The sequence below is a fragment of the candidate division WOR-3 bacterium genome (genome assembly GCA_016934535.1).
Classification (GTDB): Bacteria; SDB-A; SDB-A; order SDB-A; family SDB-A; genus JAFGIG01.
Genome location: JAFGSQ010000007.1, coordinates 1 through 57,671, shown reverse-complemented (window position 1 = coordinate 57,671; position 57,671 = coordinate 1). Strand labels below are relative to the sequence as shown.

General features: G+C 43.4%; 40 protein-coding genes (1 of these 40 running past the window's edge). 24 read left to right on the top strand and 16 right to left on the bottom strand.

What is annotated here, in order from left to right; translation table 11 throughout:
• The 5 genes from radC to JXL83_01270 form a co-directional block, all read left to right on the top strand.
• Positions 1-321, top strand: the 3' portion of a protein-coding gene (radC, locus tag JXL83_01290) for a DNA repair protein RadC (protein MBN2362748.1). The gene continues 393 nt to the left of window position 1, outside the view; 321 of the gene's 714 nt are visible here — the last part of the coding sequence; its start codon lies beyond the left edge, outside the window; the stop codon is at positions 319-321.
• Positions 322-368: 47 nt separating this feature from the next.
• Positions 369-1,244 (top strand): hypothetical protein, encoded by an 876-nt coding sequence (locus JXL83_01285; protein MBN2362747.1) that lies wholly within the window; start codon positions 369-371, stop codon positions 1,242-1,244.
• Positions 1,241-1,549, top strand: a complete 309-nt coding sequence (locus JXL83_01280; GenBank protein ID MBN2362746.1) for a hypothetical protein — start codon at positions 1,241-1,243, stop codon at positions 1,547-1,549. Before JXL83_01285 ends, JXL83_01280 begins: the two co-directional genes overlap by 4 nt.
• Before the next feature lie 24 nt (positions 1,550-1,573).
• The gene (locus JXL83_01275; protein MBN2362745.1) at positions 1,574-4,498 is read left to right on the top strand and encodes a hypothetical protein; all 2,925 of its coding nucleotides are present in this window, start codon (positions 1,574-1,576) and stop codon (positions 4,496-4,498) included.
• 92 nt (positions 4,499-4,590) lie between these two features.
• Entirely contained in the window at positions 4,591-7,842 is a 3,252-nt protein-coding gene (locus JXL83_01270; protein ID MBN2362744.1) for a PAS domain S-box protein, read from the top strand.
• A 20-nt stretch (positions 7,843-7,862) separates the two neighbouring features.
• Here the strand turns inward: JXL83_01270 and JXL83_01265 are convergent, their stop codons facing one another.
• Entirely contained in the window at positions 7,863-10,154 is a 2,292-nt protein-coding gene (locus tag JXL83_01265; protein ID MBN2362743.1) for a hypothetical protein, read from the bottom strand.
• Positions 10,155-10,270: 116 nt separating this feature from the next.
• Between JXL83_01265 and JXL83_01260 the strand changes: the two genes are divergently transcribed.
• The 4 genes from JXL83_01260 to JXL83_01245 are packed head-to-tail and all read left to right on the top strand — an operon-like array spanning position 10,271 to position 15,487.
• On the top strand, positions 10,271-12,682 hold the full coding sequence (locus tag JXL83_01260; GenBank protein MBN2362742.1) for an adenylate/guanylate cyclase domain-containing protein: 2,412 nt from the start codon (positions 10,271-10,273) through the stop codon (positions 12,680-12,682).
• 13 nt (positions 12,683-12,695) lie between these two features.
• A complete protein-coding gene (locus tag JXL83_01255) occupies positions 12,696-13,058 on the top strand; it encodes a hypothetical protein (protein MBN2362741.1) in 363 nt (120 codons plus the stop codon).
• Positions 13,059-13,074: 16 nt separating this feature from the next.
• Complete coding sequence (locus JXL83_01250; GenBank protein ID MBN2362740.1) at positions 13,075-13,992, top strand: M48 family metalloprotease; 918 nt, start codon at positions 13,075-13,077, stop codon at positions 13,990-13,992.
• 31 nt (positions 13,993-14,023) lie between these two features.
• Positions 14,024-15,487, top strand: coding sequence for a C10 family peptidase (locus JXL83_01245; GenBank protein ID MBN2362739.1), 1,464 nt, complete (start codon positions 14,024-14,026; stop codon positions 15,485-15,487).
• A 9-nt stretch (positions 15,488-15,496) separates the two neighbouring features.
• On the opposite strand, the gene JXL83_01240 is transcribed toward JXL83_01245, so the two are convergent.
• From JXL83_01240 to JXL83_01225, 4 genes are all read right to left on the bottom strand, one after another.
• Positions 15,497-17,218, bottom strand: a complete 1,722-nt coding sequence (locus JXL83_01240; protein ID MBN2362738.1) for an ABC transporter ATP-binding protein — start codon at positions 17,216-17,218, stop codon at positions 15,497-15,499.
• A complete protein-coding gene (locus JXL83_01235; GenBank protein MBN2362737.1) occupies positions 17,211-19,001 on the bottom strand; it encodes an ABC transporter ATP-binding protein in 1,791 nt (596 codons plus the stop codon). The genes JXL83_01240 and JXL83_01235 overlap by 8 nt, the downstream gene beginning before the upstream one ends.
• Before the next feature lie 210 nt (positions 19,002-19,211).
• On the bottom strand, positions 19,212-20,096 hold the full coding sequence (locus tag JXL83_01230; protein ID MBN2362736.1) for an AEC family transporter: 885 nt from the start codon (positions 20,094-20,096) through the stop codon (positions 19,212-19,214).
• Positions 20,097-20,238: 142 nt separating this feature from the next.
• Positions 20,239-21,894, bottom strand: a complete 1,656-nt coding sequence (locus JXL83_01225) for a tRNA uridine(34) 5-carboxymethylaminomethyl modification radical SAM/GNAT enzyme Elp3 (protein ID MBN2362735.1) — start codon at positions 21,892-21,894, stop codon at positions 20,239-20,241.
• A gap of 49 nt (positions 21,895-21,943) precedes the next feature.
• Between JXL83_01225 and JXL83_01220 the strand changes: the two genes are divergently transcribed.
• Complete coding sequence (locus JXL83_01220; protein ID MBN2362734.1) at positions 21,944-22,654, top strand: class I SAM-dependent methyltransferase; 711 nt, start codon at positions 21,944-21,946, stop codon at positions 22,652-22,654.
• A gap of 12 nt (positions 22,655-22,666) precedes the next feature.
• Here the strand turns inward: JXL83_01220 and JXL83_01215 are convergent, their stop codons facing one another.
• On the bottom strand, positions 22,667-24,817 hold the full coding sequence (locus tag JXL83_01215; GenBank protein MBN2362733.1) for a tetratricopeptide repeat protein: 2,151 nt from the start codon (positions 24,815-24,817) through the stop codon (positions 22,667-22,669).
• 314 nt (positions 24,818-25,131) lie between these two features.
• On the opposite strand from JXL83_01215, the gene JXL83_01210 reads away from it, so the two are divergent.
• Both JXL83_01210 and JXL83_01205 read left to right on the top strand, forming a co-directional pair.
• Positions 25,132-26,034 (top strand): PrsW family intramembrane metalloprotease, encoded by a 903-nt coding sequence (locus JXL83_01210; protein ID MBN2362732.1) that lies wholly within the window; start codon positions 25,132-25,134, stop codon positions 26,032-26,034.
• Complete coding sequence (locus JXL83_01205; GenBank protein ID MBN2362731.1) at positions 26,019-26,792, top strand: hypothetical protein; 774 nt, start codon at positions 26,019-26,021, stop codon at positions 26,790-26,792. The genes JXL83_01210 and JXL83_01205 overlap by 16 nt, the downstream gene beginning before the upstream one ends.
• Before the next feature lie 16 nt (positions 26,793-26,808).
• Here the strand turns inward: JXL83_01205 and JXL83_01200 are convergent, their stop codons facing one another.
• Both JXL83_01200 and kdsA read right to left on the bottom strand, forming a co-directional pair.
• Positions 26,809-27,831, bottom strand: coding sequence for a CBS domain-containing protein (locus JXL83_01200; protein ID MBN2362730.1), 1,023 nt, complete (start codon positions 27,829-27,831; stop codon positions 26,809-26,811).
• Positions 27,815-28,660, bottom strand: a complete 846-nt coding sequence (gene kdsA / locus JXL83_01195; GenBank protein ID MBN2362729.1) for a 3-deoxy-8-phosphooctulonate synthase — start codon at positions 28,658-28,660, stop codon at positions 27,815-27,817. The genes JXL83_01200 and kdsA overlap by 17 nt, the downstream gene beginning before the upstream one ends.
• 76 nt (positions 28,661-28,736) lie before the next feature.
• Between kdsA and JXL83_01190 the strand changes: the two genes are divergently transcribed.
• Positions 28,737-29,717, top strand: a complete 981-nt coding sequence (locus tag JXL83_01190) for a hypothetical protein (GenBank protein ID MBN2362728.1) — start codon at positions 28,737-28,739, stop codon at positions 29,715-29,717.
• On the opposite strand, the gene JXL83_01185 is transcribed toward JXL83_01190, so the two are convergent.
• From JXL83_01185 to JXL83_01175, 3 genes are read right to left on the bottom strand one after another with little or no spacing between them, the layout of a single operon-like run.
• Entirely contained in the window at positions 29,699-30,484 is a 786-nt protein-coding gene (locus JXL83_01185; protein MBN2362727.1) for an HAD hydrolase family protein, read from the bottom strand. The genes JXL83_01190 and JXL83_01185 overlap by 19 nt on opposite strands.
• Positions 30,474-30,833 (bottom strand): thioredoxin, encoded by a 360-nt coding sequence (trxA, locus tag JXL83_01180; GenBank protein ID MBN2362726.1) that lies wholly within the window; start codon positions 30,831-30,833, stop codon positions 30,474-30,476. Before trxA ends, JXL83_01185 begins: the two co-directional genes overlap by 11 nt.
• A 51-nt stretch (positions 30,834-30,884) precedes the next feature.
• The gene (locus JXL83_01175; GenBank protein MBN2362725.1) at positions 30,885-31,988 is read right to left on the bottom strand and encodes an ATP-dependent 6-phosphofructokinase; all 1,104 of its coding nucleotides are present in this window, start codon (positions 31,986-31,988) and stop codon (positions 30,885-30,887) included.
• Positions 31,989-32,092: 104 nt separating this feature from the next.
• Here JXL83_01175 and JXL83_01170 point away from each other — a divergent pair, with 104 nt between their 5' ends.
• Both JXL83_01170 and JXL83_01165 read left to right on the top strand, forming a co-directional pair.
• Complete coding sequence (locus JXL83_01170; protein ID MBN2362724.1) at positions 32,093-34,138, top strand: S8 family serine peptidase; 2,046 nt, start codon at positions 32,093-32,095, stop codon at positions 34,136-34,138.
• A gap of 39 nt (positions 34,139-34,177) precedes the next feature.
• A complete protein-coding gene (locus tag JXL83_01165; protein ID MBN2362723.1) occupies positions 34,178-35,161 on the top strand; it encodes a PAS domain S-box protein in 984 nt (327 codons plus the stop codon).
• A 22-nt stretch (positions 35,162-35,183) separates the two neighbouring features.
• On the opposite strand, the gene JXL83_01160 is transcribed toward JXL83_01165, so the two are convergent.
• Positions 35,184-39,368: an ATP-binding protein gene (locus JXL83_01160; protein ID MBN2362722.1), complete on the bottom strand. Its 4,185-nt coding sequence runs from the start codon at positions 39,366-39,368 to the stop codon at positions 35,184-35,186.
• Positions 39,369-39,521: 153 nt separating this feature from the next.
• Complete coding sequence (locus JXL83_01155) at positions 39,522-40,139, bottom strand: hypothetical protein (GenBank protein ID MBN2362721.1); 618 nt, start codon at positions 40,137-40,139, stop codon at positions 39,522-39,524.
• Between the two features lie 194 nt (positions 40,140-40,333).
• On the opposite strand from JXL83_01155, the gene nifJ reads away from it, so the two are divergent.
• Positions 40,334-43,900, top strand: coding sequence for a pyruvate:ferredoxin (flavodoxin) oxidoreductase (gene nifJ, locus JXL83_01150; protein ID MBN2362720.1), 3,567 nt, complete (start codon positions 40,334-40,336; stop codon positions 43,898-43,900).
• A gap of 73 nt (positions 43,901-43,973) precedes the next feature.
• Here nifJ and JXL83_01145 read toward each other — a convergent pair whose 3' ends face one another.
• A complete protein-coding gene (locus tag JXL83_01145) occupies positions 43,974-44,429 on the bottom strand; it encodes a GAF domain-containing protein (protein ID MBN2362719.1) in 456 nt (151 codons plus the stop codon).
• Positions 44,430-44,558: 129 nt separating this feature from the next.
• Here JXL83_01145 and JXL83_01140 point away from each other — a divergent pair, with 129 nt between their 5' ends.
• The 4 genes from JXL83_01140 to JXL83_01125 are packed head-to-tail and all read left to right on the top strand — an operon-like array spanning position 44,559 to position 48,961.
• Positions 44,559-47,048 (top strand): AMP-binding protein, encoded by a 2,490-nt coding sequence (locus tag JXL83_01140; GenBank protein MBN2362718.1) that lies wholly within the window; start codon positions 44,559-44,561, stop codon positions 47,046-47,048.
• A gap of 10 nt (positions 47,049-47,058) precedes the next feature.
• Entirely contained in the window at positions 47,059-47,700 is a 642-nt protein-coding gene (locus JXL83_01135) for a CDP-alcohol phosphatidyltransferase family protein (protein MBN2362717.1), read from the top strand.
• Positions 47,697-48,491 (top strand): class I SAM-dependent methyltransferase family protein, encoded by a 795-nt coding sequence (locus JXL83_01130; protein ID MBN2362716.1) that lies wholly within the window; start codon positions 47,697-47,699, stop codon positions 48,489-48,491. The genes JXL83_01135 and JXL83_01130 overlap by 4 nt, the downstream gene beginning before the upstream one ends.
• Positions 48,488-48,961 (top strand): hypothetical protein, encoded by a 474-nt coding sequence (locus tag JXL83_01125; protein ID MBN2362715.1) that lies wholly within the window; start codon positions 48,488-48,490, stop codon positions 48,959-48,961. Before JXL83_01130 ends, JXL83_01125 begins: the two co-directional genes overlap by 4 nt.
• Here the strand turns inward: JXL83_01125 and JXL83_01120 are convergent.
• Positions 48,927-49,880, bottom strand: a complete 954-nt coding sequence (locus JXL83_01120; protein MBN2362714.1) for a phosphatidate cytidylyltransferase — start codon at positions 49,878-49,880, stop codon at positions 48,927-48,929. The two genes, JXL83_01125 and JXL83_01120, sit on opposite strands and share 35 nt — an antisense overlap.
• Before the next feature lie 197 nt (positions 49,881-50,077).
• On the opposite strand from JXL83_01120, the gene JXL83_01115 reads away from it, so the two are divergent.
• From JXL83_01115 to JXL83_01105, 3 genes are read left to right on the top strand one after another with little or no spacing between them, the layout of a single operon-like run.
• Positions 50,078-51,802, top strand: coding sequence for an ABC transporter ATP-binding protein (locus tag JXL83_01115; GenBank protein ID MBN2362713.1), 1,725 nt, complete (start codon positions 50,078-50,080; stop codon positions 51,800-51,802).
• Entirely contained in the window at positions 51,799-53,553 is a 1,755-nt protein-coding gene (locus JXL83_01110; protein MBN2362712.1) for an ABC transporter ATP-binding protein, read from the top strand. Before JXL83_01115 ends, JXL83_01110 begins: the two co-directional genes overlap by 4 nt.
• Before the next feature lie 10 nt (positions 53,554-53,563).
• Positions 53,564-54,676 carry a hypothetical protein gene (locus JXL83_01105; protein MBN2362711.1) on the top strand — a complete coding sequence of 371 codons (1,113 nt, stop codon included), beginning with the start codon at positions 53,564-53,566 and terminating at the stop codon, positions 54,674-54,676.
• An 11-nt stretch (positions 54,677-54,687) separates the two neighbouring features.
• Here JXL83_01105 and JXL83_01100 read toward each other — a convergent pair whose 3' ends face one another.
• Positions 54,688-55,434, bottom strand: a complete 747-nt coding sequence (locus JXL83_01100; protein ID MBN2362710.1) for a hypothetical protein — start codon at positions 55,432-55,434, stop codon at positions 54,688-54,690.
• Between the two features lie 171 nt (positions 55,435-55,605).
• On the opposite strand from JXL83_01100, the gene JXL83_01095 reads away from it, so the two are divergent.
• Positions 55,606-57,671, top strand: a 2,066-nt coding sequence (locus JXL83_01095; protein MBN2362709.1) for an insulinase family protein, incomplete at its 3' end; no start/stop codon positions are given.

The following is a 57,671-nucleotide window of genomic DNA, read 5'->3' as shown; positions in this document are numbered from 1 at the left end:
CTGAAAGATGAACATGTCTATTCAATTTTCCTCGACAACGCCGGGCACGTGCTGGAACTTTACACTGTCTCAGAAGGCACTGTAGGTCAGGCTGACGTGTACCCCAGAAAAATTCTTGAGAGAGCTCTTTTGATGAAAGCCTCCTCGGTGATACTTGTTCACAATCATCCGTCTCAAAATCCCGAACCTTCCGAAACAGATATGGTCTTGACAAACAGAATCGAAAACATACTTACAAGCATAGACATAAACCTCCTCGATCACATAATTGTCACGAAAAAAACCATTTACAGTTTCAGGGAAAACGGCTTTTTCGGATAAAAACACTTTCTTTTGCATTACGGCTGTTTTTTATCTAAAATGAATAGATGAAATTTTTACCGACTTCTTATTACATAGACTTGGGATTCAAAGACGTTCGGGAAGGCATGTACGACCTTTTTACGTTCGATTCCGAAGACATTCCTCTGTACAGATACCCCTGGGGACTTGAATACAACACGATCTTTATCTGTCATTACGCGCTTTATAATCTGCAGGTATTCTCTTTCGAAAGAGATCAGAAGCGCCTCGATGAATTCGTACGGATTTCCAGATGGCTTTTAAAGAAAGGAAAAAACAAAAAAAACGGGATGATCTTTGAATTTGATTTTCCACTCGCTAATTTGAACCTCAAGCCGCCCTGGATATCCGCGATGGCTCAGGGCAGAGCAGCCTCGGTTTTCACGAGAGCCTATGAAATAACCGATGAAAACAGTTTTTTAGAAGCCGCACAGAAGTCCATCAGACCTTTCTTCCTCGAAGTTCCCGCGGGAGGAGTCAGATCGGAATTCCCCGACGGGTCCCCAGCACTGGAAGAATACTCTTCAAAACCCAAAAGCCTCGTATTAAACGGCATGATTGTCGCTTTATTCGGACTCATCGACCTGTGCAGGTTCAATGTAGATTGTGATTTTTTGACACTCAAAGACGATCTTGTATCTTCTCTTGAAAAAAATATTGAACTCTACGATTTAGGCTTCTGGACTTATTACTCACTCTTCAAATACAAACCTTTGGCAAATATTGATTACCACAAATATCACGTTCTCCTATCGTGGAAACTGTACGAAATTACCGGCAGAAAAATCTTCCTCGAAAAAAGCCTGAAGTGGGACAATTATCTCAATTCACCCGTGAAAATTTCCGCCCGTCACGCACTGAGACTTATCCAGAAAACAGCAGTAAATCTGAAAATCCTATGAATTCTAAAACTTGGAGCGGCACAGCCCCGGAATCGTCTATAAAGCCGGGGCAGGCTCCGGATAAATTCAGTAAAAGAAGCAACGCTCTTTTTTACGCTGACATATCGGGTTTTACAAGACTTGTAAGTGTTTTCTCAAAAAAGGGAAAGGAAGGACTAGAAGAAATCGCGAACATCGTGAATATTCTTTACGGAACATTTATACAGGCTTCTCATCGCCACAGCGGGATTTTTATAAACGCGGCAGGCGATTCCGTCCTGATATCCCTCCCTTCTGACGCATCTTCCGCTCAGGCGGTCAAATAAGTCCGAACAACTTTAAAAAAAAAAATGAAAAAGTACGAAACCGTATTCCCCGACGGAAAAGTAAGCATCAAAACTGCTTTTGTCAGCGGAGAATTCAATTACTCGCCTTATTTCTGGAAAGACAATTATTTCGCCGTAGTTTCAGGCGAATCAAAAGAGATTCTGGCAAATTTCGATCTTAAAGACGACGAGAGTGTTTTCTATCCCTGTAAACCTTTTATCGGACGACGTCATATTATAACTACGCCTGACCAAACAAATGATTATACGGCAATAAAAGATCCGGAGCACAGAGTCATAGCTTCAATGATGATGCAAGTGCCTCTGAATTCCGAATTTGATTTTTTCGATTTCACAAAAAAAACGGATTCTATCGTTAGTCAGTACGACGGTGAGATAAGTGACATCGACTGCATTTCCAGGGAAGGTTTTAAAATGCTGATCCTGTTCGGACACAGGACAGACAGCCCGGCAGTCTTTGAAGACATACTTGCCTGCGCAGAAAGCATAATTATTTCCGGACATCCAGAACTTGAAAAAGCCAAAATCGGAATATCCGCCGGTTATGCTTACGCGGGCACGCTTGACGCCGGAGATAAATCAAAATTCATGGCGATCAGCGATGACATAAATTTATCAGAAAGACTCACGAGAAGGGCTTCTCAAGGCGAAGTTTTGTTCTCTGAAAAATTTAAAAATCTTTTACCGTCAAAAGTAAAATGCTCAAAATCGAAGCACACCAACTTGCCCAAATACCCGGGAAAAGTAGGGTACTACCGTTTTAATAAAATCGAATCGCCTGACTACTTTTTCACCGGCAGAAAAAAAGAGCTCAAAACGATTAAAGAACTTCTCGCTAATGGCGTGAGAACCATTCAAGTTAATGGAGAACAGGGAATTGGAAAATCTACTTTCTTGAATCATCTGAGAAAAGAACTTGCCCAAAATTTCAATGTTTTTTACATAGCCAAAAGACGCGATGATACTCCCCTGTTTATTTCTGAAGAAGCCTTCCAGGCACTCGGATACAGTCTTGAATCCGTCGAATTCTTTTCCCTTCCACAGTCTGTCAGAACAGATATCCTGAAAGACAGAGTGATTAACGCCCTTAAAAACAAATCACCTTTCGCTCTGTTAATTGACGACGCCGAATTGAAAAGCTTCGATTTCATCATTCTAAGAGGATTGGAAAATATTCTTCAGGGAACTAAAAGCCTTACGATACTTTCGTCGCGATCTACATTACCCTTCAAAAATTATTCAGAAATAAATCTTTCGCCATTAAACGTTAAAAGCACCGAAAATCTTCTGGAAAATGAACTGGGAAGCGACCAAATCGGCAAATCACTTCTTCAATACGTTAACCGAGCCTCACGGGGAAATCCCCTTTTTTCAATCATGCTCTCAAAATACCTCGATCATTTCGGTTACCTGAATAAGCGCGATTCAAAAACAGAACTTTCGAGGGAACCCAAAAGAATTCCTGAAAATCTCGCTTTCGTATCTATGGCAAGATTCAACTCGATGAAAGCCGAAATGAAAAATGTTTTAAAGATGTCATCTATCGCAGGTAATTCCTTCAGACCGGACCTGATGAAAGATCTGACCGGAAACCAGGAAACATTTCTTTATCTGTCACAGGCTGCAGCTCAGGGGATTCTGGAATTCCGGGGAAACCTGTTTTCTTTCAAGCAGTCATTTTTCAAAGACGTTCTTTACGATTCCGTTATTTCCAAACAAAAAAAGGAAACCCATCTCAAAATAGCAGAAATCCTCTGCGGCAAAAAAAACTCGGTTTGGGCCGAACCAGGAGACATTGCTCACCATTTGCACATGGCCGGGAATAAGGATGAAGCTCTTTTGTTCTACATGAAAGCAATCAAAATCGCACTTTACAAAAAAAAATCCGAAGAAGCGCTTAGATTGATCGGTCAAGCTGAATCAATAGCCGAGAGAGACAGCGAAATTTATGAATTGATCAGACAAAAAGCCGAAAGCCATTCCATTCAGGGAGATTATACAAAACAAGCATTTTATATTGAAAAATGCATATTATGGGCAAAAGAAAATCGCGACAAACCTCTTCTTGCCGTACTTTACACGTCTTTGGGATTTTCCGAATATCTGAAATCGAATTTTAACAAATCTGTATATTATTTTAAAAAAGCGCTTTCATACTCATCGAAAGAAAGTATCGACGATGCTTGTATGCATATTTCAAACGTTTACTGGAGGCTGGGAAAAATCAAAATGACGGAAAAATACCTGGACCGTATCGACGCGACCGGTGATAAATTAAAACGTTCAAAACTCTATCCGGATTACCTTCACAAAAGAGGATTGGTCGCTTACGCCAAAAACGATTTATACAAGGCTTTGGAATATTTTACTGAAGCTCAAAAACTTGATACGGGAGATTTTTTCAGGGAATTCCTGCTCAACGATATCGCTGAAACCCACTATTTTATCGGAAATATCGATAAAGCTCTCAATTATATAAAAAAATCACTGAAATATTCTCAAAAAATCGGCTACATCTGGTCAATCTCATACTCCACACTGAATTATTCGATTTTTCTCGCTGAAAAAGGGCTTTATAAAAAGGCGATGTTTTACATAGACAGGTGCATTAAATTGTCCGACGTCGTGTATCCACAGATAAACACTGTTGCAAAAATAAACAAATTCCTTATACTTTTGAAATTCTCGGATGATTTTGACGGCAAAAAACTGTTTTCCGATATAAAAAAGACAATTCATTACATTGAAAATCCTAACATCAGACTTTTCGCAGACTACGCGTGGGCAAAATATCTGAGAAAATCTGGAGAATTGATAACAACTGCCTCCCTTATCAAGCAGGCAAGGCTTTTTCCTCCCGTCAAAGGCAACATCACCGGAATATATATTAATTGCGAAGACATTGAAGCACTCGCCGAAGAAAATTAATGTGAATGAACAGGTTTCCAGAAAATCACTCGGGTCAAATCTTTTAGTTGCTCTTTGAAGAGCCATTCAATAGAATTGTTCAAGGACAAAAAATGCCAAAACTGGATCTGTTCCAAAATGAGATACTCGATTGTCTGCAAAAGCTGATTCTGATAGCAGATAAAAACGGGAACATTCTCTACCACTCGGATAATATAAAAAATGTATTCAACGTCTCTTCGGAACAAGTCATCAATAGGAACATATTCGATTTTATCCATCCCGATGAAAAAATCAAAACCGAAAAATTAATCGCTGGGATTCTATCTGAACCGGAGCGTTCTGTTCCATTTGAATTAAGAATAATTCTTGATTCTTACGCTGAGAAATACGTTTCCGGGCGCGCCACAGACATGAGCAAGGATCCGCGTATATGCGGAATAATTGCCGTTTATTCAGACGTTTCCAAAGAGAAAATTTCCACCGAATTGCAAAAGGCGGTTTTCTCGATTTCGGATTTATTAAATCAAACCGATGATATCGACGTTTTATTCAAAAAAATACATTCAACCATTGGATCTTTAATCCCTTCCGAAAATTTTTTCGTCGCCGTCCTGGACCAGGAGGGAAAAGCTCTCAGTTTCCCTTGCTACATAGACCGTTTTGATTCTCAGCCGGCTCCCAGAGCTGTTACGAACAGCCTCACTGACTATGTAGTTCTTAAAGGCTCGCCCTTGCTGTTATCAGGAGACAGCCTGGATGAATTTTGCGACGTTGAAAATATTGATATCCAGGGTACCGCACCCTTCAGCTGGCTCGGTGTACCTCTTAAATGTGACAACTTCATAATAGGAGCGTTGGTAGTACAATCGTACGATGAAGAATTTTCGTACAGTTATTTTCATCAGAACATACTTGAATTCGTAGCAAATCACATTTCGGCAGCAATGGTAAAAAAACAGAGTCACATAAAAGAACGCGAATACAAGCAATTCCTTGAAAAGATAATTGAAAACCTTCCGATATCGCTTTTCGCCAAAGACAAAGAAGGCCGCTTCATAATGTGGAACAAAACGAGCGAAGAGCTTTACGGATTAAAACAGGAGCAGGTCATCGGCAGAACTGATTTCGATTTCTTTCCTGAGAACCAGGCTGAGTTCTTCAGATTCATGGACAATAAAACCCTGCAAAGCAATAAAGTATTTGACATACCGGAAGAGCCGATAGACTCTCCGAAATTCGGCAGAAGGATACTCCACACAATAAAAATGCCTATTACTGACGACAACGGAGAAGCGACCGTCTTGCTTGGGCTCTCCGACGACATCACGGAAAAAAAACTGAACGAAGACATATTGAGACTTCAGCACGAGCTTGCGGTGAGAATAGGAAAAACGACAGATTTGAACGAAGCCCTGAACTATATCCTCTTCATTTCCATTGAATCCATTGAAGAGGTGGACAGCGGCGGCATATACATCGTCGAACAGGACACCGGAGGTCTGGCTCTTGCCGCTCATTCGGGATTTAAGGATTCTTTCGTTAAAAAAATCCAGTTCTACGAAAAAGACAGCCCCAAAGGATTAGTCGCAAGGAAAGAGATTCCTACTTTTCTTTCAAAAAAAGAGATTCAGGCCTCTGAATTTCCTGCGGTAATAGAAGAAGGTATCAGGGCGCTCGCGATATTGCCTATCTTGCACATGGGTTCTCCTATCGCCTGCCTTAATCTTGCTTCACACGAAAACGATGACTTCAGCCGAATCTCAAAGAGACTGCTGTCTCAAGTCGTGTCATTTCTGGGAGACATTATAGCGAAAATTCAGAGTGACCATAAGATCCGGGTCAGCGAATCAAAATTCAGAAACACTTTTGAAAACGCTCCCGTCGGAATGAGCATAATGGATTCAGAGGGACATTACCTGGCCGTCAACAAATCTTTATGCGAAATGCTCGGTTATAATGAACGCGAATTGTTGAAAAAAAAATTCAGCGACCTGACATACCCCGACGATTTGTACAAATCCATGAAGAATATAAATTCACTCATTCTAAACGAAAAAGACTCCATACAGTTTGAAAAACGTTACTATCACAAATCCGGAAAAATTATCTGGGTGCTTCTGAGTTCGTTTGCGTTTCGTGAAGAAGAAGGATCGTTCGGAAGGATAATAACCCATGTGATAGATATAACCGAGAGAAAACAGATTGAAGACCAGCTCTCAAAAATGAGGAACCTGGAGTCGCTCGGACTTCTGGCGGGCGGCATTGCCCATGATTTCAACAATATTCTTACAACGATAAGCGGAAACATATCGATAGCCAACCTTTATACCCAAGAAGACGAAGATCTGAAAGAAAGTCTTCTCGAAGCTGAAAAAGGCGTTAAAAAAGCTACGGATCTCACTCAACAGCTTCTCACTTTCGCCAAAGGAGGTGTTCCTGTCAAAGAAGCTTCTTCGATCAGCGAGATAATAACGGATTCAGCAAAATTTATCCTGAGCGGAACAGACATTAACCTTGAATATGATTTTGAAAAGAATCTGCGGGTTGTCGATGTGGACAAAAGTCAATTTTCCCAGGTAATACAGAATTTGGTGCTGAATTCTGTTCAGGCAATGCCCGGCGGCGGAACGATAAAAATCACCGCACGCAACCACGATTTGAGCGAGGATCAGTTGGAGAAATATAAATATTTATACTATCTCAAACCGGGTAAATACATAAAGATTTCCATAACCGACACTGGCATCGGCATTCATCCTGATGACATACTTAAAATATTCGATCCTTATTTCACGACAAAAGAAAACGGCTCAGGCCTTGGTCTTTCGATAGTTTATTCAATAATTAAAAATCACAGCGGTATGATAGAAGTCGATTCCGAACCGCAGAAAGGAGCTTCTTTCAACATCTTTATACCGGCATCGGATAGCGTTGCTTTTTTTAAAAACGGCATTAAAAGCAAGCAGATTAAACACGGCAAGGCGAACATCCTTTTAATGGACGACGAAGAGATGATAAGAAAAGTCACATCAAAAATGCTCGAAGAACTGGGTTACAGAGTTGAAACGGCGAGAAACGGTGAAGAGGCAATTAGTAAATTCAGGGAACCCGGTGAAAACCCGTTCGATCTTATAATTCTGGATCTTACTGTTCAGGGCGGCATGGGAGGAAAAGAAACCGTCAGAGAGATAAGAAAAATCAATCCTTCTGTAAAAGCACTGGTTTCAAGCGGCTATTCAAATGATCTTGCACTTTCTAATTTCAGCGAGTTCGGATTCGACAATTATTTGGTAAAGCCTTTCACCCTCTCCGATCTTTCCGAAAAAATCACAGAAACACTTGGGTCAAATTTACCTGAATAAATCACTCCATAAAAGATTTGTCAAAACAGTTTGCAGAGTTTGACAACGTGTTTTTCCGCACCAAAATCGGCTACGAGAAAGTAAGGACCGGGAGAGAGGTTCAAATTTCCCGTTCTGCTAATACCCTCTTCCAACATCCCCGAAAAAACCAGCCTGCCTGCGGAGTCATAGAGGTTTAAACTCAGTTCATGCCATGTGAGTCCCTGTAAACAAATGATCAAGGCTTCACCGGAAAAATACGCCGAAAAACCAGTTTGAGGTTTCATTATTTCTTCTTCTGTTCCCGACTCCTGCAAAGAGAATTTCACCGCATCAAATGCAAGTCTCTGCCCCTGATATCCGGTCTTGTCCCCCAGATATATATATCCGCCGGAAGTGTCGAAGAAGAAGGATCCCAAAGAAACCCATTGCCCTGGATTTTGCGACTGGTCAATTACTACAGTGTCTGGGCCGGAAGGATGATAAATCCGATAAACAGCTGATACGGCCCCCGAATTGACAACCGGAATATAAATCGACACTTCGTAAATGCCTTCTTCTGCAAGAGCGGGAGTCCAGGTGGCGTAACAAGTGTCTTGAGTGCCTTGAGTCGAATAAGTCCACCAGCTGTGGTTTTCATAGCCTGAAAACGCGTCTCTCCAAAACTTCATAGATGAGGGATTTTCTGCATGAAGATAAAATCCACTGGTCAAATGCCTGTCGTCAATCAGCGTGTCGCTGACATCCGGAAACGTACCTCTTGCCGACACACACCAGTAAACCTGATTCAGATTCTGATTGCCGTTGTTGTATCCCGGCCAGTCGTACCTGGCGTATTTTCCGTCATAGCTTGGGTATCCTGCTGTGTTCTTGTTTCCGTAAGGATCATTGAAAATAATAGTGTGCCAGTTCAGAACCTGGCCGACCGCCAGCACCAAGTGTCCTGAAGTGGTCAATCCGACACACATAGAGTAGGGATACCCGGCGTTCAATTCGTTCACTGTTTCACCAAAAGTCGGAGTGTCGTCTCTCGATGCGCTCAGACCGTGATTTAAATAATACTGCACCATCCTCGAATAAGGAGAATAACTTCCCGTCCACATATATCCGTATCCCCCGTAGGAAGGTGTTCCAACCGGATCGTCTGCTGCAAGATTGTAATCGAACTCATTGAACATATATCTTTCACAAATGTATCTCCCGTAAAAGCTTTCGTGCGAATACGGAGATGAACACTGGCATTTCCAGGCGGGAAGCAATCCATAATACGATACAACCATTAATGCCGCCGACGGTGCACACGCCCAGTGTCCGTTGAACCAATCAGGCGAGTCGTATACCTGATGGATGTATGTAACATCCAATGAATCTCCTTTACCCGTGCATTTTACTGAGTTTTCAATGGGTAGTGTTTCATCCTCGTTCAGCGATATTCTCGATACCGGTAACAAATCTGCTCCTGACAAAAAAGCCGTCACAATTTCATTCCTGTCCGGTAAAACGAAGGCGATTTGCCTTTCATTCAAATAAACCGGATACGTTTCATTTTCATTTTCAGTGAAAGTCATCCTCTCTGAAGACGAAATCTGGGTGTCCCATATATACAGGTCAGAGTTGACCAAAACTTGTCCGGCGTGAAACCTTTTTTCATAAAGAATATACCTTCCGTCCGGAGAAAAACAAGGATTGAAACCGTCTTCTATCGTCACTGTTGACGAATTTTCAAGTGTCCACACGTAAATGTTTCCCGAAATACCTCTGAAAAGGATTTTTTCCCCGTCCCGAGACCACACGGGACAGCAGTAACCTGTTCCGGGAGGCGTTATTCTTTTCTTTTCACCGTTTTCGAGATTCAATATCCAAAGCGCGTCGTTATAATCGTTGAATACGGCGAAATTGCCGTCAGCAGAAACGGGACACAAATTAGAATAAAATCCCAAATCGAAACGCTTCAAGCCATCCTGGCTTTCAAATACCAGTTCATTTCCAATAGTGAAGGCAGGTTTGTCCAAAGCCGAAAAAGACACCTGCCCCACCAGACTGCAGGGTTGATAAAACTCAGTCACATGAAGGTTTTCTATATCTATTGCAGCAGGCACCTGCATGCCTTGCCGGTCAATGTATTTGAAACCTATCAAACGTCCGGAGGGAGACGTCGACATATACATACCGCACCCCGGAGCTTTGAATATCTCCAGAACGCCTCTTTCGGATACCAAATAAATGGTTTTGCTTCCACTGTCTGTAAAAACCATTCCTCTTGATGTCGCAACAGGATTCACAGGAAAAGAAACCGTGAAATAACAGACTAGCATTAACAAATGAGAAAGCATTTTTACCTTCCTTTAAGTGAATTTTAATATCCCTGTTGTATCAAATCAACTTATCCTTGGCCGATAGACATCGGGCGCAAAGAAGCTTATAATTATAAAATTTCACAATTCACAAAATGACTAAAAGAAAAATAATACAAAAAACCTTTTTTCCCCTGGTCACGGGATTATTCTGGGCTCTGTCCGTATTTCTCGCTTTCGAAGCAGGATTTTTCTCAAGACTCGAGTTTTTTACTTCAGACGCAAGGAGAAAACTGTTCCTTTTTTCTTCCGGAAAACCGAACGAAGACATTGTGTTTTTTTTCATTGACCAGAATTCACTCGACATAATGGCCGCAGAAGGTGTTTACTGGCCTTGGCCGAGAAAAATGACCGCCGATCTGATTGACTACCTGAGCGCCGGAGGAGCCAAGGCGGTCATCCTGGACGTGCTATACACAGAACCTTCGGTTTTTGGACCGGAAGACGATTCTTCTCTCGCTCATTCTGCGGCAATATCCGGTAAAGTGATAGTCGCCTTCATGGCTTCGAAAAATGAAAATTTCTTTTCGGATTCATCAAATCTTAACCTGAAAAGCATAAACATCTTGCTAAAAGATACTGACATGCATTTTCCTTCGTACACTTTTTCTCAGCCTCCTCACAAAATCATATCAGAAAGTGTTTTCATGCCGGGTGGCGTCAACATAAAATCAGACAATGACGGGATTTACAGGAACTCTCCTCTTTTATACCACATCAATGGAAACTACTACCCTCAGATATCATTAGCCGCTTATTATCTCATAGAGGGTGCTGATTCGCAGGTTATTTCCGGAAACACACTCACTTTGTACGAAAAAGACACTGAAAGAAGTATCCCTCTCTCACGTGAAGGCGAAGCCATCGTAAATTTCCGTGGGTGCATGTACGAAACATACAAAAACTACACAGTCGCCGCAATTCTCAAATCGGCTTCTTTTTACAATTCAGGTGGAATAAATTCTCTGTACAGTGAATATAATAATTACTTGGGACTGTTCGATGAATACTCTAAAATCAGGCAAAAAGTCTACGAGGGACTTGACCCGGGGATTGAATTCGTACTTTTCAACGAACACTTGAACAGTATATACGGTTTCGAGTACGACTCGGTTGAACAAATGCTCGAAGAGATTGACGAAGGTGTGATAGCTTCCATTAAAGAAAACGAATTTTCGTCTGTCGAACAGGCAATATCGAATTTTGAAAAAAATTACATATCGCCCAACACTTTCAAAGACAAGATTATATTTATCGCCGGAAGCGCTCCCGGCTTGTTCGACATCAGACCCAATCCTTTCAACGCCGGAGACGGAGGCGTTTTCATTCATGCTTCCATACTCGACAATCTGCTTTCGGACAGCTTTTTGCGCACCAGATATGACAAGTATCTAATATTGGCGCTCATAGTCTTCATGTCTTTCGCAGGATCGTATTCAGGATCAAATTTGAAAATTCAAAAAAGCGCATTAATTTTCCTGTCTCTGATTTCTCTATACACACTGACAGTTTCGGCTTTTTACGTCTTCGGAAAAACTTTTATAGATTTTTCTTCCGTCCCCGCTGCATTGATACTTTCCTACGTGACGGGTACTCTCATAGGTTTTTTCAGGGAAGCCAGAGAAAAGAATTTCGTGCGCAACGCTTTCGGATTCTACCTGTCAAACAAGGTCGTAAACGAGCTTCTCAGCCACCCTGAAAAACTTAAACTCGGAGGAGAAAGGAAATTTATGACAGCTTTCTTCTCAGACATAGCAGGTTTCACAAGTATTTCAGAAACTATGCCTCCCGAACAAGTCGCCTCACTTCTCAACGAATACCTTTCGTCAATGTGTGCCGTGATATCGCATCACGACGGCATTGTCGACAAATTCGAAGGAGACGCTATAATTGCGTTCTGGGGCGCCCCGCTGGATATTGAAGATCATGCCCAAAAAGCGTGCTCCTGCGCTATCGAAATGCAAGCAAAACTCCTCAGCCTCAGGAACAAGTGGGAAAAAGAAGGAAAACCCAAAATGAACATGCGAGTAGGTTTAAACACTGGTTTCATGGTTGTTGGCAATTTCGGATCAGACAAGCGAATGGATTACACAATAATAGGCGACGCCGTCAATTTGGCTTCAAGACTGGAAGGTGTAAATAAATTTTACGGCACGAACACCATGATATCCCACACAACCAACGAAATAGTGGAAAACGATTTCGAAACGAGAAAAGTAGATTTGATAAAAGTGAAGGGAAAGACGGAACCCATAGGAATTTATGAACTCCTCGGCAAAAAAAACTCCCTGGACCGGAAGTTTCAATCCGCCCTTGAAACTTACCGACAGGGTCTGGATATGTATTTCAGCGGAAATTTCGGCGATTCTGCGAGATTGTTTGAGAACGTTTTATCCTCTTTCCCCGATGACGGACCCTCGAAAGTCCTTGCAGTCAGAAGCGAGGAATACATAAAAAATCCACCCGCGAACGGATGGACAGGAATATTCGAATTAACTGAAAAATAAAAGGAGGTGCGTTTTGAGAAAAAAATACACAGCAGTCGCAACAGTTTTTCTGATTCTCTGCATTCCGCTCGTCAGCGGCGACAACACTACGTTTCAACAGAGAAGAGAGGAAGCCCAAAAAAGAGCCGAAAATTACAACAACGCTGTTTACAGCGGAGATCAAAGAGCCACCGATGAAGAAGTTGCAGCGGCCATAAAAAATTTCAACCCCGAGGTCGAGGCCGACTATGTAAACGAGCATTCGGAACTGAAAAGCAGCTTTTCACTTCTGAACTCAATAGAAAAGAACTGGAATTTCCACTCTTTCGACAGAAATTACGGAACGGAATGGGATTCATGGATGCAGGAAGGCAACGTCGGAGCTTACGCTCCATAATTTCGGGAGGAAAAAAATGAAATTGTTGACATTTATATCATTCGCCGTATTGCTGGCTCAGGTATTAAACGCTTTCCCGAGCCTGCCGATTGACATACCCATTGATACGCCGTTGAACGACTATATTTCAATAGCCGGCGACATAGTGGAAGCCCTCAATATTTTTTCCGAAGGATACACTCCTGAGCAGGAATACTATCTCGGCAGATCCTGCGCAGCCAACATCCTGAATAAATATTCGAATTCTTTCACATCAAACACCGCACAGCAGAAATACATCAGCGAAATCGGTCAGTCTCTGGCGGTATTTTCGGACAGAACCGACCTCTTTTCCGGATACGTCTTCATAGTCGTCGATTCACCCAAGAAAAACGCTCTTGCGACGCCTGGCGGCTTCATATTCATAACTACTGGCATGGTGAACGCATGCGACAACGAAGATCAGATAGCCGGCATTCTCGCTCACGAAATAGGACACGTCGTTCATAAAGACGCAGTTAATTCCATCAGCGACAAGAACAAACTTGTGTCGATGATAAAACTCGCCGAAAAATACGGCGGCGAAATTGGAAGGGCTAAAGCCCAGCAGGCTCTCGATAAACTTCCCAGCTGGTTCGTCAACGACATAATGAACATATCAGTGGAAAGCATATTCTCTACGATAACAGATGAAATTATAAAAGTTTTTGACAGCGCCTACGGGAAAGAACAAGAAAAACAGGCGGATCTTTACGCTGTTCACTTGATGACTGTCGCCGGGTACAATCCGGAAGAACTCGCCAAAGCCATAGAAAAACTCAGCGAAGGCACAGACTCGCACTACGGTTCTCATCCTGCTCCTTCGGAAAGAATTTCGTACATAAACGATGAAATTACCGGACTGCCTTCTCACCCGGAGACTTCGCAGGCCCGAACAGACAGGATAGTAAAGTGAATCACTCAAAATCACAACATACGGAGTTTCCATGAAAACAGCCTCTTTAATAATCGTTTTGGTCTCTTTCTGCGTCTGTCTGAACGCCGATTTCGTCGACCATTCAGTCGCTTCCAGCGCCGCTTTTTCAAAACTGGCCCAGGACGGACAGCAGGATTCAAGAGTAATAGTGTCTTCTTTCGCCCTTTCAGGTTCCTCCGCGTCAGAAACGTTGGCTTACGTTTTCGAACTTAATCCCACAGGATACATAATCGTGACGGCTGATGACGACCTTTTCCCCGTTATTGCATATTCTTACGAAGACCGCTGCAGAACCTGTGAAGAAACTTCTAACGTGCTTTTCGAATTGATAGTCGCTGATCTGGAACTTAAGCTTTCGAATTTTGATCAAATACCCGCTTCGGTAATATCAGGATTTAAAGGACAGTGGCGTGATCTTCTGGACGGAAAAAGCTATCCCTATTTCGAACAGTGGCCTCCGTCCGGAACGACTCCCACGGGCGGATGGCTGATGTCAAACTGGACTCAGAACTCTCCTTACAACAGCATGTGCCCGATAGACCCGCAGACCGGTCAAAGAAGCATCGCCGGCTGTCCCGCTGTTGCCATGGGAATGATAGTCAATTATCAAGAGAACATAAATTCCACGCAGTTTTCCGACGCCGACGATTATTATCATTCTTACGCGGGAAGGAATTTCTGGATTGACAACGACTGGGCGGACAGAGGATTTCCGTCCTGGTCCCAGCTCAACGTCTATCTCGACACACTGGGGAACCATTATCTCTCAGGGACGCCGCTTACGAACCAGGATAAAGGAGCCCTCGTCTGGGCTTGCGGCGCCGCGATGGAACAGGTTTACACGAGCAGCGGTTCAGGCACTTTCGGCGCGACTCAGGCTTACAACGCTTACGTCAAGTTCGGCTACGGCGATTTGACTCCTCTCGATACTCTTTCTGACAGCCTTTACGAAAGGCTTTCTCAGAATATGAAAGACGCAATGCCCGCTCACATAACAGCCCTGACTCCCCCTCCGATTCAAGGACACAATTTCGTCATAGACGGATACAACACCAACGACTATTACCACTTAAACATGGGTTGGGGTGGGACTTACAACGGCTGGTACATAATACCGGACAGCATACCCTACAACCTGACCGTAATAGACACTATATTCATAGACATAGGCGAAAGCCCGAATTCAATTGAAGAACCGATTGTCAGGCCGATTTTCGCCGAATTTTCCGGCAAATCCTCTTTTGTTTTCCACTCAAGCCCTTCTGTCATTTTTTCTCTTCCCCAATCCTGTGACGCTGAAATCCGAATATTCGACCTTACAGGAAGGACAGCCTGTCCGGCGGAAAGAATTCACTTCGAGAAAGGAGTGAACTCATACGATGTTTCTCCGGGATATTTAGGATCCGGAATTTATGTTTTTAAGCTGAGTGCGGGAGGGGTCGATTCTTTCTTCAGGTTCACGGTCATTGATTGAATGAACGGTTTATTTAGCTTCCGAAGCTAGGATCATTCTATACAGACTGCTCGCTTTCATGAGATCTTCGTGTCTCTCGAAGGCGAGTTGTCTGCCGCGATGTATAAAAAGAACTTTATCGGACTGCTTTATTGTCGCGAGTCTGTGACTGACTACAATCATCAGGGATTTTGAATATCTTTCCTTTAGATACTTCCAAAGGGATTCTTCGTTTTTTGAATCCAGAGCAGAAGTGCAGTCGTCAAACAGGATGAGTGATGGTTTATTGGCTATCGCCCTTGCTATTGCTACCCTCTGTTTCTGACCTCCGCTTACTCCGACCCCTGCCTGCTGAAGCTTTGCTGCAGCCCCGCCGTTGATTTCCCTCGAAGTAATGTTTACGGCTGACAGAGCCTCTATTACAGCATCTTCTCCGAGAGCCCTTCCGATTTTTACGTTTTCTCTTATTGTCTCGCTGAAAAGAAGTGATTCCTGCGGCACATATCCTATTTCAGATAAATATGATTCTCTTGAATAATTCTCCATTTCAAGGCCGTTTACAAAGTATCTGCCTTCGGACACAGGCAGTAAGCCTGTCATCATTTTCAGGAGAGTGCTCTTTCCGCTTCCGATTTCTCCGACGACAGCGATGACATCTCCTTTTGAACCCTTGAAATCAATTCCTCGGACGCCTTTTTCACCTTCGTAAATGAATCCTGCGTCTTCAAACTTGATGCTCTCAATTTTTCCTGTTTCAACCGATCCGCTTGTTTGCAAAGACAAAGGAAAATCAAGAATCTCGTTTTCCCGGTCAATAGATATGAACGCCTGTTTGGAAGTGACGAACAGGTTGGGGATGTCCATCATCGGTGCGAGAATCATGTCCAGATAGACGTAAAACGCGTAAAACTCACCTACACCTATAGTTCCCCTGACGACGAAAAGCCCTCCGACAAACATAACAACGACTTTTCCAATCTGTCCGAGAACACTGTATGCTGAATGAACAAACATCAAGTACTTTGCTATTTTCAGGTCTATCTTCAGTCTCCTGTCGAGAAGCTCCCGCAGACGCTTCTTTTGCCCTTTTTCCGCTCTGTATGCTTTTATTATTGATATCCCGGCAAAAGTGCTGTCCAGAAGATCGTTTGTCCGGCTCGTCGCTTTTCTGTTTTCCATGACTATCCGGCCGAGTTTATTTTGGATGAGATAAAACAGGTAAAGCATGAACGGCAGTGGAAATATAGCTATCATTGTCAGCTGGCGGTTCATGTAAAACATCACGGCGAGGCAGAAGGCGAGCTTTGACGTGGATTCGAGCGCTCTGAACACAGCTGAACAGCTGAACCAGGCTATTCTCGGATGCTCCACAATATCGTCAGTCAGACGTGTCGCCAAGTCTCCCGGTTTGAATTCGTTGAAAAACCTGTAGTCTTTGGATAACATGCTCTTGAAAACGAGGTCTCTGACGTTCAGGCCTATTTTGGAATTCAGCCACGCCCTGGCTCCGGGATATAAACCGGCGATGAACTTCGCGAGAGCCAATGCACCCAAAAACAGCAGGGTTTTTTTGAACTGTTCCGACATCGAAGTGCCCGCGAGGACGTTTTCTATCTCGTCGAGGAGAAATTTGAACACGAGGGGGAAAGAGAGGGCTACGGCACTGGAGATGACGGTGAAAAAAACAAGAAACACTATGTGGAGTTTGTGCATTCTCCAGAAGCGCGATATCCACACGAAATATCTAATCATAAATGATTTCACCCGCCTGAAGCCTGTAAAGGCTCGCGTATATGCCCTCGGATTTCAGAAGTGTTTCATGATCGCCTTCTTCAACCATCTCGCCGTTCTGAAGCACTATTATTTTTTCAGCGTGCGTAATAGTGCTCAGCCTGTGAGCGACCACTATTGAAGTTCTTTCCGTCGTGAGCATGTTCGTCGCGGCCTGTATTTTTTTTTCGGTGCCTGGGTCGACGGAAGAAGTCGCCTCGTCAAGAATCAATATCCGGGGAGCATACAAAACAGCTCTGGCCAGGCAAATAAGCTGTCTTTCACCCATCGAAACATTTAATCCTCCTTCGCTGATCTCTTCGTCCAGTCCTCTTGGCAGCTTCTCGACAATATCCCACGCGTGCATCGTTTCGAGAGCCTTTTTCTGAGAGTATTGCGATATTTCAGAGTTGAAAACCGATATGTTCTCCGACAAAGAACCCGAGAAAAGGCTTACGCTTTGAAGAACAAGCCCTATTTTAGAACGCCAGACGTCAAGCTTAAAGTTTCTTATGTCTGTTCCGCCGATTTTTATTGAACCGTGTGTGGGTTCGTAAAATCTGAGAATCAAGCTTATCAGCGTCGTTTTTCCGCTGCCGCTCGCTCCGACAATTGCATACATGGCACCTTTCGGGATTGAAAAACTGACATTTTTCAGAACCCAGCTGTCTTTGTATTTGAACCAAACTCTTTCAAAAGTGATTTCTTTCCAGTTTTCAGGAAAATCATCTTCGCCAAGATCGCCGTCCGGCGTCTTTGTCCTTGTGTCGAGTATCGAAAATATCCTGTCTGCCGAAGCGAACGCCCTTTGTACTTGATTGAGGGTTTCCGAAAACTGAACGAGCGGCATAAACAGCCTCCTCGTGTATTCGACAAATAGCACGACAGTTCCGATTGTTACCGCACCGGTTGCGAGGCTGCTTCTTCCTCCGAGCAGTATTATTATAACTACTATAATTTCGCACGCGCCAATAAAGCTCCAATAGGCATATTCGACAACGTAAGCCTTGACTTCCTTTTTTAAATAATCTTTTCCGACGTCGTGCATTTTTTCCTGCGCCATTTTCGTCGCTTTGAATATCTGAAGCACCTGAACCGCCCTGACATATTCTGTTATGAAAGCCGTCATCTTCGCAAAACTTGCCCTTACTTTTGTCGTGAGTCTTCTGGTGAGGTTCAGAAAAAAATACGTCGTAAAAGCGACAGGAAGAAGAAGAGCCATGACAAGCAAAGTCATTTTGGAATTTGATAACATCATAATGGCGAGAGTGCCTGAAAATATTATTACATTCGACAAAAGAGCCATAGACACATCGCTGAACAGCATTCTCACTCTCTCTGTGTCGCTTTCGACTCTCGCCATGAGTTTTCCCGGCGGATTTGCATCGTAATAAGCCATGGACAAAGTAAGCAGGTGGCTGAACAATCTCGCTTTCAAATCTCTTATTATCGAAAGGCCGATCTTTGTGGTCATGATTATTTGAGCGTAAGATATAAAAACCGAAAAAATGAAAACTGCCGCGAAAATGACGGCAAGTCTGAGAACCTGGGCTACATCTTTTGACGGTATGGCCTTGTCGATTACCTCTCTAAGGATGAGAGGAGCTGCCAAAGAACAAGCGGTCGAGACGAGAAGAAGCGCGGTCGCTGCGAAAAACTGCCACAGAAAAGGCTTGATGAAAGGATAAATGATTTTGAGAAGCTCTACGACCCCGTATTTTCTCGAATCGCGTTCTAAAAGGTCGTCGTTTCTACCGAAGTGCATTTTCTAAACACCTGGCGTTTGTGAGTTTCGGGATTATAATATTTGACATCTCATAAGTATACGATATCGGGTTGAAAACGCTAACCTGTTGTTGAATTTTCCAAAAAATCTGCTATCATTGAAAATGTACCACCTTCAATCTTCTCCGGAAAGAGAAGATTACGCCATCCCTCTTTAGTCCCCCTTCTGAGAGGGATGGCTTTTTTCTTATTACATGAAGAAAAACAGCAGTACAGGCATTGCCAATATACTTACTATAAGAGACAAGGATACGGTGCTCGCGGCGCTTTTAGCGTCGTGACCGTGCAGTGAAGCGTAAACTACCGAATTGAAACCGCACGGAGAAGTTGCGGCGAGAACGACGACGAGTCTTTCATTGGACGGAAGCTTTATCAGCGACAATATGAGCAGACCTAAAATCCCTCCGGCTATCATCCTCATGGCCACTGCCGTCAAAACGTTTCTGATATCCGAAATCTCGAATTCTAAAAGAGAACCAAGTGCAAACAGCACCAAAGGGAAGGCAGGTTTTTCAAGAAAAATGGCCGTGTTAAGTACTAACTCAGGCGGTTTGATGTTGAAAGCGTTCACCAGGGCTGAAACGACTATGGCCCATACGGGAGGAGAAAGAAGAATGTTTTTGAAGGTCTTGCCAGCAGATCTCGTGGCTGAATAACTGGAAAATGCGAACAGAAATGTCGCAATCACAACCATGTTGCCTATATCGAATATCATCAGGGACGCCAGACCGGTTTCTCCCGCGAACTCATTGACGAAAGGCATAATAAAACCTGTATTCATTATCGACACGGCGAGAACAAACGAAACTCTCTTCGATTTTTCCCTGGAAAGTTTTTTCGAGACAAACAAAGAAGCTGCAAACAATGCAATAAGAAGAGAAAAAGCGATGAAGGGCAATGCTATTTGATCCGGTCCGATTTCGACCGAGTGAAGAATCCTGAACACCAGAAAAGGAAAAATGAAGTAAAAATATATCCTCAGAAGCGTGTTTCCGTCTTTTTCACCGATCAACCTCAGCTTTCTCGCCGTAAAACCCAGACCAAAAGCCGCGACGTACGGGATCATTCTAGACAAAATACTAAAAATATTCAAACGTCCTTTCTGTTATTCAGACCAGGGCTGGATTATAATTCAGCGATTTTATAAAGTACAGAGTCATTGATTTTGTGCAAAGACCTTTCGCTTCCGTAGAAAAGTCATTGCCGATTAAGGCGGTTCATAGAAAACGATGCTGATACATTTCTCCGTCCATAAAACCGAGTTTTCTGTAGTAATTCCTAGTTCCTACCGAAGAAATTACAGAAAGCACCCTGCATCCGGTTGAATAGGACTCTTCAGTCGCGATTTGAAGCAGTTTTGTCCCTATGCCGCGGTGCTGAGTTCTCTTAGGGTTTTTCTCGCCTATAGCCGCAGGCTTTCCATAGACATGCAGTTCTCTTACCAGGGCTGAACCGGATAACTCTTTTGGGAACCTTACAGATTCTTCAGATTTCGACCGGAGATATTGCGACGGGATTGACAGCCTCAGAAAACCCGCGAGTTTTTCTCTTTCGTCAATGCACTCGATAAATCTTTCCTGAAATGGTCCGCAATCATAGATCGTCTGCACATAAGTTAAATCGCCTGTCAGGCTATCTCCTTTTATTTCGCGGTTCCTTATATTTATGTCATTTCCTTCCGATTTTTTTACGGCTTTTTCAACTGTTTCTCTGAGATTGTTCGAAGGAGCGTCACCTGCGGTAGAATTCAAAGGGATGTCTCTTACAATTCTAGTCACCCGGCAATACCGGGGAGTTTCTTTAAGCATGCAAGATAGAAGATCGATAAGCGTATCGATGGGATAGTAGCTAAATTCTCCGGACTCAAATCTCTTGTACAGAGGGCTTTTTTTTACGACTGCCACGGGATATATTTTTACCTCGTCGGGACACAGGGGGGCTCTGAAAAGCTTTCTATATGTTTCCATGTCTTTTGCAGGATCCGAACCAGGTAAATTAACCATGACGTGAGCCTGAATCTTGAATCCGGCTGACCTTAAAAGAATAAAAGCCCTCATGATGTCTTCAGTCTTCATGCCCACATCGCTCATATTCAAGACGTCTTCGTCGAGAGACTGGACGCCCAATTGAATTTTTGTACAGCCTAGTCTTCTCAAAAATATGATCTCATTCTCGTTTATCATGTCGGCTCTTGTCTCGAATGACAGACCGACACATCTTGCCTTTGCATTTTCATTCTTTTTTTGTTCGTTAAAAAGAGACGAGAGCTCATTCCTCTGTCCGCGATCGTCTTCACCGGTTTTTCTGCATGAGCCGCCGTCGGTTTCGAAATCGTTCAAAGCCGCATAGATGCCTTTTGTAAATTCAATTCTGTAAGCCTCATCGTAGTGGCTGAAAGATCCGCCCAGAACAATTATCTCGGATTTTTCAGTACTGTGTCCGGTGTTGCTAAGCGCAGTCAGTCGGCTTGTCACTTGCCTGTATGGATCGAAAGAGTTCTCAAGCGCCCGCATCGAACCGGGCTCGCTAGAAAGGTAGCTTTTGGGCATATTTTTCTCGTCAGGGCAAAATACGCATCTGCCGGGGCAGGGAAAAGGTTTTGTCATTATTGTCACTGCGGTAATCCCGGAAGCACTTCTGGTCGGTTTAGTGACGAGAAAATCTTCCGCCGTCCCGTTTCTTTCCATAGAACCTTCACTGATCATTTTTCTGTAATGGTTCAATATTTCCGCTTTCGAGAATAACTTCTTGCCGTCTTTTGGAAACTTGCGTAGTATTTTCCTTAATGCCTTGTCGGATTCCGGAGTTTTATAGCACAGAGCAATGACTATCGACGAAAGAAGATGCTTTTTAATTTGTTCTTCAGTTTTCATTCTGTGAGTTTATCACAGACTGTGAACTTATCACAGAATCGGGTTTTTTATGAAATCTAGACAAAAAGACAAATATTGTCTGATTAACAGAACATTTTACGACGTGAACGCTCTCTCATTTTCCTCATCCAGAAACGGATACGATTCTGCTTGGGACTCTGTTTTTAAGGACGGTTTTCTTGACAACGATTATAGCGGACTTCTTGATCTCGGCTGCGGTGACGGCAGGTTCATTAAATTTTTCATGAATAGATTTTGCCGCAAGGACGTTATGTACTTTGGGATTGACCAAAGCCTCGAAATGCTCAAGATTGCGCGAGCTCGCTTCCAAAGCTATTCTGAAGTTTATTTAGTCAACGCCCGAATAACAGGGGACATTCTGAGTACAATAGGCCGCTCTTGCTTTTTTGTCGCTGCCGTCGGACTTTTTCATCACATACCTGATGCAACAGAGAGAGAAAGAATAGCTGAAGGAATTTGTGATTTGCTCGGAAAAGGAGCCGGAGCACTGATCTCTCTCTGGAATTTCGACAAAATCCCGGATCAGAAAAAAAACCGGATTCCCGACAAATGCCGGCCAAGGGACTTTCTGCTGGATTGGGGAAAAAGTGACGCGATGAGATTTTGTCACAGTTTCAGTGAAGAAGAGGTGTTCCGCATTGAAAATATTTTCCGTTCAAAAGGATGCGAAACAGACAAAGTTTTGATCAAAAGAAAGAATTTGTCTACTGACAGCTTCCTGAGGATTTTAAAAAAATAAATCAGTGACATTCTAACGGTTCGAAGTTTTCTCAATAAATTCTCTCATTTTCGGTGCCTCGGGATGGGAGGGATTAAGGTCCAATACCTTCCGGAAATAATAAGCCGCCTGTATGCTGTCTCCGGTCAAAATGTGATATACGGCAAGCTCTCTCATAAATCTGACATCTCCGGGAAATCTAGAAACTCCTTCCGTGAGGGCGGTGTATCCGGATTTCATGTCTCCGAAATCAGAAAGATATATAAGAGAAAGATTGTAAAGAGCGTCGGAGTCGGATGGAGATGAGGCGCAATGAGATTCAGCGAGCCGTTTCTTTTCCACGAAATGACCGGCTTCTCCGAGTATTTCTATCGCAGTAATAATTTCTTCTGCAGATCCGGTCGTTTGAATTCTTCCCCGGCATGCTTCGATGGATATTCTCAAAGCTCTGATGAGGAGAACGGTTCCGGGTGTTTCTTTCAAGCCTCCTATTAGGTCCGAGGTCTTATCAATGTCACCTTCGATAAAATATATTTTTGCCAGATTGACTGCGGCGTCCGTAAAATCCCGATTCATCCCAACGGCTTTGATGAATAGCAATTTTGCCTGAGAATAATCCTTCAGGCACGAGTATGTTATTCCGAGTTTGTTTATGAGGAAATAATTGGAAGGATACTTTTCGAGTGCTTCCTTATAAAGATCACCGGCCTTTTCATAATCCTCCGATACGAAAAACACGTCTCCTCTTCCGATGTAAGCACCACCGTAATAGGGATGTTTTTTTATCACCTCACTGTAGAGCGAATCCGCTTTTCTCAGATTCTCTTCGGTTTCCACGCCCTCAACCGCTCTGTTGAGACAGGCTGTCCCCAGGTTGCTTCTGGATCGTATCCATCCCTGTCTGCAGTTTTCGCCTGTTTTCCTGGCGGCATCCGTGAAAAGCGAATAATTGTCTTTCCACACTTTTCCCCTCAAAAACACAGCTGTGCAGAAAGACATCAGCACTGCAATAAAAACCAATTTCGAAATTCTGTTTTTCATGAAAACGAAAGGTGACAAAACAGACACCCCCGCAAGAGGCATGTACAAGTAATGCTCCATTCCGGATTCGAACACCGGTATAAGATTGAGCACGGGAAAAAGGCTTATGGACCAGACCAGAAAAGCCCACAAAAAAATCCTGCTTTTTCTGAAAATGAACAGCGATAGGGCTGAAACTGCGACTGAAAGAATCCCAAGAAGAAATTGCAGGTTTAAAAACGAACGAAACAGGTGAATGCCGGTTTCGAAATTCAGAAAATAGGGGAACACGGCTCTCAGCGCGTAATATCCCCAAATCGAAGGCAACGTCAGATAAAGCTTAAATAAACCGTCTTTCGGCATCCAGAAACTTTCGTCCACCTGCGCAAAAGGTGAAACAGAAACGGCTTTCAGGCGCAGAGTCAAGTATAGTGCTAAAACAGGCAATATAAAAACAATGTGCAAAAGCGCTCTTTTCAGCGGAATTTCTTTGCGCAAGAACAGCAGATAAAAAACAGCGGCAATCGGCAGCAGCAAAAAACCTGTTTCCTTGCTGAAAACAGCCAGAAAAAATGAAAGTGGCATTACGCCGTAGGACAGCTTTCTGTCACAGCTCAAAGCGAGACATCCTGACAAAACAGCTATTGCGACAAAAAGATCACCTCTGGCCGAAAGCCAATAGACGGTTTGAGAGTTGGCAGGGTGAAGCGCGAAAAAAAAACCGGCTGCCAGACTCCACAAAAAAAGTCTTTTGGCGTCTTTCGGTTTTTTCATTTGAAAAAAAACGCCCTTGCTCTTACCCGTCGGATTTTGCGACAATATTTTTCGAACAAGTTTATAAAGAAGCAGTGACGCAATAAAATGGAAAACGATATTGTCTAAATGAAAAAACGCCCAATTCTTCTTCCACAAAAATGTCTCGGCGGCAAAAATCGCCGGTATTATCGGTCTGTAATATGGCGACTCACCTCTTGTAACGTTAAAAAGGTCTTTCAAGAAAATTCCTGTGAAATCGCCGTTTTGAACCAGCGCATTTTTTTCAATTAAATCTACGTCGTCGTAGCATAAAGAATTGAAAAGGGACGGTATGTAAGAGGCTGAGACGGCAAGGAACAGCAAGGCAAAAAACATGGCCTTTGTCCTGAAGCCAAAGTCATTTTTCATTTTACCAACAGTCAATCTTTTCCTCTCAAATCATGGTACTTGAATTTTCAGACGTCACTTTTTTAGATTTTAACACTTTCCGATGACATGACAAGAGAAAGAAATACAACATATTGAATCCAGCGTAAAATATTGTATAATGAATTTATGAAATCTGAAAAGTATCCGTCGGTTTTACCGGACTCAGGGGCAGAATTACGCAAATAGTTCTCAATTTTTCAGCCGGCATCGGCGGCATTATATTTTCAACCGTTGTTTTCATATCTTTTCTTCTATGGCTCGACAGATACGAAAAGGAACCGGCATCTCTTCTCGTGTTTGCTTTCTTCTGGGGACTGATACCCGCTGTAGTAATATCCCTTGTACTCGAATCGGCTTTATCAGATACTGCTTCATATGCCGCCCAAGGTGAGATTGCTCAGTCCTTTTTTTCCGTTGGATTAAGCGCCCCGTTTGTTGAAGAGACCGTGAAAGGTTTTTTCATGGTTTTTCTTTTTCTTTTTTTTCGAAAACACATTGACAACGAACTCGATGGAGCCATATACGGCGCCATGGTAGGTTTTGGTTTCGCTTTCACGGAAGACGTTTTTTATTTCATGGGCACATTCAGCGAAGGGATCGTCTCGGGTTACGCCAACGTTTTTTTCAGAAGCTTTATTTTCGGTTCAAATCACGCCTTCTGGTCATCCATAATCGGTTTTGCTTTCGGAAAAGCACTTTTATCCAGAAAAGTTCTCAAGGGGATCGCCCTTGTCACTCTCTCCTGGTTTCTTGCGGTTTTCCTGCATGGGCTTCACAATACCTGCATGATATTCGCCCCTCATACTTACTGCCTATCATTTCTTCTTGACGTCTTTTTCAATTTCGGGGGAGTGATCCTGCTTCTTATAGTACTGACACTTGTTCTGAGAAAGGAAAGCAAATGGATAGAGAAATATCTGAAACCGGAAGTTTTATCAGGACTAATAAGCGAAGAGAACCTCGCCGTGATAGCATCCGCACAAAAAAGGTCTTCATCGAGATTGAGAGCCCTGAAAAAAGGTGGGAGAAAAGAAAACAAAAAACTCGACAGGTTTTTTCAAGCGGCTTCCGAACTTTCTTTTAAAAGATACAGAAACGACAACAATCCGTCAGTGAAATTCGAAAAGCAGATAACAGATTTGACGGAAAAATTCACTTCTCTCGCCCCCGAAGTCAAAAAATGGCTCTCTTTCTGACTTTTTTTCTGCTGACCGTTTTTGAACTACCCGGAGTATACATAGACGAAAACAACATAAAATATTTCAACGAAGCTTTCTACGAGAATTATCAGTCAAGATTGACTTTTTTCAGAACTGAAAACGAAAACGCCTTTCCGGGCGGGATTGTTTTTATAGGCAATTCAATCACTCAGGGCTTCGCAGTCGATAAATTTTTTCCGGGAGTTTTGGTATATAACCGCGGCATAGTCGGGGATCAAATAGGCATTCATGACTGCGCAGGAGTTACTAAAAGGCTTAAGGAATCATGTTTCGATCTCGATCCTCTGGCGATTTTCATCATGATAGGAATAAACGATATAGGAAGCCGTCCGGCCGCAGGCATTGCTGCAGGATATTCAGCTCTCCTTGACGCGATCTTTGACTCACTTCCAATGGTAGAGCTATACGTACAGAGTGTTTTACCGGTAACAGGCGATTACACAAGACTCAATCTTTCCGTGGATTCCCTGAATTCGCTTTTACAGATCATTGTAGACGAAAAATCGTTTTCATATTTCATCAGATACATAGACCTTAACTCCGAATTCAAAGATTCGGCAGGAAGACTTAAAGCTGAATTCTCGTTCGACGGCCTTCACCTGTCACAAAGCGGTTTTGCCAAGTGGGCGGAGTTCATATCTCCTCTCATATACAAAAATGACTTCTTTTTATCCGTCACAGACAGTTTTATGAACGAAGATTTCTATCAGGACTTGCATAACTTCGATCAGTGACAGTAATGACTGTTTTTCAGCCCACGAGACCGAGTTTGACCAGATCCTGAATGTCGAGAATACCCACCGGGGAATCGTTCTCGACGACTATCAGATTGTCGTATTCGTGGCGTGAAAAAAAATTGACGGCCTCACACAAGAGCGCATCCGCTGAAATGGTTGCCGGCTGAGAATACTTAAAATCCGACATTTTGCAATTTACGATTGTCTTCCCTTTTTCCCCGAAATGCCTTCTCAGATCGCCGTCGGTGAACACGCCCGTTAGAGCTCCTTTTTCATTGACTATGGACACGGCTCCCAGTCTCGATTCAGTCATTTTCATCAAGGCGTCAAGCAACGTTTCGTCTTTTGCGCAGACGGGATTGTATTTTCTGACGACATCCCTTACCTTCAACGTCATCAGTTTCGTGTGTTCAAAAAACTTTGTAGTGCCCTCCGACGTCAGAGAATTGTCGCACAGTTTCATCAAAACCGAAAAAGGTATTGTGCATGCGTGCGCGCCGGCTAAAAGAGCCTGTCTTACATGTTCGGAATGCCTGACCGAAGACACCATAATCTGAGTGTCGTATCCGTACTTATCGGTCGTCTCAACCAAGTCACTCACTAACTGCATGGCGTCGTGTCCCTGGTCGTGAAGCCTTCCTACGAGAGGACACACGTATGACGCTCCTGCTTCCATCGCCAGATAACCCTGGTTGAGGGTGTAGACCAGGTGGATGTTTACAAGATTCCCTTCAGAAACAAGTCTGGTGCAGGCTTTGATAGAATGATTTGAAATCGGGACCTTGAATACCGGTTTGTTTTTGAGCGGAAGGGACAACAATTCGTGAGCTTTGGAAACAATCTGATCGCAATTTTCTCCCAAAGCTTCAACGTGCAGTTCAGGAACCATTCCGGACAGCTTCACTATCGCTCCGTTGATGTCGGTAATGCCTTTCCTGTGCATGAAAGTCGGTGTTGTCGTAAGCCCTTTAAGGATACCGAGTTCAAAAGCCTCTTCAATTTCGCCGAAGTCAACGGAATCAAGGAATATTCTCATGTAATCCGCCTTTTATCAAATTGTGAATCTCTATAAGTGGTTTCATAAATTCTTCGAATTCATCAGCTCTGAGCTGGCTGGAAGAATCGCAAAGAGCGTCTTCCGGGCACGGGTGAACTTCGAGAAACAACCCGTCAATTCCCGAAGCGACGGCGGCTCTCGCCAGAGTAGCCAGATATTCTTTTCTACCGCCCTCGGGTAGGGCGCTGGGTATTCCGTAGCGCCTGACACTGTGAGTTGCGTCGAAAATCACGGGGTATCCGATTTTATTCAATTCGTAGAAGCTTCTTGGATCTACTATCAGGTCGTTGTATCCGAAAACATATCCTCTTTCAGTCAACATTAAAGAGCCGTTACCGGCTTTTTCGGCTTTTTCTACAGGATATTTCATATTCTCCGGAGACACGAACTGGCCGTGTTTTATGTTGATGGGTTTTCCGGTTTTGGCGGCCGCTTCAAGCAATGAAGTCTGCATGCACAGATACGCCGGTATCTGCAACAGGTCAAGAGTTTCCGAGGAAGTATAAGCCTGGGCTTCCGAGTGAACGTCAGAAGTGACCGGCAAATCAAATTCGTTTTTAACTTTTTCCAGAATCTTCAGTCCTTTATCCATTCCCGGTCCCCTAAAATTTTCCGGAGAGCTTCTGTTGTCTTTCAGAAAAGAGGACTTGTATATAAATTTCACGCCTAAATTTTCACAGGCTCGAACGAGTATACGTGCAGTCTTCATGACGGTAAGTTCGTTTTCGATGACGCACGGACCTGCAATTAGGAAGATATCCTTCCCTCCGCAAATGACATCTTTTATTTTTACTATTTTTTTGCTCATAGGCTGATTAAAAGAAACAAAATTTCCCTTGCCGAACATACAGTTTAAATTACAATTATAGGAAATAACAAGGAAAATGCAAGCTTTCGAAACAGAAAAAATAATCTCAATAGTTCGCAAGGCGGGAAAATTTGCCCTCAGTACGGGTAAGAACTTTTCTGTCAGCCTTAAAAACGTTGACCCCTCTACAGACGCCGAAAAATCTTTTTTCGAAGAGAAAGCAGTCCTAACCGACGTCGACACAAAGGTGCAGGATTTCATTCTCAGGGAGATTTCAATCGAATACCCGTTTAAAATGGGCGTCGTGGCTGAAGAGCTGCCTTTTGACGAAAAAAATCCTTTCTACGGTTTTTTGAGTGTCGGAAAAATCGAATCCGGTTACACTCTTCTTTTAGATCCCATTGACGGGACAAAAAATTTCGTTCAATGGTCGAAAGACCAGTCGGGAATGTCAAAATTCTGGGCTCTTTCACTTTGCATTCTGAAAGGCACAAAACCTTTCCTGGGAGTAATGCACTATCCGGCTTTAGGAGAAGATTGCACCATTTTTACCGAAGCGGACAAAGGAGTTTTTTTCGGTTCTGCCTGCATAGAGGTTTTATCAGACATCATTTTTAAACAATCAGACAGAGGACGGATAAGCACTGTCATGGGTGAAACAGGAAGAAAACTTGCGAAATTTCTTCCTCAGGACATAGCAAACCCGGGCAGTTTCACCGGAACTTTTCTCGCTCTTCTTGTCAACACAACCGCGAACAGCAAGATTTTCTGTTCGGCAACAGGCGTTCTTCCAGCTTATTCTTTCTACGCCGGGAAAAACATAGACGCGCTCGATCTTTCCTGTGCAACCCTGGCGTATTCGGAAGCCGGAGGATTGGTCTGTGATTCTTCAGGCGAGGAAATGAATCCTTTCGATTTTCTTGTTAAAGACGAATCGCGCCGGGCATTCACGGTTGGAAAACATTTTTTCATGCTTCCCGGACGCAAGTATTTCGATTCGCTCGACTGTTACTTCAAAAGGATAACCGGTTCGGATCTTCACGAATTCCTGAAATGATTCTGAATATATCCTAAAATTTCAGCCGTCCCTCGCCCGTAAGATTCCCTGCTGACGTATAGCTTATTTTTTTCAAGAGGCTTTCTTTTGTCTAATTCGGCAACTTCTTTTTTCCCTCTGAGGGCTGAAATCGCCTTTTTGGAGACGTTATATGGCGCGAAGGAATAATCGGCACCACCGAGCAGTGAAAGATCGTTGAAGGAATCAGCCACAGCGAAAACGTCCGATCCAGAGTCTATTTTTTTCAATCCGGTTAATTTGTTATGGCCGCAAGGAACTATATCGACGGCGACGTCCGAATGTGTGACGTAAAAATCATTTTTTTTATCTGAAGTTAAAAAGTCTAAAACCCTTTCGAATACTTTTTCGGGCGGTTCTCCAGAAATCCCGTTTTTCGTGAATATACTGACTGAAGAAAGGCGCCTGGCAAAATATTTGACTTTTCCGAGATTCATTTCTTTAAGTTTTTTTTCGAGACCTTTCACCTTGTTGGCGTAATTTTCTTCGGTCAATACTTTTTCCGTTGTTTTGTCGCTGAAAACGCAACCGGTTTCAAGAACGAGTCCTTCCAGGCAGTTAATAATTTTTCCAGGGACGCGATCTTTTACAAATCCGAGATCGTTGCCCGAACAAATGAAAATCCTGAAATTTGAGCCGAGTTCAAGAAATAAGCCGGTTATTTCTTCCGTAAGAGAGGCGTCTATCCCCCAGTTTTCGTCGAGTAGTGTCCCGTGAAGGTCGACTCCGAGAATGCGCTTAGACGGCATTTACTTTAAGAACGTCTTTTATCGCTTTCTCGAGAGCGGGTTTGGGCAAGGCGCCCATCGCCATTTGAGGTTTTTCGCCCCTGGGCACGAACAAAAGGGAAGGAATACTCTGTATTCCAAAAGCCGCGGCCAGTTCCTGCTGTTCTTCCGTGTCGACTGAATAGATGCTTATTTTTCCTTCGTACTCACGGGCTATTTCTTCAAGAACAGGTTTTAAAATTTTGCACGGTCCGCACCAATCGGCGTAGAAATCAACTATGCAGGGCAAAGGATTAATTGACAGGACATCGCCTTCTTTTTCGTAGTCGAAAACTTTAACCTTAAAAGTTTCTTTTGTCAGCCTTTCCATTTTTCCTCCGTTTTATCTGAAAAGTAATCGATCGGTTCCTTATGTCAAGGGTCAATCGGTGATACCGAGGCAAGTTCCGACGGACTTGGCACAATGGACGAGTTTGCCGCCGGGAGGAACCAGTTTCAGTCCGTTTATGGCTTCTTTCAAAGGGATAGCGACTATATCCTGGCCCCTGAGCGCCACCATTTTTCCGTATTCGTTTCTGTCTATCAGATCGGAGGCCTCCGTTCCGAACCTGGTAGAAAGGATTCTGTCAAAAGCGTTTGGAGATCCTCCCCTCTGAAGATGTCCCAGAACCGTGACTCTCGTCTCAAGCCCTGTGTTTTCAGTAATCTTTGCGGCTACGTAATTTCCCACGCCTCCGAGTCTTTTTGGGTCCGTTCTCGTCGGGTCCTGCCCCTTGACGACGAGTTCTTCGTTTTCGGCGTGAGCGCCTTCAGCGACTACTACAATACTGAATCTTTTCCCTTTTCTGCTCCTCGTTTTGACCTTGTCGAAAACAGCTTCCCATTGAAACGGTATCTCGGGAATGAGAATGATGTCTCCTCCGCCGGCGAGTCCAGCCTCGAGAGCTATCCAGCCGGCGTATCTGCCCATGACCTCTATTACCATGACTCTGTGGTGCGAAGAAGCAGTTGTGTGAAGCCTGTCTATTGCTTCCGTCGCTATGTCTACGGCCGTCATAAATCCGAAAGTTACGTCCGTGCCCTGCAAGTCGTTGTCTATTGTTTTAGGCACTCCGACAATGTTCATCCCCGCGTCCTGGAGTTTTTTTGCAATGTTCATCGTGCCGTCGCCTCCTATGGCGACAACAGCGTCGAGCTCCCACTTTTGGTAATTAAACAGTACCTGTTTGGAGGAGTCGGTCACGTTTACCTTGCCGTCAGGCATTGTCACAGGATAGCGGAAAGGGTCGGCCTTGTTTGAAGAACCGAGAATCGTGCCGCCGATGTTTATAATCCCTGAAACCGATTGTTCGTCCAGATCGATTTTTTTTGATTCTACGAAGCCCTCAAATCCGTCTTCTATACCGATTACTTTCATCCCTCGGAGGTTCATTGCCGATTTGGCGACCCCTCTTATGACAGCGTTCAGCCCCGGACAATCTCCCCCTCCTGTAAGAATCCCGATTTTCTTGGTATTTTCAGACATGATTCCTCCGTTATTTCACCTTGATATTTTTGAGGTAAAATTATAACATTAAGTCGCTGAAAAAAAACAGTTTAACTTCTGCGACTGAACAAAGGGAGGCTTTTGTGAAAATGATGCGCGTGTTTCTTGCGATTGCTCTTTTTGCGTCCGTTCTTTCGGCTGAAATGCTCCACAAGGACGGCGAAGTAATAGTCAAATTCAGGACTGATCTGAGAAATTCAGTCTCTTTCGAATCGGACAATACGTTCCTCAGAAGCGGTTACGCTTCTCTTGACGCCGTTTTCACCGAGCATCAGGTACAATCATTCCGACAGCTCATTCCGGATTATGACAACACGAAAAACATCGATTACGGCCTCGACATGATCTATGTTTTCGTCTGTTCATCTGACCAGATGGCGATGTCGTCAGTAAACGCATTCAGATCTTGTGCCGAAGTCGAATTCGCTGAACCAAACTATAGAATGGAAGCTTTTACTAACAAACACAGCACCGGATGGGAGCCTTTCCTCACTCCTAACGATCCTTACTACACATATCAGTGGTTTCTTCCTAAGATAAGCGCCTCCGCGGCGTGGGACATTCAGACCGGCAGTCACGGCAAGATAGTCGCCATAGTAGACGACGCGGTTGAAATGGGTCACGAAGACCTGTCTCCGAACTATATGACCGGATACGATTACGCAGACATGGACAGCGATCCCACTCCGCCGAACACGAGCGAAAGCCACGGGACTCACTGCTCGGGCTGCGCCGCCGCCAAAGGAAACAACGGAACCGGAGTCGCTTCGATAGGATTCAACATAGGCTTGATAGGCGTCAGAACCCAGCTTTATACGACCGCTCTCACGCAGGGTATCTATTTCGCATCTCAGAACGGCGCCGACGCTCTGTCTATGAGCTGGGGCGGGTATTCTCCAAGCTCCTCAATAGAATCTGCCATCAACGACGCCTTCAATAACTACGACGTCATCGCATTCGCCGCGGCGGCGAACGACAACGTCAGCACTCCCGTTTATCCGGCATATTACTCCAATGTCATAGCTGTCGCCGCAACAAATTCGAATGACCAAAAAGCGAGCTTTTCCAACTACGGAACGTGGGTAGATATCTCCGCCCCAGGCACAAACATATACTCTACTGTACCTTTTAGTCAGTATACATATATGGACGGAACTTCTATGGCGTGTCCGATTACGGCAGGCCTCGCCACTCTTGTCAGATGCCAGTTTCCATCCGAGACCAACACCCAGATAAGAGACAGGCTCTACAACTCCTGCGACCCTATGACTGGTTGTTCTTACTACAACAGCGGCTACATGGGCGCCGGAAGAATAAACGCCCAAGCCGCCCTTCAGGGAGGAGGAGGTCCGGGCGGAGACACGACAGAACTGATATACGACGACGGGACACCGACCAGCGGTTATTACTGGTCCGGCGCGGGAGCCGGTTCTGCCAACAGGATGACGATGCCCGCGACAAGAGGAACGTACAGACTCCTTTACGCAAAGATATATTTACAAACAAATAATAGCGGCAACAACAACTTCAACCTCAAAGTCTGGAACTGGACAGGAAGCCAGCCCGGCTCAGAAGCCGGATCCTGGACTGCTACAGGCGGCGTGGACAACCAGTGGAACCTCTGGAATATCTCATCTGCCAACATCCAGTACTCGTCAAACACTAACTTCGTCGTCGGAATGATATACGACGGCACCAATATGCCGGTTTACGGTTACGATTACGCAGACAACGGCAGAGCGTGGGACTACGACGCCGGATGGTCTTCATGGGACGAGACTTATTTCATGAGGGCGATAGTTGTCAATCTCTCGACTGGAATTGAGGAAGAGATCGGAAATGATGTATCAGTTTCTTCTCTCGGATTTTATTCTTCATCCCCTGTTTTCAGTGACAATTCGCTGATAAATTTCGAACTACCCTACGAAAGTCACACAAATATAAGTGTTTTCGACATGAGCGGCAGGCTTGTAAGAACGCTTGTCGACTCCCACCAGATGCCTGGAGTTAAGAGGATCAGCTTTGACGGCAGGGACGAAACAGGAAGCATTTTGCCTGGCGGGTCTTACATCGTCAATCTGACGACTTCGAAAGATTCAAGAAGTATTAGACTGGTCAAGATCAACTGAACAAAAAGGGAGGGGATTTCCCCTCCCTGAGTAAAAAATATGGAAGACAAAAAGATTTCTGAACTTGAGGCAAGAATCGCCGAACTTGAAAAACTGAGGAGCGAGTCGGAACTGTCGGAAAACGCGCTCTGGGAAAACGAAAAAAAATACAGAGTGCTTTTCGAATCCCTGCCTGACGGGCTTTTTCACATGATAGACGTCATTATTGACTGCAACTCACAGGCCTGCAGAATATTCGGACGCGGGAAGGAGGACATAATCGGATGCCTCCTTTCCGATTTCTCTCCTGATATTCAGCCCGGCGGCCGCAATTCAAAAGAGGCGATAGAGTCATTCATAGAACAGACCTTCAAAGACCGCTCCCAGAATTTCGACTGGCAGTTTTTAAAAAAAGACGGCTCCAAGATCTATTGCGAGGTCAGCCTAAACAGGATATTCATAGGCGGGGAGGACATCCTTCAGGCGATAATAAGAGACGTAACTGAAAGAAGGAATTTCATTGAACAGCTGAAAGCGAAAAACGAAGAACTGGAAAACATCAACCTGAAGCTCAAGGAAATTGTCAGATCTTCCAAAAAAGTGATTTTGCGCTCAAAACTCAACGAAATAGGAAAAGATCTTCTTTCCGAGATCGCGAAGAAAATGGCATCCGACGGAGGCAGTCTCTTTCTCGTGAAGGAAAATGGGCTCGTTCTTCTCGACGCGCTGGACAAAGGTCACACTCCGGACAAAATCCCTTTCCCTTTAAAAGAGGGCTCCATACTCGAAAGGGTCATGACAAAAAAAGAACCGGTTCTCATAAGCGACATTTCAGAGGAAAAAGAAATAAACGTCAGCGGATGGAAACACTACAAAAACAAATCCATCATGGTCTACCCTCTTTTCGACGAAAACGACGATTTGATAGGCATCATATCTTTGCACAACAAGCAGACTCCGCCCTTTACCAAAGTGGATCTCGAACTGGCTTCCCTCGTGGTTTCCAACACATGGAACGGCATCCTGGACCGGCATCATATTTGATAATTATTCAAAGACTTCAGAATCAGTAATTTCCGGTCCGGCAGCGGGAGAGTTCGGGAACTGTTTTTAGTATTTCCGAGACAGAAGACATCTCACCCGCTTTGACAAGCGAAATCAAAGCCAGACGGGTTGCTGTTCCTGAGAAAACAGGAAAAAATATACGCATTGATTCTATAATTCTCATTCTGTCCTGATAACTCGTCTGTATAAGTGCATTGTAAAGGGCGCTTGCCGAATCCCTCGACAGTTCAGGATGCAAAAATGAAGTTCTTAAAAATTTTCCAATCTTTTCCAGGTAATTTTCCGTCAGGCACATCACAAAAATATCCTCCAGTGATTTCGATCTGTCTTTTCTGTTTTGAATCTTGTCGGCAGCATCAAATATCTTGCTCAAAAGACGGGAACAATCATCCGATCCCCTTTCTTTGAACTTTTCCAATACAATCAGAGCCAGCAGCCTCGCCTTTCTGTCGCTGTCGGATATCTCTTCCGCAATTGCCTCGGCTTTACCGGCGTCTCTGTTATTAATCAGGTTTCTGACAAACTCGGCGTATGCTTCGGATCTTTCGTCGTGATTTTCAATGAGTTTCAGAATCCCGTAAACGTGATCCGACAATTCCAGCGCTTTCTTTCGGTATCCGTTTTCAAACATCCAGTCTTCGAGAAACAAAACCGCCTGGAACTTTTCGAACGGATCAGTTATCAGTTCAGAGACTTCGATTGCTTTGTCCACAAGGTCAACTTTGAGAAGACACGCCGCTATCTCCGAAAGCGCTCTCGATTTATGTTTTTCGCAGGATATCTGTCGAGTCATGTTTACGGCGGACAAAAAAATATTTTCAAACTCAGCTCTGCTTTTTTCCTTGTATGCAGAACATGCTATTTTTGCGTAAAGAACAGATACGCATGCTGTGTCTCCGGTTTTTCCGGCATAAAACAGAGCAGTCTGATAATCTTTCCTCTCGGCGAATTTCATGACGATTTGAGATATCGTCTCTTTTCTCAGCCAGTCCTGGGAAATTTCATTGAGAATTCCCTGCGCCTCTTCGGGTCCTGCCAAAAGCGCTGTTTTTTCAGACAGCTTTGAAAGAGATTCATCCCTTTCTATGTCATTTTCAATTTTTCTTACTATATCGAGGGCTTTGTCTTTTTCTCCGGTGAGGATAAAATGCAGAGCTATTTCGGTTCTCATCCGGCTTTTTTCGTAAGGCTCGGATATACTTTCCGATATGGCGATCGCGGAGCCGATGTCAGAATTTTCTATGAACATTTTTACTATAGATCCGAGAAGTCTCGCTTTGTCGTTGAATTCGTCGGGTTTTTCTATGTATTGATACGTCATCGTCTGATTCATCGACTTGACAAGATGGCCTGATATATCATTCAGCAATTCCGCTGTCGCAAAAGTTTCCTCTGAAAAACTTTTCTTGACGAGGTCGCCCGCCATCCGGACCAAAGCTTTTTCTACATCACCTGTTTTAGCCATGCCGCAGGCGATCAGTGACATCACCCTCATGTGCGCACTCGGATCGAGATTCATCTTCTTGAGAGCTTCAATCACAGAATCATAAAAAACGGCTCTTTTTCGCGAATCACTGAGTTCTTCTCCGGAACGGACAGTTTTAAGCAGAAGACCGATTTTTTCAATTTGCTCGATCAGGCAATCAAGTATTTCCAATGCGGTTTTTACGTCTCCTTTAATCAGAGCTTCTTTAAATTTTTCACCTGCTTCCCTTTTTTCCGCCTCCTCATCTTCGGGCGGAGGAGGGATTGCGTCATATTTGTCTTCCGTCTTGCTTGAATCCTTGGACATTTGAAAAAGCGTCTGAAATTTGTAACTGAAAAAAGGAATTTTGTCGGCGATTTCGTACGCTTTTTCCTTCGAACCTTTTTGATAAAGCCTTTTTGCAAGAAAAGCCAAAGCGCTGGATTTGTATATGTTGTCAGGCATGATGTTGGCGACATCCTCTGCTTTATCATTCATGTTTTTTTCCGACAGTTCTTTTGAAATTTCGGAAAGTGCGAACGATCTCATTTCGTGATCATCCGATGCAATTCTATCTAGAATGGAAAGTCCTTCTTCAAGCCTGGCCGACGAAACCTTTATCGCAATATCCGCAATTGTCTTGTTTTTAAGATAGACGTCTTCAATTTTTTCGCTTATCCGCAGAGCCTTGTTCAAAACCGAGTTGTCTTCCCGGGAATCTTTCATTTTTTCCGCGTAAGAAACCGCGGCGAATGACATCGCCGAATATTTTTCGTCCTTATCGTCAATACTTTCTGCTATGGATATGGCTTCGTCAATTTGACCTACAGAAGCTATTTTTTTGGAAACCAGAGAAAGAATTGAAGCTCTGCTTTTTATATCACCTGTCGACATCAAAATCCTGAGCGCTTTGGAAGGGTCTTCCGAATTCGCCAGAATCAGAGCTATCTCGGAATATTTCTGTGCTTTCTCTTCAGAGTCGTTTATTTTCTTCGTCAAGACGAGAGCTCCTTCTGCGTCTTTTGAGGAAATCATCTCGTCAATTACTCGAAGGGCGATCCTGTCTTTTTCATTTTTATCAATCGCTCCTATTGTCAAAAATTTCCACACGTCATCTGAAGAATGGACCAGAAGTATGAATGAAGCCCAGTAAGCCATGAATTTATCTGAAAAATAGAATCTCCAGTCTCCGGTGCCTTCCGACAGTCTGATGAAAACATCCTCGAACAATGATCCCAATGTCACATCGGTATTTTCTTTTCTCTTTCCTCGCGCAAGAACCAGCGACAGGGTCAGCAGGACCGTATAGCTGTAATAGGCCAAATCGTCCAATTTAGACATTTTTGAAAGAGCTGTTTGTACTTCACTCACTCCTTCTTTCAGAAATTGAGTAAAAACAGATGACTCGTTTTCTTTTTCCGTGTTTTTGGAATTGAAAAGCTCCTCGGAATACAGGAACAGAGACACCAAATTGCTTTCACAGAGTTCATTTCTGGGGTTCTTGCCGAGATTGTATTCAACGGCTTTTGATATCAATCCAAGAGGTATCGATAAGTCTGAAGTTTCATAATACATGTCCCATGCAAACGCTTTCAGCGTTTCAAGTTCGAATCCTTTCCCCGTTACAAAATCATTTGATATAGTGCACGCTCTGAATTTTAAGCAGAACTCGCGAAAATCCAAATCTATCGGCTTGGCTTTTTCAGACAAAAAACCGACGATTTTCGATTCAATTTTTCCAATTTGACAGGAGAATTCCACTCTGACGAACTCGGAGAACTTTCGGTTTGCGATTTCAACGAGCAATTCCCCTTTTTTGTCAAGACCTGTTTTTATGAGCCTGCCCAAACCTTTCGGCTTTTTTAATGCCGTATTTACCGCTATCCCGGTCAAAGCAGAAAGATCTTTTCCCCTCACGGGGAATCCACAGGCGGAAAGAGACAAAATTACCTTCGCCTCTACAGTCTCCGCCTCTTTCAAGCGCAGATGTTCGCATATCTTCATGCAGTATGATTCTGCGTCAAATGATTTTTGGCTGTCTCCCGACATCTCAAAAGCGGCACAAGCGATGATCATATCCGACGGCGAAATCTCTTCTGCTTTCGAGATGCTGTTTTTTATAAAATTTTTCGTTTCAGGATCCATTTTTTCAAGAATCTGCGAACAATCGCCTTTTCCCAAGTCTATTTCCAGGAAATCATTTTCACTCCATTTGCAGGCCCAGAATTTCAGCAGTTCGTTTTTCCTCGAAGATATGATGAATCTGAACCAGTCGCAGGGACAGGGAATGAATTTTGTTATTTCAGAATACTTTTCCGCACCGTCTATAACGAGCAGAATTCTTTCAGGATTATGAAAGCTGTTAATCGCGTTGAAGCGGTCCTGTATCTTCTGCGTTTTTTCGTATATTGTGTTTCCTCGGTCAAAACCTTTCAGTTCAAAAGCTGAATCAAGGCTGTCGGCAAAAAATTCCAAAAAATCCAAAGGATTGGATAATTTACGCAGGTTGTCGATATCGTATCTGAAAACTTTTTCACTTGTGCCGGCGCAGTTGCTTTCTTTGAAAAATCGGTCCAACAGAAAAGACTTTCCAGACCCCTCTTCTCCCGTGATGAGAAGGATTTTTTTACCGCTTTTTATAAAATCCGAGACTTTTATCTCTGCTTCCGCGGGTTTTTGCTCTGCTATTATTTTCTTTTCTGTTTGTTTCTTTCTCGGCATTAAAACTCCCGATTTTAAATAAACCCATATTATTACTTCGCATACGGAAAGTCAAAACAAGGAACCCTGGGAAACGTTTTCAGTCAAACCGCGCACGGCGCAGAAAAAAGAAAGCTTCGGTACAAAACGGAAAAATATTAATCTTGTCCTCTGTTAAAAAAAACCGCCTACGCTGACATAGAAATTCAATGTTTTCAGACTCTTGTCTCCGGCTTTTCTGTAATCAAAATCTATGGATAAATTCAAGTGTTCGGGATAAGATACGCTCCAGGGAATTCCGATTCCAGTTCCAACAGTCAATCCGTATCCGTAAGGTGAAAAACCATCGTATCCGAAATCCGTGTTGTATTTTATTTTCGAAAATCCGTTCAATACATGCAAATAAGGACCTTTGCCGGCAGCGGAAAGAGGATAAACAGCCAAATCAATTCCGAAAGTCCCTGACAGCACCTCAGACTTGGCTCCGTTTCCGAATGCTCTGCTTTCATAATACCTGTCGTATGAAATATTCGCCATTAAACCGATTGTAGTGTTCCTGTTCAGCCATGGAATGTAAATACCTGCCTTACCGGAAAGGCCGTAATTGTTCAAGCCTAGCAAAGATTTTTCATTGTCAATGCCGGTTTTAAAATCATCTTGATAATACGATCTCGAATATCCGATCCCGATTATGCCGTAATAACTCTTCACACTGAGATCTACATCCGAAAAAGGACTTGAACCCGCGTTAACTGTAAACGCGGAAAATAAAAAAATTGCTATATACCTCATTTTCTCCATCTCTTGAAAAATATTTATCAGACTTTGGTTTTATAGCAGATATGCTTTTCATTGGCAAGTTTGATATTTTTGGCCTTGAAGCCTGTGAAATGAAAATTAATGCGATTGAATAATTTCTCTTTCGTGTTAAAATAAATAAAATTGTAATAATTTGCTTTTCAATACATTTACATTCCGGAGGAACAATGTCGGACAAAAAAAGTGTAATGATGGACGGCAACACTGCCGCGGCGTATATCGCTCACGCTACCAATGAAGTTATAGCAATATATCCCATAACTCCTTCTTCCACCATGGGTGAACTTGCAGACGAATGGTCGGCTCAGAAGAAAACAAATATTTGGGGAAATATTCCCGTTGTGTCGGAACTTCAGTCCGAAGGAGGCGCAGCGGGCACAATTCACGGTTCTCTTTCAGCCGGAGCCTTGACGACAACTTTTACGGCTTCGCAGGGTCTTTTGCTCATGTTCCCGAACATGCTCAAAATTGCCGGAGAACTTTTACCGACAGTGTTTCACATAGCCGCGAGATCGGTTTCCTGTCAGGCGCTTTCGATTTTCGGCGATCACAGCGACGTAATGGCGGTCCGTTCTTCGGGATACGCTTTTCTTTTCTCTGCAAACCCTCAGGAATCAATGGACATGGCACTAATTGCTCAATCAGCTTCGCTGAAATCCAGAGTCCCTTTTCTTCACATATTTGACGGATTCAGAACTTCTCACGAGATCCAGAATGTCGATGAAGTCCCTTTTTCCGTAATAAGAGAAATGATAGACGAAAAAGACGTCGACGCTTTCAGAAAAAACGCTCTCAATCCCGAAAAACCTTTCATAAAAGGCACTTCGCAAAATCCGGACGTTTATTTTCAGGGAAGAGAAACAGTCAATCACTTTTACACGAAAATCCCTTCAATAGTTCAGGATACGATGGACAAGTTTTTCAAACTCACAGGGAGACAGTACAAACTGTTTGAATACATAGGCCATCCTGAAGCCGAAAGGCTTTTGGTAATATCCGGATCCGGAGCGGATGTCGCCGAAGAAACCGTCAAATATCTTTCAGACAGAAAAGAAAGAGTCGGTCTGATAAAAGTCAGACTATACAGACCTTTTGACAAAAAGATTCTTTTATCCGTTCTTCCCATCACTGTGAAATCCATAGCCGTACTCGACAGGACAAAAGAGCCCGGATCAGTCGGCGAACCGCTTTTCACAGATGTTTCGGCGGCGATTTGCGAGCTTTCTGAAAGCGGTGAAATGAAATTTTCAAAACCGAAAATATACGGAGGAAGATACGGTTTAAGCTCCAAGGAATTCACTCCAGCAATGGTAAAGGGCATCTTTCAGAATCTTGCCGAACCAAAACCTAAAAACCATTTCACTGTCGGAATAGTAGACGACGTGACCAATACCTCTTTGCTTTACAACCACGACTTTTCCATAGAACATGAAGGTTTCGAAGGCAAATTTTACGGCCTAGGATCGGACGGTACGGTCGGAGCCAACAAAAACAGCATAAAAATAATCGGAGAAAACACGTCATTTTTCGCCCAGGGATTTTTCGTTTACGACTCAAAAAAATCCGGGGCCGTCACCGTGAGTCATCTGAGATTCGGCCCAAAACCGATTTTGAGCCATTACCTGGTTCACAATCCTTCTTTCGTTGCGGTTCACAATCCCTCATTTCTCGACAAATACGACATCACCCAGGGCATAAAAAAAGGTGGCGTCTTGCTGCTCAACACTCCTTACGATAAAGACAACGTCTGGAATTCCCTCCCTTCAGAACTGCAATCCGACATAATAAAGAAAAATCTGAAGGTTTATGCAATCGACGCTATTTCCCTCGCAGAAAGAATCGGACTCGGAACAAGAATAAACACTATAATGCAGACCGCTTTTTTCGAAATATCAAAGATTCTGCCGAGAGAAAAATTCATCGCCGCGATCGAAGAAACCGTAAAAAAAACTTACGGATCAAAAGGCGAAAAAGTGGTCGAAATGAATATCAGCGCGATCAAATCAGCTATAGAGAATATATTCGAAGTCCAGATTCCCGGAAAAGTCACTTCTTCAAGAAAAAGGACTTTCAACATACCTGAAGAAGCTCCGGAGTATGTTAAAAAAGTAGCGATGAAAATATTCGAGATGAAAGGTGATGAAGTACCGGTCAGCGCAATGCCTTGCGACGGAACATTTCCCTGCGGAACGACCAAATACGAAAAAAGAAATATCGCTGTCGACATCCCCATCTGGGACCCTTCCTCCTGCCTGCAGTGCGCTACATGCTCTTTCGTCTGTCCTCACGCCGCCATCAGGGTCAAACTGTACGACAAGAGCTCAGCCGCCAAAGCCCCTTCGTCTTTCAGAAGCGTCCAGTCCAAACAGTCTCCTGACATGCTTTGGACCGTTCAGGTTGCTCCCGAAGACTGCACCGGTTGCGGTCTTTGCATCGAAAGTTGCCCCGGAAGACGTAAAGACGAAAAAGGAAACAGAACGGAATACAGGACAATTGAATTTGAAAAACTTATAAAACACAGAGAAGCGGAGAAAGCCAATTTCGAATTTTTCCTCTCCATACCTGAAACAGACGAAAAATTCATTGACAGAAGTTCCCTAAAAGGCACACAGCTTCTTCCGACGATGTTCGAGTTTTCCGGAGCTTGCGCCGGATGCGGAGAAACTCCTTACATAAAACTTATCACTCAGCTATACGGAGACAGATCGCTTATAGCAAACGCGACCGGATGTTCGTCAATATACGGAGGCAATTTGCCCACCACACCTTACACAGTCAGGAACGACGGAAGAGGCCCGTCCTGGAGTAATTCGCTCTTCGAAGACAACGCAGAGTTCGGATACGGAATGTTCCTCGCATCGGACAAACTCAGAGAGACTGCTTTTGAACTTGCCGGCGACATGATAAAAGAGAACCACTCACTCAAGGAGATTCTCAAGAACGTTATTGAAGAAAAACAGGAAAATCAGATTAGCATCGAATTGGTAAGGGATTATATTTCGCAACTCCGCAGGCTTCTCCCCGAATATGACGACGACAGGAGCAACAGGCTTTACGGACTTCTCGATTATTTCGTAAAAAAATCCGTCTGGATCTTCGGTGGTGACGGCTGGGCATACGATATAGGTTACGGCGGTCTCGATCACGTTCTCGCCAGCGGAAGAAACGTCAACGTTTTGGTTCTCGACACGGAAGTTTATTCGAACACCGGCGGACAGATGTCAAAAGCAACACCTCTGGGCGCAACGGCGAGATTCGCCGCGGCGGGGAAACCTCTCCCCAAAAAGGATCTCGGTCTTCTGGCGATGAGCTACGGTTACATTTACGTTGCTCAGGTAGCGATGCTGGCCAACTATAATCAGACGATAAAAGCAGTTACTGAAGCCGAGAGCTACCCCGGTCCTTCGCTCGTGATAGCTTATTCTCACTGCATTAACCACGGAATTGACATGAGGAAAGCGAGACAAGCTCAATTGAACGCAGTCAATTCAGGTTACTGGATCTTATACAGATACAATCCTTCCCTTTGCGATCAGAAGAAAAACCCGCTTGTAATTGACGCCCCCAAAGAAATAAAAATTCCGTTTGAAGAATACGCATACAACGAAAACAGATACCGCTCACTGAAAACGACAATGCCGGATCGGGCGAAATTGCTCCTCGACAAAGCTCAGGAGGCCGTGACCCGCAGATACAATTACTATAAAAAACTTGAAGGACTCGACGTCTGCTGATTTCATAATAAAAAAAGCCGGCGGTTATATTTGCCGTCGGCTTTTTTTCTTTTTTTGCTTAAACGGGCCCCTTTCAGAATACGGAGCTGATTCTTCGCGCTGCCGCTTCAAGAAATTCCTTGTCTTCACCGCCGAAAGCTTTTTCAGAATGAGAATCTATGTCAAGCTCGGCCGCGATGATTCCTTCTTTGTAAACAGGCACCACTATTTCTGATTTAACATATGAGCTGCAGCTAAGGTAATTTTCTTCCAAATCCACGTTGTCAATGATTAGTGTTCTTTTTTCCTGGATTGCGCGACCGCACACTCCTTTTCCACAAGGAATCATTTTATGTTCGGTCGGCGCTCCTTTGAAAGGACCCAATTTCAGTGAATTGTCGTTCTGAGCTACGTAAAAACCCACCCAATTGTAATTCGGAAATGTTTCCGACAGAAGACAGCATATTTCTTCCAGTTTTTCGTCCCTGGTCGCTTCCTCAGACAATATTTTTTCAATTTTCACCAGTGCGCAATAAAAATCTTCCCTCATGATATTCTCCTTCTCTTTGAGCAATGATAGCTTCTTTTGCCGATTTTTGTCAAAATCAGCTCTTTTTCGTTTTTCTTATGCCTTTCTTGACAGTAAAATCAGATAATGCTGCAACCAGAGACAAATTAATTGAGACAATCGATAACCGATCCGTACAAAAATATCAATACGATTCGCGACCTGTTCCTTTGTTCGGTCTGCCGTCATGAGAGCAATACCGCATACGTCCATTATAAAGAGTACAGAATAAAAGAGTTTTCATACGGCGAGATTCGCCGCCGGGTTTTCAGAATTGCCGGTTATCTTGATTCTCTTGGATATAAAAAGGGAGATAAAATCATTTTGTGCGCGGAAAATTCCCCTCAGTGGATTTCTCTTTTTTTCGCTTGTTCGATTTCCGGTATAATAATTGTTCCTCTTGATCATTCAATGGATGAAAATTATATTTTAAAAATTTCAAAACTGACCCAGGCAAAAACTGTTTTCTGTTCAAGAAAAAAATTGTTTTCACTGAGCCGATTAAAACCGCTGATTATCGAATATATTTTTTCATTGAAGGGATTTTCCGATTTTAATCCCGTCTTACCTGTTCTGCCTGCCGACATACTTGAAATCGTTTTTACTTCAGGAACCACTTCCCTGCCCAAAGGAGTCATGATATCGAATAAAAACCTGGCTTCCGACGTACTCTCAATGATTGAAACAGTACCGTTTTCGGCAAGCAATACATTTTTATCCATGTTGCCTTTGAGCCACCTTTTCGAACAAAATGTCGGTGCTCTGATACCTTTTTTTCTTGGTTGCAAGGTAATTTTCACACATTCCATAAAACCTTCTGTTCTGCAAAAAGCTTTAACCGAAGAAAAAGTAACAGCTATGGCGACTGTTCCAGCTTACATGAAAATATTCAAAGAAAATATTGAAAACAGAATACAGAGCGACTCGCAGAAAAAACTTTTCTTTTCCATCATGAAAATATTCGACAAACTTCCCCGTTCAATGAGAAAGATAATTTTCAGAAGCATTACAGATAAATTCGGATCTTTAGAATGGCTTTTATCCGGCGGAGCCCCTCTCGATGAGAGCACTGAAATGTTTTGGGACCGTCTCGGAGTCAGAGTCATACAGGGATACGGAATCACAGAAGCCTCTCCAATAATATCGTGCAACAGACCCGGTGAAAAAAAAATCGGATCGGTGGGTAAGGCTTTGCCGGATATAAAAGTAAAAATAATAACTTCAGGTGAGATTTTAGTGAGAGGAGACAATGTTTTCTCCGGATATTTCAACGATCCCGAAAAAACCCGTTTGTCTTTTGAGGGAGCCTGGTTCAAAACAAACGATCTCGGATATTTCGATCAGGAAGGATTTCTTCATATAACGGGCCGTAAAAACAATGTGATAGTGACTCAGTCCGGCATGAATGTATTCCCAGAAGATTTAGAAAGCATTGTCAATAAAGAAAACGGAGTCATGGAATCGTGTGTTTTCGGTCAGATATCCGGCGGCGAACAGATAATTACCGCCGTAGTAGTATTCGCCGAAGGATTTTCCGCTTCCTTGATCGGTTTAAAAACATCCGTGAATTCCAAGCTGATGCCTCATCAAACAATTCAAAAAATGATTTCTATGAATTATGCTGACATTCCTCGAACATATTCCATGAAAATCAAAAGGAAGGAATTGATTGAAAAAGTGTCTGAAGGCGGTCCGCCTGATCCTTCCCCCACCGCTGAAGACAGATTTTCTGAGATCCTGTCCCGTTTATTGTCGGGAAATGAAGGCAAAATAACCGATGAAACTGTTTTGTCTGAAACAGGTATGGACTCGCTTCGTTTTTTAGAATTTATTTGCGCTCTGGAGCAGGAATTCAATCTAAACATTGACGAAGGCTCTTTGAAAAAAGGAACAACGGTTAAAACGCTTAAAGACTTAATCGAAGCAGGAAATTTCGAAGAAAAAACCGGGAATGGTTTATTATCACGATACCGCTCAAGACCCGCGCGATTTATCGGTTTATTACTTAATCTCATGAGTGAGTTCTTTTTGAAATTCTATTTCAGAATTAAAATAGAAGGCCGAAAACACATCGGGAATTTGAACGAACCGGTGATTTTTGTCTCTAACCACCTCAGCCACCTCGATACACCTGCCATATTTTACGGGATTGGATATAAACTAAAAATGAAAACAGCGACAGCCGGGGCAAAAGATTATTTCTTCGACAAAAAAAGCGGCTTTTTAAGAAAAATTTTTCGCATTTATTCTGTTCTGGCGTACAACATTTTCCCGTTTTCCAGAGAGGGCTCGGTTAGAGATAATCTTGAATATATTGGCAAACTGTTAGACAAAAATTACAGCGTGATTTTATTCCCCGAAGGGACAAGGACCTCGAAGGTCAAAAAATTCAAAGCAGGAACAGGATTTTTTTCCGTTGCCCTTGAAGCCCCAATAGTGCCAGTGAAAATCGAAGGAACCGACAAAGTACTCCCAAAAGGCAGACTTTTTCCTGCCAGAGGAGAAATTAAAGTCAAATTCGGGAAAAAAATGCTGTTCGATCGAAACATCCATTATTCTGAAATTACAAAATATGTCGAAAAAACAATAAGAAACATGTGAGGAGGACACTATGGGGCTGTATAGGCTGAAATTCGGATACAGAAAACTGTTAAAACCTTTTGCCAAATACCCCATAAATCCTGACACTCTGGCTTACGCCGCTCTCGTTATTTCTGCGGGGACTCCTTTGTTGTACTTTTTCTCAGGCTCGTTTCATTATCTGCTCCTTTTTGCCGTTGCCGCAGTTTTCATAAGAATGACGCTGAACACATTAGACGGTGTAATTGCCATAGAGAAAAATTTATTGTCGGCAAAAGGAGATATAATAAATGCTTTTCCGGACAGATATTCGGACATTTTTCTTTTTGCGGGAATTTCATTTTCTCCTCTTTGCAACACCAAATTAGGTCTTCTTGCAACAATCACTGTTCTATTGGTGAGTTATTCGGGAATTCTCGGAAAGGCAGTCGGGTTTTCATGGCAGAACAACGGACCCCTGGGCAAAGTTGACAGGCTGATTGCATTGATGATCTTTACAACCGCCCAGTACATATTCTATGTCTTTGACCTCGGTTTGCCTGAAATCATGAAAGTCAGGATTACGACAATGGATTTATTCTGGATCTGGTGTATAGCCGGTTCTCAAATAACTGTTTTTAACAGACTCAGAAACCTTTTCAAAGAAATCTCCTCAGCAAAGGAGATAAAATGAAAACAAGATATAAAATTATGCGCTTTGCCGCCCGCTCATTCGGCAGAATCAGCAAAGGAATCGACATGAGCTTCAGATACGGCCTGACTTCCGGAGAAATGCTCCAATACATTTACGCAAACAAACCTCACGGAAATTTCATTATAGGGAAAATGATTGACAGGTATTATCTGGAAAACCAGGGATGGAAGGCGATAAGGCAAAGAAAAAATAACTTGAAATCTTATCTCAAAGATATAATAGAAAGAAAGCGGCAAAAGGGGGACCCGGTAATCATTCTCGATGTGGCTTCAGGACCAGCCGGATATCTGATTGAGACGATGACGGAATCAGGGGAAAACGGAGTACAGGTTATATGCTCCGACATAGACGTCAGATGGCTCGCAAAAGGTAAAAAATCCGCTTTGGACAAAGGTTTGAAAAACATCACTTTCATCGAAGGCGACGCTTTTCGCAGAGAACATTTGAAAAGAATCAAACCAACGCCTAATGTAGTGGTTTCTTCTGGATTTTATGATTGGATATTGAGCGACGAGTCGGTGAAAAATTCACTTAATCTGATCTATGATCTGCTTCCTGAAAACGGCGAAATCATTTTTACGAACCAATGCGGCCATCTTCAGATGGAGATGGTTTCAGAAGTGTTTCTCGACTTCAACAGAAAACCTCTGCGAATGAAAATACGTTCCCCGAAAGAAATCAATTCCTGGGCGGAAAAAGCCGGATTTAAAAATATAACATATACGACGGACTCATTGAATCTGTATTCTGTAAGCAGAGGTTTTAAATGAATAAAATTATTCTCATTTACGACACGTGGACCCGCAATACCGAAAAAATCGCCAAAATTGTTTCGGCGACGGCCGAATGCGTCATTTTTAAAGTTGACGACTCTCCGAAGGATCTTAGCGGGTATGATTTGATTCTGGTGGGTTCTCCGGTTATGAGAGCAAGTCCAACGAAAAAAATCCTGAATTTTCTTGAAGATTTCCAGGCCCCCCCTTACTTCGCTTTATTTTTAACTTACGGTATGCCTCTTTGGGGCCAGATTTCTTCAATAATCTGTTTCAGGAAGATGCGTAAAACACTGACAAAAAAAAGAAGCACTCACCTTGAGTCATTTTCATGCCCGGGTTTTCACTCAAAATACAAAACTTACTTAAAAAGGCCCGACGAAAGGGATTTCAGAAATGCGATCTCGTTCGCAAAATCAGTCATTATAAAATTCACTCGAATATCAGGACATAATAATAAAAAATAACTATTATCCTTGTCGCACTGTCGATCCTGTCCAACACCCCTCCGTGTCCCGGAACCAGATTCCCGCTGTCTTTTGACCCGAAAGCCCTTTTGACTGTCGACTCGGTCAGATCTCCGAGTATACCTCCGACACCAATGACGAAAGACAGTACGGCCAGAGACCTGAAACTGAACTCCATGACTGCAAATCTGCTGATCCATATCCCTATGCCTGCGCCGAGAATATTTCCTGTCACCCCCGCAAATGTTTTGTTAGGGCTTATGTTTTTGGCAATTGTATATTTGTCCAAAAAATGTATTCGCTTAAAAAATCCTCCTATGACAAAGGCAAACACATCACTGAATATTATAGAAAATCCCAACAGAATAAGCATGTTGAGACCGTTTTCCATATAGCCGGTAAGAATAAAATGGGAGAGAGAAAAATTGATCCAGATATTTGCGAAAAGAGCGTATGAAACATTTTTAAACGCGTCTTTTCCTTCGTTCATACAGACTGGTATGAAAGACAGCACAGTGAAATATATTACGGGAAGCGAATAGAAATACGGCTCCAGCCGGAAGGCTATAATTGTTGTCAAACCGGCGAGAATGACCGAAACGATGTGATAATATATAGGTATTCCGGACATTTTTCTGAATTCACACAGGGACAAATACATTACAATAAATAGAAAAATCAGTGAAAACACTCCGGAAATAAAAATCGCGGCAAGATATAACGGCGCGATGAAAAAAAATGCGTAATATCTTTTCCAGATATTGCTGGCAAAAATACCTTTTATATTGTGAAGATTGAAAACGATTACAAGAGGAAAAGTAAATACAAAAACGAAAAATAATCTTATGACAACCGGAGAAAAAAGAGGATTGTCTAAAGGATTGTTGATCGCATTCAAAAACGTTCTCCAGCCTGGCAATTACAATCTTCTTCAGGTTCCTTCATAATTACGATCTCTTTCAAAATCGGAGGTTGTCCTGTAACGCAAAATAGAACATTGCCATTTAAACACTTTTTAATAACGAACTCAAATCAAATAAACCGATCTATCCAAAACATTCTTTCTTCTCAAAATTGACCTTCTGTCTGATTGCCTGATAGAATCACTTGATTTTTATGAAAATAACTACTCATACATCGGTTCACTCTTTTTTCAAACCTTACATACCGGTCATGATCCCCGCCTTTCTTCTGGTCGCAATAGGCATAACAGCCGAACTATACATTCCAATGATGACTCAAAAAGCCATCGATTCAGGCATTGGGAGATCCGATACAAGATTCACTGCTATTTGCGGCGCGGGGATAATACTACTCGCCTTTATAAGAGCGCTTTTTCAGAATTTCGCCAACATCCTTTTCACCGGCGCAAGCTCCAAAGTGACTAAAGATCTGCGCTCCGCGATTTTCAGGCATGTGTTTTCACTGGAATTTTCACGGATAGACAAGCTTCAAACAGGCAGACTGATGACGAGAATATACAGCGACACTTCGCAGATACGAAGGCTCAGTTCTTTCGGCTTCAGAATGATGTTTCAGGGGATACTGCTCGTTGTCGGCAGTAACTTTATGATCTTCAGAATAGACGTCAAAATCGGCTTCCTGGTCCTGCTTTTGACTCTCGTCAACGCGGCTTTTTTCACTTTTTTCTCATTTTCCGCGAGGAAGATGTTCCTCCGTGTCCAAAACCAGCTCGGAAGGCTAAACTCGACAATACAGCAGAATTTTGCGGGAATAAGCGTCGTTAAAATATTTTCTGCCGAAGAAAAAGAAACGGAGAATTTCGACGAAGAATCCGAAAAGCTAAAAAACCTTTCGATAAAAGTCGGCAGGCTTATGGCGACGGCTTTTCCTCTTTTCATGCTTGTAATAAATTTAGGCATTCTTCTGATTCTTCAGATAGGAGGAACCCAGGTCGTAGGCGGAAAACTCGCTCTGGGGAACCTCGTCGCTCTGACCAATTACCTGTTCATGATAATGTTTCCTCTCATGATGCTCGGCATGTCCATGACTATTTTTGCTCAAGCGAGCGCTTCATCACAGAGGATAAAAGAGATACTCACCATACCCCGGGACGACAGACAGATCAATCCTTCTTCTTCGATAACAGGGGGTTCAGTTAAAATCAGAGGAATGACTTTTTCTCACGACAAAAACTCTCCCCTTCTGAAAGACCTCAATCTTGATATCCGGAAAGGAGAGACTCTCGGCGTCATAGGCCTGACAGGTTCCGGCAAGACAACGCTTTTGAATCTCGTGGCAGGATTTTACTTTCCGGACGAAGGATCCGTCGAAATTGACGGTTTCGCGACTGCGGAAATACCCAAAAACGAGTTCCGTGATAAAATCTCCGTCGTCTTTCAAAATCCTGCAATCTTTAAAATGACAGTCAGGGAAAACATTCTGTTTGATTCAGACGGTATCTCAAACGATGAACTCGACGAGATATCAGACATCTCTGAACTAAACGACTTCATTAAAACGAGTGACGAAGGATTCAATCAAGAAATCATGCCTCGGGGAGTCAACATATCAGGGGGACAGAGACAGAGAATCGCCATTGCCAGGGCTCTCGTTTCAAACAAACCTTTGCTCCTTTTAGACGATTCTTTCAGCTCTCTCGACAGGATAACAGAATCAAGGCTTCTAGACAAACTTCTCAGATACAGATCCGGCATGACAACGGTGATTGTGTCCCAGAAAATCTCTTCAATCAAGAAGGCAGACAGAATAGCTTTTCTCAGCGACGGAAAGATTATATCAGTCGGAAATCATTCGGAGATGCTCGAAAACTGCGAACTCTACAAAGAAGTTTACACATCTCAGGGATACGAAACATGAGAGGTCAACGGGCTAAAATTGAAAAACCAAGAAATGTAAAAAGCGCCTTGATGATACTTTTTTCAAATCTTCTTCCTTATAAATTCAGACTCGCCGCCGCTTTAATCCTGGTTCTTGCCACCGGGCTCATATCTCTTATCACCCCTTATTTTATAAAAATAGCAATAGATCAGTACATTCAAAATGGAGATCTCGAAGGCCTGAAAAGCCTTTCGGCGGTATTTTTGACCTTTATAATTCTCCAGTTGATTTTCAGCTACTTAAGGTCGGTCGAAATGGTGACAATCTCACAGAGCGTTCTCAAGGACATCCGCGTGAGAATATTCTCTCACGTTCAGAAACTCGTCTTCGATATTCTCGACAAAATGAAAAAAGGCGACGTACTTTCGAGAATAAGCAACGACGTTGAAAACGTGAATCATTTCCTTTCACAGGGATTTTCTGAGATTTTAAGCAACGTTATCTTTGTCGCCGGCACGATAGTCGCCATGTTTTTCATAAGCTGGAAACTCGCCTTTCTCGCCCTGTCAATGATACCTCTTATTCTAATCGTCACTTTTATCGTAGCCAAAATGACAAGAAAAATATTCAGGGAAAACCAGGCCATAGCAGGCGAGATGAGCTCTTTTCTTGAAGAAAATTTGAGCGGTATAAAAACGATAATATCTTTCGGAAAAGAAAGGGAATACATTGACAAGTTCGAAAAGATAAACATAAAGGCTCGGAAAGTTGAGTACAGATCCGAACTTATATCTCTCATCCTGCCTCCGACACTTCACGCTTTGGGAGCGGCGAGTATCGGGATTATAATACTCGGAGGAAGCGTTCTCGTAATCAACGGGCAGGCGACGATAGGCGCTTTGGCCGGAATAATCGCTTACACACGGCGTTTTTTCCAGCCTTTCAGGGCTATCGCTGAATTGTACAATCAAATGCAGTCGGCAATGGCGAGTTCCGAAAGAATCGGCGAGGTATTGAGCCGGGAGACTGAAGATTATTCCCCGGACTTGCCCGAGACAAAACCGATTGACGCGCGTTTAGATTTCAAAAAAGTTGGTTTCTCATACACGGAAGGGACGGATGTTCTTAAAGATATAAATTTCACTGTTGAGAGCGGCAAAACAGTGGCTCTCGTGGGACCTACCGGCGCAGGAAAAACGACGATAGTAAAACTCATATCAAGATTCTACGACCCAGTCAGGGGTGTGATTGAATTCGACGGAAAAAACATTTCATCAATACCTCTCAAGCATTACAGAGACAATTTCAGCGTAGTCTTGCAGGAACCGTTCATTTTTTCGAGATCTATCCTCGAAAACATCAGATACGGAAGACGCGAAGCGACTTTTGAAGAAGTCCAACTAGCCGCCGATACAGCCGGAATAAAAAATTTCATTGAAAATCTCCCCGAAAAATACGAAACCGTCATTTCAGAGGACTCGACAAACATAAGCGCGGGACAGAGACAGCTTATTTCGATAGCGAGAGCGCTGCTCTCCGACAGGAGAATTCTGATTCTCGACGAAGCGACGAGTAATGTTGACACATGGACTGAAAAGACCATTCAGGAAGCCGTTTCGCACATCAGCCGCAAAAAAACCTCCATTGTCATCGCGCACAGGCTTTCGACAATAAAAAATGCCGATTACATACTCGTCATTGACAAAAACAGAATAATTGAAAAAGGCACACACGACGAACTTATGGACAAGAAAGGTTATTACCACGAAATGTACGTTACCGGACTTTAATGGAGGAGTAATGACAAAGATTGGTTTTTTTCTCGTGACGATTACCGTCTTTTTATTATTGGATTCGGATTTACCCTTGGATCCTGAATCGATAAATCCGTTCGATGAATCTTACCTGGAGATCATGAGAACAGACGTTGAACAGCTTAAAGCAAAGGCGCTTGAATATTACAGAGAAGGCGATTTCGCGGCATCAGCCAGACATTACATTTCCGCTCTGTCGCGCAACGTAGACGATGCAGTCAATTTGTATAATTTAGCCTGCTGTTACGGACTGCTCGGAGAGCCCGAATTAGCCGCAAAATACCTTGAACTGTCTGTCAGCGCCGGTTTCAAGGATGTAAATCTCATTCTCGAAGACAGTGATTTTGAGAAAGTGAAATACGACGCATATTTCCTTGAAATCAGGGATTCTCTCATTCACTCTATCGACAGTACGGTCAATTCCGAAGGCGGTCAGCTTTGGTTCGAAACGAATGTTTACTTGGACGCGCGCGTGAGTTATCCCCCGGATTTTGACCCGGATGAAAAAGCCAATCTTATCATCGGCCTTCATGGCTACGGAAGTAATCCTGAAAGATTTCTAAGGCTGATTGACAGATTCCAAAACAATGATTTTATTTTTTTGTGCCTGAGAGCTCCATACTTGGCATATCCGGGAAATGAACCCGGTTACGGATGGTTTCTCTGGAACGATTCAGATCCCAGTTATTGGGAAAAAACAGCAAAAACAAGCGTGGCGTATGTGTGCTCGGCCGCAGAAAAGATGAATTCGTACTACAACATAGACAAAACTTTTTTGTTAGGATTTTCACAGGGATGCGCTTTGGCTTACATGACCGGTCTTAAAAATCCCGTGCTTTTTGACGGGATTATCTGTTTTGGCGGCTGGCTGGACACTTCATGGGTCACGCTTGAAGATATTTCGAAAGCAAAAGGAAATCTGAAAGTATTTATCGGTCACGGATTGAATGACGGAGTCGTCGACATTGAAAGTTCAAGAGAAGCCTTTGAAATTCTCAGATCATCCGGTTCAGATGTATTTCTTTATGAATTCGACGGGTCGCACTCCGTGCCTCAAGAAGCAATATTTCAAGCTGAATCCTGGATTTTAAAAGAATAAACTCGCAGACATCAAATCCGAATAATCACGCCGGCTGAAATATAATTGACGAGAGCGAAACTGTACACTTCGTCATTGTCAGCTCCTCCCTCGAGTATCCTGTAACCTGCTTTCAGTCCTATGTCGGGATTCACAGAATACACTGCTCCGACAAATATATCTTCCGCCCTGCCCTGAGGCGCCGCCAAAGCGTCTCCGTCAAGCAACAGGGAAAATCCATTGGTAAGCAAATACTGAATATTGAAATTCACAAGAGGAACAAAGCCGGTGTTTTTTTTACTTGTTGTTGTAAGGCCGTTTGTCAGCCTTATCTCTGCGTCTCTGATTTTACCTGTTATACCAGCTCCCGCCGAAAACCTGCCTCTGTCATAAAACATGTACCTGTATGTGAATCTGTATGAATCAAATCTGTAATCTGCCGTCACATTGTCGTCCGATTCAAACAAAATCCCTTCGAAAAATATGTCGCGACTGAGTATGCCTCTTGATTTGATCCTTAAAGGAGCGGCCAGAACTGAAACCAAGTGTCTGTTTCCGAAGGATTTTGAAAACCTCCCCCTTACAAAAAAAACAGCGTCGGGTGAAAGATCGTCTTTCAGCGAAAACAGCGTGCCTGTGGTTCCCGGAATTCTGACGTCGTTGTATCCTGTGAAGGCAAAACCTGTCTCAAAATCAATTTCGAATTGACAATAGCAATTTTCAGATCCCGGAAAAAGAAATATAGCGATTATAAGAATAAATATACTCCATTTCATCATTTCATCTCCTTTTTATCGGCCCGTATGACTTTTTGCATTAATTAAAATACCAGAACAATCACATTGACGCAAACACGGAAAATTTACCGGTCCTTTATCCTTTTTCCTTGCATAAAACATCTTTTTAGTTATATTTAATAAAAAGTAAAAAACACCCAACGTGGAGGTTTTATGTTACCGCTTTTAATTTCATTGATTTCGATATTCCAGTCAACTCTTCCCAACGGCTTGAGAATAGTTCTCGAAGAAGACCATTCCTCGCCCATAACTACAGTAAATATTTTTGTTGACATCGGTTCGGTTTACGAAGGGATTAACACCGGAAGAGGGCTCTCTCACTTCTGCGAACACGTCGTCAGCGGAGGCACGACGTTATTCAGGACCGAATCGGAATACGACGAAATGGAAAAACGTTGGGGTTCGCACTCCAACGCCTATACATCCTGGGAGGTGACCTGTTATCACCAAACGATTCCCTCCAAATATTCCGATTCGACAACTATGGTGCTTTTGGAACAGGTTTTTTCGTGCGCATTCGACTCTTTCGAAACAACCAGGGAACACGGAGTCATTCACCACGAGATACTGACTTCAGACACTCCGGACGAAAGGGTCTGGGACGCCGCTTTTTTGTTCTTTTTCGGCAGTCATCCCTTGTCAGTGCCGATTTTAGGTCTTGAAGACGCGATGCTCGCGATATCGGAAGAAGACCTGAAAAATTTTTACGAAGCGCACTATTGCCCTTCGAACGCCGTCCTCGTGGCTGTCGGAGATTTCAACACAGCCGACCTTTACGAATTTATTTTGAAGGAATCCGAAAAATTTCCGTCAAAATCCTACGAACCTTCTTTTGTTCCTCAGACGACTCAATACACTTACCCGAGATACGACACATTTTACGACGAAATCCCCCACCCCCTTGTATACATGATATGGAACGGAGCGCAGAAAAACACGCTCGACTATACTGTCCTTTCCGTTATGTCCCAGTATCTGACCGGAGGACAGGCTTCATACCTAAAAAATATCCTTGTTGAAGACAGAGAGCTGGCTTTCGAAGTTTGGAGCTACAACATGGGTCTGAGAAGGGCGACCGGAGCTTTCATGATATCTTCTGCGTGTCAGGATCCCATAAAACTTGATGAATCCGTGAGAGTAATACAGTTCGAGATTGACAAAATAGCGAAAGGTGAAATCGACGAAGCGAGATTTCTCCGCACAAAAAATTTGATAAGGTACGGCCTTTTGGAAGAATGGTCTGCCGGCACAAAATCCCAGTTGATGGGAGACGGGATGCTGACTGCGAACGACCCCCTTTATTTTCAAAACAGCATGGATCAACTTTCTATAATAACGGCGAAAGATCTTTCGGAGGCAGCTTCGAGAATGCTTTCGTCGTCGAGAAGGCAGACATTTTTCTCTTTTCCTTCCGAGTACGAGGATGAGATCAGTCCGAACGAAAGATTCGCCGGACGGATTCCGTTTATTCTTTTCCAGACGCAGAGCTATCCTGCTGTTCTTTCACAGAAAAACCCCGGTTCACTCTACGTCAGCATGCAAATAGCTTTTGGCGGAGGAAAATCCATAGACCCGGCGGGACTCGAAGGAGCGACCAGGATTATTTCTGAAGTTCTCGTTCTCAGGACTACGGCGATGAACTACGACAAGATCAATGAAAAAATGGACGAACTCGGGATTTCGAGAAGAGCTCAGTGTTCAGACAATCACTTTTACATAAATTTCGATTTTCCTCTCGAAAATTTTGACGAAGCGATGAAACTTATAGGCGAAGCTCTGTCAAAACCCGACTTTTCTGACGAAGCCGTAAAAGACGCTAAGAATGAATTGATATTTGAACTTGCCCAGAACGCGACAAACCCCAATTACCTTCACGGAAAATTCTTCAGAACACGCTTTTACCCTCCCAATTTGCACAACAGGTATCCTGACGAATCTTCGATAAGCAATATTTCCAGAGAAGACCTCGAAAACCTTTACAGAGAATTGTCGGTTGAAAACAATGTCGTCGCATCAATGACAGGAGACGTCGAATCCGATAGAGTTCTTTTTCTCATTAAAAAGCACTTTCCCCGCCTCGGTTCCGGATCTTCACTGGTTCTGTGCGAAGAGCCTGATATCTTCACGCCGTTAGACGACAGCCTTTTTTACGGATTTCAGCAGACTCTTGTCACATTCGCTTTTCAGACCGTACCCTGGGATCATCCGGACAAGGCGGC

Excerpts from the sequence above, each read along its gene's own strand:
- JXL83_01285 (MBN2362747.1), top strand. The coding sequence starts at position 369 with ATGAAATTTTTACCGACTTCTTATTACATAGACTTGGGATTCAAAGAC.
- JXL83_01280 (MBN2362746.1), top strand. The coding sequence starts at position 1,241 with ATGAATTCTAAAACTTGGAGCGGCACAGCCCCGGAATCGTCTATAAAG.
- JXL83_01275 (MBN2362745.1), top strand. The coding sequence starts at position 1,574 with ATGAAAAAGTACGAAACCGTATTCCCCGACGGAAAAGTAAGCATCAAA.
- JXL83_01270 (MBN2362744.1), top strand. The coding sequence starts at position 4,591 with ATGCCAAAACTGGATCTGTTCCAAAATGAGATACTCGATTGTCTGCAA.
- JXL83_01265 (MBN2362743.1), bottom strand. The coding sequence starts at position 10,154 with ATGCTTTCTCATTTGTTAATGCTAGTCTGTTATTTCACGGTTTCTTTT.
- JXL83_01260 (MBN2362742.1), top strand. The coding sequence starts at position 10,271 with ATGACTAAAAGAAAAATAATACAAAAAACCTTTTTTCCCCTGGTCACG.
- JXL83_01250 (MBN2362740.1), top strand. The coding sequence starts at position 13,075 with ATGAAATTGTTGACATTTATATCATTCGCCGTATTGCTGGCTCAGGTA.
- JXL83_01245 (MBN2362739.1), top strand. The coding sequence starts at position 14,024 with ATGAAAACAGCCTCTTTAATAATCGTTTTGGTCTCTTTCTGCGTCTGT.
- JXL83_01240 (MBN2362738.1), bottom strand. The coding sequence starts at position 17,218 with ATGATTAGATATTTCGTGTGGATATCGCGCTTCTGGAGAATGCACAAA.
- JXL83_01235 (MBN2362737.1), bottom strand. The coding sequence starts at position 19,001 with ATGCACTTCGGTAGAAACGACGACCTTTTAGAACGCGATTCGAGAAAA.
- JXL83_01225 (MBN2362735.1), bottom strand. The coding sequence starts at position 21,894 with ATGAAAACTGAAGAACAAATTAAAAAGCATCTTCTTTCGTCGATAGTC.
- JXL83_01220 (MBN2362734.1), top strand. The coding sequence starts at position 21,944 with ATGAAATCTAGACAAAAAGACAAATATTGTCTGATTAACAGAACATTT.
- JXL83_01215 (MBN2362733.1), bottom strand. The coding sequence starts at position 24,817 with ATGAAAAATGACTTTGGCTTCAGGACAAAGGCCATGTTTTTTGCCTTG.
- JXL83_01205 (MBN2362731.1), top strand. The coding sequence starts at position 26,019 with ATGGCTCTCTTTCTGACTTTTTTTCTGCTGACCGTTTTTGAACTACCC.
- JXL83_01200 (MBN2362730.1), bottom strand. The coding sequence starts at position 27,831 with ATGAGAATATTCCTTGATTCCGTTGACTTCGGCGAAATTGAAGAGGCT.
- kdsA (MBN2362729.1), bottom strand. The coding sequence starts at position 28,660 with ATGAGCAAAAAAATAGTAAAAATAAAAGATGTCATTTGCGGAGGGAAG.
- JXL83_01190 (MBN2362728.1), top strand. The coding sequence starts at position 28,737 with ATGCAAGCTTTCGAAACAGAAAAAATAATCTCAATAGTTCGCAAGGCG.
- JXL83_01185 (MBN2362727.1), bottom strand. The coding sequence starts at position 30,484 with ATGCCGTCTAAGCGCATTCTCGGAGTCGACCTTCACGGGACACTACTC.
- trxA (MBN2362726.1), bottom strand. The coding sequence starts at position 30,833 with ATGGAAAGGCTGACAAAAGAAACTTTTAAGGTTAAAGTTTTCGACTAC.
- JXL83_01175 (MBN2362725.1), bottom strand. The coding sequence starts at position 31,988 with ATGTCTGAAAATACCAAGAAAATCGGGATTCTTACAGGAGGGGGAGAT.
- JXL83_01165 (MBN2362723.1), top strand. The coding sequence starts at position 34,178 with ATGGAAGACAAAAAGATTTCTGAACTTGAGGCAAGAATCGCCGAACTT.
- JXL83_01160 (MBN2362722.1), bottom strand. The coding sequence starts at position 39,368 with ATGCCGAGAAAGAAACAAACAGAAAAGAAAATAATAGCAGAGCAAAAA.
- JXL83_01155 (MBN2362721.1), bottom strand. The coding sequence starts at position 40,139 with ATGAGGTATATAGCAATTTTTTTATTTTCCGCGTTTACAGTTAACGCG.
- nifJ (MBN2362720.1), top strand. The coding sequence starts at position 40,334 with ATGTCGGACAAAAAAAGTGTAATGATGGACGGCAACACTGCCGCGGCG.
- JXL83_01145 (MBN2362719.1), bottom strand. The coding sequence starts at position 44,429 with ATGAGGGAAGATTTTTATTGCGCACTGGTGAAAATTGAAAAAATATTG.
- JXL83_01135 (MBN2362717.1), top strand. The coding sequence starts at position 47,059 with ATGGGGCTGTATAGGCTGAAATTCGGATACAGAAAACTGTTAAAACCT.
- JXL83_01130 (MBN2362716.1), top strand. The coding sequence starts at position 47,697 with ATGAAAACAAGATATAAAATTATGCGCTTTGCCGCCCGCTCATTCGGC.
- JXL83_01125 (MBN2362715.1), top strand. The coding sequence starts at position 48,488 with ATGAATAAAATTATTCTCATTTACGACACGTGGACCCGCAATACCGAA.
- JXL83_01115 (MBN2362713.1), top strand. The coding sequence starts at position 50,078 with ATGAAAATAACTACTCATACATCGGTTCACTCTTTTTTCAAACCTTAC.
- JXL83_01110 (MBN2362712.1), top strand. The coding sequence starts at position 51,799 with ATGAGAGGTCAACGGGCTAAAATTGAAAAACCAAGAAATGTAAAAAGC.
- JXL83_01105 (MBN2362711.1), top strand. The coding sequence starts at position 53,564 with ATGACAAAGATTGGTTTTTTTCTCGTGACGATTACCGTCTTTTTATTA.
- JXL83_01100 (MBN2362710.1), bottom strand. The coding sequence starts at position 55,434 with ATGATGAAATGGAGTATATTTATTCTTATAATCGCTATATTTCTTTTT.